Origin of the sequence: Amycolatopsis sp. 2-15 (genome assembly GCF_030285625.1) — a bacterium.
GTDB lineage: Bacteria > Actinomycetota > Actinomycetes > Mycobacteriales > Pseudonocardiaceae > Amycolatopsis > Amycolatopsis carbonis.
In genome coordinates this window covers 8,485,304-8,541,100 of the sequence record NZ_CP127294.1, presented here as the reverse complement: position 1 = coordinate 8,541,100, position 55,797 = coordinate 8,485,304, and the positions used below count along the sequence as shown (strand labels likewise).

Below are 55,797 nucleotides of genomic sequence, written 5' to 3'. Positions count from 1 at the left end.
CGGGTGGCCGTGGTCGTCGCCAGCACCCGGGAGGGCCGGGTGGGCGGCGGCGTCGGCCGGTGGTTCGTCGAGCGGGCCGGTGTGCGCACCGGCCTGGACCTCGACGTGGTCGACCTCGCCGACTTCGCGATCCCCGCGTGCTACCCGGCGCGGCCGACCCCGGCGATGACCGGGTTCGCGCGGCGGATCGCGGCGGCGGAGGCCTACGTGGTCGTCACACCGGAGTACAACCGCAGCTTCCCGGCGTCGCTCAAGCAGGCCATCGACTGCGCGTACGACGAGTGGCGGGCGAAACCGGTCGGCTTCGTCTCCTACGGCTACCGCGCCGCCGGCCGATACGCGGTGGAGCAGCTCCGTGGGGTGTTCACCGAGCTGCACACGGCGACGTTGCGCGACGCGGTGTGCCTCGACCTGCTCGAAGGCCGCGTCGCCGACGGCGGGTTCCGGCCCGATCCGGAGCGCTACGCGCACGCCGTGACGACGTTGCTCGACGAGCTCGTCTGGTGGGGGCTCGCCCTGCGCGACGGGCGGCGGGCGCGGCCGTATTGCGCGTGAACCGACTGCGCGTGAACCGACTGCGCGTGAACCGACTGCGCGTGAACCGACTGCGCGTGAACCGACTGTGACGGGAAGGGACAGACATGAGCAGTGCCACCGCCGGGCCGGCGATCGAGACCGCCGGGCTCGTGAAGGTGTTCGGGCAGACCCGGGCGGTCGACGGCATCGATCTCGTGGTGCCTGCGGGCACCGTCTTCGGCGTCCTCGGCCCCAACGGCGCGGGCAAGACGACGGCCGTGCGCATGCTGGCGACGTTGACCAGGCCCGACGGGGGTGAGGCGCGGGTATTCGGCAAGGACGTGGTGCGTGAGGCCGACGCGGTGCGCAGCCGGGTGAGCCTCACCGGGCAGTACGCGTCGGTCGACGAGGATCTCACCGGTACCGAGAACCTCGTGATGCTGGCTCGGCTGCTCGGGCATCGCAAGCCCGCGGCCCGGTCGCGTGCGGCGCAGTTGCTGGAGGCGTTCGGGTTGACCGACGCGGCCGCGCGGCAGGTGAAGAACTACTCGGGTGGGATGCGGCGGCGGTTGGACATCGCGGCCAGCATTCTGAACACACCGGATCTGCTGTTCCTCGACGAGCCGACGACGGGGCTGGATCCCCGTAGCCGCAACCAGGTGTGGGACATCGTGCGCGCGATTGTCGGGCAGGGGACGACAGTGTTGCTGACTACCCAGTATCTCGACGAGGCCGATCAGCTGGCATCGCGGATCGCGGTGATCGATCACGGGAAGGTGATCGCGGAGGGGACCAAGGGGGAGTTGAAGGCGTCCGTGGGGGTCGGGGCTGTGCATTTGCGGTTGCGGGACGCTGATCAGCGTTCCGTCGCGGCGGAGGTGCTGGGGCGGACGCTCGACGCGGCGGTGCAGCTGGAGCCGGATCCGCTGGCGTTGACGGCGCGGTTGTCGGCCGATGCGCATCTCGGTGCGGCGGACCGAGCGTCGCGGGCGTTGGCGGAGCTGGCGCGAGCCGGCATCACCGTCGACACGTTTTCTTTGGGGCAGCCGAGTCTCGACGAGGTGTTCTTGGCTCTGACTGATCGTCCGGCGAGTGAGGAGGTGGCGGTGTGACGACTGTACGTGAGGCTGATGTCGAGTTGGCGGCGCCGAAGGTCGAGGATTTGGCGGCGTTGTTGGTGGCGGTGGAGCGTCCGCCGCGGCCGAGTGCGTTGTCGACGTCCATCACGTTCGGGCGGCGGGCGGTGCTGAAGATCAAGCACGTGCCGGAGCAGCTGTTCGACGTGACGGCGTTCCCGATCATGATGACGTTGATGTTCACGTATTTGTTCGGTGGGGCCTTGGCGGGGTCGCCTTCGCAGTACCTGCAGTTCTTCCTGCCGGGGATTCTGGCGTCGAGTGTTGTGATGATCACGATGTATACGGGGTTGGCGGTCAATACGGATATCGAGAAAGGGGTGTTCGACCGGTTTCGGACGTTGCCGATTTGGCGGCCGTCGGCGATGGTGGGGTATTTGCTGGGGGACGCGTTGCGGTATGTGATCGCGTCTGTGGTGATCATGGTGGTGGGGTTGGTGCTGGGGTTCCGGCCGCCTGGTGGGTTCGGGGGTGTGGTGGCTGGAGTTGTGCTGTTGTTGGTGTTTTCGTTCGGGTTGTCGTGGGTGTGGACGATGTTCGGGTTGCTGTTGCGGTCGGAGAAGTCGGTGATGGGGGTGAGCATGATGGTGATCATGCCGCTGACTTTCCTGTCGAACGTGTATGTGGATCCGTCGACGATGCCGGGGTGGTTGCAGGTATTTGTGGAGTTCAATCCGATTACGCAGTTGGTGAGCGGGGTTCGGTCGATGATGGCTGGGGTGTGGGACTTCTCGGCGATCATGTGGACACTGGTGGCGGCGGCGGCGCTGACGGTGGTGTTTGGGACGTGGACTATGCGGTTGTACAACCGGAAGTGAGGGTTTGAAGGTGCCTCGGCGTGCTGCGCACACCATTGGCACTGGGGAATGTGGTGGGCACCCCGATTTTTGATTGTTACGACGGTAGAGATCGGCTTGTCAAGGCGGGAATGAGTACCTCGACAAGCCGATCTCTACTGTGTTGGGGAAAAGAATCGGGGGGCCGGCCGGGGGAAGGTTGCGGGGAGGGATGGGGGGAGCTTCGGTCGTGTTGCCGGGTGGGGGTTGGGTGGTGGCAAGAGAACGCCGGGGTGGGTGGGGTGGTGGGTTGTGTGTGCGGCCGGCGGTGGGGTGGGGCAAAAGCGCCCCAATGTGGCGTTGGGTGCGCTGGGTGCACCCAATGTGGCGTTCGGTGCGTTCAACGCACCGAACGCCACATTGGGGTGGGGTGGCTGGGGTGGCGGCGTCAGAGGCGCCAAGGGGTGGGGGTGGGTGGGTGGTAGGAGCAGCTCGAGCCGGTGGTGATGGTGGCGTGGAGGTGATCGGCGAGGGTGGGGTGGAGGTCGGCGAGCTTGCGGATGGCGTCGCGGATGCGGGCGGTGACGGCTTTGCGCGCGCGTTCGGATTCGTCGCCCAGGCGGCGGGTGCGGCCGGCGAGGCCGGAGGAGGTGCGGAGTTCGGTGAGGAGCGCGGCGCGTTCGGTGTCGAGGGTGGCGGCGCGGGTGTCGTTGCCGAGGGTGGTGGCGTGGTCGATGGCGGCGTCGAGTTCGGTGAGGCGGTGGCGGTAGGCGGCTTTGGCGGTGTCGTCGAGGACGGGGGTGCCGGTGAAGGTGGGGGCGAAGTCGGCTTCGGGGGAGAGGAGGCGGACGGCGGGGACGTCGGTGCCGGGGCGGCCGAGGAGGGAGTGGAGGTCGCGCAGGCCTTTGGAGTCGGGGACGCGGGTCTCGTGGCCGGAGTAGCGGAGGCACCAGACGGAGTCGGTCCGGCGGAACTCGTTGAGGGGTAACGGTTCCGTTCGGGCTGAACGAACGCGGGCGGGGATGTGGTGCATGCCAAGGGAAGTGGCTTCCGCGGTGACGGTGTCGAACAGTTCTGCCGCACGAGTGGTGTCGCCGAGGTTCTGGTAGGCGGTGGCGAGGTGGCTGCGGGCTTCGATCGACCACGGGCGCGCACGCAGGCGGTCGGCGGAGCGGGCGGCCGCGGTGAACAGATCGACGGCGAGGTCGTGGTCGCCGAGGGTTGCGGCGAGGAGGCCGGTCCAGAGGTCGACCGGGCCGCTCAGGTCGCAGCCGTACAAGGAAACCAGCCATTCGCCGGAGTACGGGGCGAGCTCGGCCAGGAGGCGTTCGGCGGCCGGGCGGTCGGCCAGGACGGCGGCGGCCTGGGCCTGGCAGCGCAGCCACAGCGGGGTGAACTCGCGGGAGTACGGGGCTTCCGCGGTGGCCTCGGCGAGCAGCTCGCGCGTGGCGGCCGCGTCGCCGGCGTGGGCGGCGGCGAGGGCGCGCAGGAGGCCGGGGTGGGAGTGGCCGGCGTCGCTCATGCGGGCGGGCAGGTCGGCCAGCTCGGCGAAACGGCCTTGCAGCAGCAGGGCGCTCCAGCGCAGCTGGTCGCCCATGAAGCCGAACTCGCGTTCACTCAGGCCGAGGTGCGCGTCCAAAGCTTGCTGCAGAGCGGCGTCCGAGTCGGCGAAGCGGCCGTGGAGGGCACAGATGATGCTGCGGTCGATTTTCGCGGCCAGTTCGGCGCCGCGCAGGCCGCTGTTTTCCGTCAGGGCCTGGAACGAGCGGAACTGCTCCAGATAACGGGGGTCGCCTTGTTCGAGGAGGGCGACCCATTTCAACGACGACGCGAAGTATTCGTTTTCGCGGTCGCCGGTGCGGCGGGCGATGGCTGCGAGTTCGTCCGTCAGCCGCTCGCGTTCGGCGCCGCTGCCGGGGCCCCAGATGGCGTCGTGGCGAGCCCACAGGGAGAAGGCCAGGGCGTGGTCGTCCTCGTCGTCGCGGGCGAGCATGGCGGCGCGGGCCGTCAGCTCGAGCGTGACGCGGTCGAGGGACAGCTGTTCGGCCGGAGTTCCCGCGCAGAGGCGGCGGTGGGCTTCCAGGAGGAGACCGGAGACGAGCTCGTGGCGTGCGCCGCCCGGGTCGACTCGGGCGAGGGTGAGGCCGGCGCGCGCGAGCAGCTCGGCGTCGTCGAGTTCGCGGACGGCCGTCACGGCCCCTTCGAAGTGTTCCCAGGCCTCGTCCTTGTCGTCGACGCGCCACAGCACCGTGCCCAGTTCCAGCTCCACGACGGCACGCGTACGGACGGTCGGCGCGCGTTCCAGTGCGCGCCGCAGGTGGCCGATCGACTCCTCGATGGCGAGGCGCGCACTCGCATCCCGGGTCGCCGCCAGGAGCAGCTCGACGGTGCGGGCCGGCTCGACGAGAGCGCCGGCCAGGTAGGCGTGCCGGGCGCGTTCGGCGGGGCCGACCAGGTCGGAGTCGGCGACGGCCGCGTGGCGGCGGGCCGCTCCCTCGATCCCGAGGCCGGCGTAGCGCGATTCACGGACCAGGTCGTGGGCGAACGCGAAGCGGCCTTCGCCCAGCGCGACCACGAGCCGCGTCGCGATGGCCTGGCCGAGCAGGTGGTCGACCTGCGGCACGGGGGCGCCGGCGACCGCCGCGAGCAAATGCAACGAGAACTCCCGGCCGAGCACGGCGGCGTCGCTCAACAGGTCCGCCACCTGCGCCGGCAGCAGCGACAGCCGCCGCTGCAGCGCGTCGGCCACGCCCGGCGCGACGGCCGAGACGGGGCTGCCGCTGCGCCAGAGCCGCGCGGTCTGCTCGACGAAAAACGGGTTGCCGCCGGTGCGGCGGTGCACGTCGGCGGCCAGTTCGGCGCCGGGGTCCGTGCCCGCGGTGCGGCCCATCAGCTCGGCGACCTGCGCGGGGTCGAGGCCGGTGAGCGTGACCGTGGTGGCCTTCGCGACGAGCGGCAGCACGAGCTGGTGCAGCGGGTGGCCGGGCGCCTCGACCTCGACATCCCGGTACGTGCCGATCAGCAACAGCCGCTCGAACCACGTGTGGCGCGCCGCGAAGTCGAGCAGGCGCAGCGAAGCGGGGTCGGCCCAGTGCAGGTCGTCGAGGACCACCACCACGGGCCGGTCGTGCGAGAGCGTGATGAGCGCGCTCGTGACGGCGTCGTGCAACCGGAACGCGTCGCCGGGCTCGGGGGATTCGCCGAGCAGCGCCGAGAGCGTCGCGGAATCGGCGGCGGCCCACTCGTGCGGCTCCGCGGCCCGGCGCAGCGCGCGCACGACCTGCACCCACGGCCAGTAACCGGGCGCGCTGCCCGACTCCCAGCACGTGCCGGCGAGCACCAGCGCGCCGCGTTCACGGGCCTCGTCGGCCAGGCCCGTGACGAGCGTGGTCTTGCCGATGCCGGCCTCGCCGGTGACCAGCACCAGGCCGCCGTGGCTCGCGGTCGCGCGCGCCAGCTCCGCGCGCAACACCGAGGCGGGGTGCTCCCGTCCGATGAGCGCCGCAGTCATGTCCGTTTCCTCCGGGTTCGTGAGCCGAGCCTCTCACGGCCCGGCGTCGTTCGTCGCGCCCATTCTGGACGGCGGCACCGACAATCCCCGGGTGAACCGCAGGTGACAGCTGTCTCCGCCCGGATCACCCGAACGGCGGGTGGGGTAGTGTCGCCGCCATGGGGAGTCTCCGCTCGCGTGTCCTCGCCTGGGCAGGCCGCCGGTACATCGCCCGGCAGCAGAAGAAGGGTTTCGACCTCGAGAAGATGGCATTTCTGCCCGACTCCGCGCTGGAACCGCTGCGGCGCGTGGGGCTCGACCCTGTGCCGTCGCTGGGGCAGCGCCGGGAAGAGGCGCCCATCAGCAAGCTCGACCTGCCGTTCGGCATGAACGCGTGGCTCGTGACCGGCTACGAGGAGTCGAAGGCCGTTCTCGGCAAGGTCTCGGAGTTCAGCAACGACTTCACGAACCTCGTCGGCAGCGCGGGCGTGACCGAGGACCAGAACCCGGGCGGCCTGGGCTTCGCCGACCCGCCGGTGCACTCGCGGCTGCGCAAGCTGCTGACGCCGGAGTTCACCATGCGCCGGCTCAACCGCCTCACGCCGCGCATCGACGAGATCGTGAACGAACAGCTCGACGCGATGGCCGCCGCCGAGGGGCCCGTGGACCTGTGGGAGGCGTTCGCGCTCCCGATCCCGTCGCTCACGATCTGCGAGCTGCTCGGGGTGTCCTATGAGGACCGCGCCGACTTCCAGCGCCTGAGCACCGCGCGCTTCGACCTGTTCGGCGGCGCGGGCGCGTCGCTCGGTGCGATCTCGGAGTCGCTGACCTACCTGCTCGACATCGTCAAGAAGCAGCGCGAAGAACCGGGCGACGGCCTGCTCGGCATGCTCATCAAGGAACACGGCGACGAGATCGACGACCTCGAGCTCGCGGGCCTCGCCGACGGAGTGCTCACCGGTGGCCTCGAAACCACCGCCAGCATGCTCGCCCTCGGCGCCCTGGTGCTGCTCCGCGACCCCGCCGCGTTCGACGCGGTCCGCGGCGACGACGACTCCGTGCACCGGTTCGTCGAGGAGCTGCTGCGCTACCTCACCGTGGTGCAGATGGCCTTCCCGCGCTTCGCCAAGGAAGATATTGACGTCGCGGGCGTCCACATCGGCGAGGGCGACATCGTGCTGGTCTCCCTGTCCGTCGCCAACCGCGATGCCACGCTGGGCACCGACATGGAACGCTTCGACCCCCGGCGCGACCCGTCCTCACACCTGGCCTTCGGCTACGGCATCCACCGCTGCATCGGCGCGGAGCTGGCCCGCATGGAGCTGCGCACGGCCTACCCGGCCCTGGTCAAGCGGTTCCCGGACCTGCGGCTGGCCGTCTCGCCGGACGAGCTGGCGTTCCGCAAGGTCTCGATCGTCTACGGGCTCGACTCACTGCCGGTGCTGGTCCGCTGACGCCAGGCGCGCGCCGGATTTCCGTGGGGGATCTTCTCCGCCTTCACGGAAGCCGAGCGGCGCCGCGTGGGCTGCGAGGCGGCGTGTTTCGACGAAAAGCGGCTCTGGACGGGACTTTCCCACGCCGTCGAGTGGTGGCTAACGCACCCCTCGTGGCCGGAACTGGATGCTGATTCGCGGCCCCACTCCCTTACCTGTCTTCGGGATCGCGTGTTCCCACGTGCGCTGGCAGGAGCCGCCCATGACGATGAGGTCGCCGTGGCCCAGGGGGTAGCGGTGGGACTCGCCGCCGCCGCGGGGCCGCAGCGCCAGGTGGCGCGCGGTGCCCACCGAGAGGATCGCGACCATGGTGTCTTCGGAGCTGCCGCGGCCGATGGTGTCGCCGTGCCAGGCGACGCTGTCGCGGCCGTCGCGGTAGTAGCACAGACCGGCGGTGCGGAAGGGCTCGCCGAGTTCGGCCGCGTAGTGCGCGGAGAGCGCGTCGCGGGCCGAGGTCAGCAAAGGGTGCGGCAGCGTTTCGCCTTCGCGGTAGAAGCAGAGCAGGCGCGGCACGGCGACGACGCGGTCGTACATCTGCCGCTGCTCGGCGTGCCACGGGACGTCTTCGACCAAGCGCGTGAAAATCTCGTCGGACCCCGACAGCCAGCCCGGCAGCACGTCGACCCACGCGCCGCGGCCGAGGTCGGTGCGCCGGATCCCGTTGAGGGAGCCCAAAGCAGCGCCTTCGAAGCCGGACCCGAAGAGCGATCCCTGAAGTGCGTGACTCATGCCCCCACCGTACACGATGATCGAACACCTGTTCGGGTGTCTGAATTTGAGACCGGCGGCGCCGCGGACCCGTCGTAGCGTCCAGGGTCGGTCCCGACCCGGAGGTGGCGATGAAGGCACTGGTGTACCACGGACCCGGAAACAAGGCGTGGGAAGACGTTCCCGACGCGACGATCCAAGAGGTGACCGACGTCGTGGTGAAGGTCGACACCACCACGATCTGCGGCACCGATCTCCACATCCTCCACGGCGACGTCGCCGCGGTCACCGACGGCCGCATCCTCGGCCACGAAGCCGTCGGCACGGTCACGGCGGTCGGCGACGCGGTGGGCAGCTTCAAAGTCGGCGACCGGGTGCTCGTGCCGGCCGTCACGCGCTGCGGCCGCTGCGACTACTGCCAGCGGGGCATGCCCTCGCACTGCCGCACGGTCGGCGGCGTCGGGTGGATCTTCGGGCACCTCATCGACGGCACCCAGGCCGAGTACGTCCGCGTACCCTTCGCCGACACGTCGCTCTACCACGTGCCCGCCGAGGTCACCGACGAACAGGCCATCTTCCTGGCCGACTCCCTGCCCACCGGCTACGAGGTCGGCGTGCTCGCGGGCGAGGTCCGCCCGGGCGACACGGTGGCCGTTGTCGGCTCCGGCGCGGTCGGGCTCGCGGCGATCCTCACCACGGGCCTGTGGGGCGCGTCGAAGGTGATCGCCATCGACGCCAACAAGTTCCGCCTCGAGAAGGCCCTCGAGTTCGGCGCGACGGACACGGTTGCCGCCGGGCCCGACACCGTCGCGGAGGTCCTCGCGCACACCGACGGGCTCGGCGTCGACGTCGCCATCGAAGCCGTCGGCTACCCCGAGACCCTGCAGACCGCCGCCGCGCTCGTGCGGCCCGGCGGGCACGTCGCGAACATCGGTGTGCACGGCGTGGGCGTGGAACTGCCCATGCAGGACCTGTGGATCCGCAACATCACGCTCACCATGGGTCTCGTCGACACCGTGTCCATCCCGACGCTGCTGAAGATGGTCGCGAGCGGCCGCATCCCCGCGGAGAAGATGGGCACGCACACGTTCACCTTCGACCAGCTCGACCAGGCCTACGACGTGTTCGGCAACGCCGCCGACCACCAGGCATTGAAGGTGATCATCCAGCCGGCGTAGGCGGATCGGCCGGCTTCGGGTGCGCGGTGACCACCAGCCGGTGCGTCCGCGCGCCCGGAGCCGATTCGTCGTGGTACCGCGAGACGAGCCCGGTCACGAGCGTCGCCAGCTCGTCGGTGAACGCCGCCCGCTCGCGCGCCGAGCGGAACGCGATTTCCGTGTCCAGGGCCAAAGTCGGCAGCGGTTTGCCGGCGCGCGCGGCCCGGCGCACGAGTCCGGCGACCTCGCGCACGGTCCGGCCGGCGACCGCCAGCAGATACGCCGAGGAGAGCCGGTCGGGCTCCATCACCGACGTGCCGGCGTCGCCGAGTGCGGCGGGGGAGACCTGGTACGACGCGGCCGTGGCGGCGAAGAGGCGTTCGGTCAGCCCGCCCCACTGGCGTTCGCCCGCGGGCTCGATGAGGCCGTGGGATTCCAGCGCGCGCAGGTGGTAGTTCACTTTCTGGCGCGTGAGCCCGACGCGGGTGGCGAGCGAGGCCGCTGACGCGGGTTCGGCCAGCGCCGCCAGCAGGCGCGCGCGGACCGGGTCCAGCGCGGCCGCCGCCGCGGCCGGGTCCTCGATCACCTCGATGTCGCGCACGGTCCGAGCCAAGCATTGACAAACAAAGCTGTCAAGAGTCGTGAATCCGGCTCTTGTCTGTTTTCGTCCGTGCTCGTACAGTGATCACCCAGGTTCGACGCAGTGGTCTGGACCTGTCCCGCTACCGCCGCCCTGAGTTGTACGGAGGTTGGCAAGTGCGAGGAAGGCTACGCGTCGGTGGGGTGCTCGCAGGGGTCGTGTGTGGGCTCGCGGTGGTGGCTCCGGTGGCCGGTGCGCAGGTCGGCACCGGTCCGTGGAAGCCGTGGTCGCCCGGGTTCTCCGAGCAGGAGCGCGGGTGCGGGCAGATCAACGGGCTCACGTTCCAGCTCACCTGCTCCACGGGCAGCGGTGACCAGCGTGCCGAGCGCCGGTACGACACCTACACCGGCGGCACGCACCAGTTCGAGGGATCCTTCAAGGTCACGAGCATGAGCGGCACGCGCATCAGCGTGAAGCAGACCTTCCGCGACGGGTCGAACGCCGGCCCGTACTTCCTGCTGGCGGTGGAAAAGGGCGGCCGGATGTACGCGGTGGAGGGCGGTCAGACGCTCGCCAGCGGCGCCACCGTGGGCACCTCCGTGCGCGTCAACACCATCAACCAGGTGGGCAGCACGCACAAGGTGTACATCAACGGTTCGCTCAAGCAGACCATCGACAGCCCGGGTGGTAGTTATTACGACAAGTTCGGTTCGTATCGCACCAGCAGTGGTGCGGGACCGATCACGGTGCAGTGGAGCGGTGTGAAGTTCTGGACGAAGTGAGTTCGGCGTCCCCGGCCTCAGCGGCCGGGGGCGCCGCCCACTCGTCCGGTGAGTCCCACGCCGTCAGGTGCAGGGAGCTCGTGAACCGGCGGTGCTCGCCGCTCACGGGATCGTCGAACTCCAGCACCTTGGCCAGCAGCTGCAACGGTTTCGTGAAGTCGTCGAGCGGCTTTTCCGTCAGCACGGGGTAGAAGTCGTCACCGAGGATCGGGATGCCGAGGCCGGACAGGTGCACGCGCAGCTGGTGCGTTCGGCCGGTGGCGGGCAGCAGGCGGTAGCGGCCGAGCCCGTCGCGGTGTTCGAGAAGTTCCACGCGGGTTTCGGCGTTCACCGGGCCCTCGATCTCCTGCGCCGCAAGCACTCCGCGTTCCTTGACGATGTGGCTGCGGACCGTGCGCGGCAGCTCGAGCGAGGGATCGTAGGGCGCGATTGCTTCGTATTCTTTCCTCACGCGTCGGTCGCGGAACATCGTTTGGTACTTTCCGCGCACTTCCGGTGTGATCACGAACATCACGAGCCCCGCGGTCACGCGGTCGAGGCGGTGCGCGGGCGACAGCGCCGGCAGGTCCAGGTCGCGCCGCAGCCGCACCAGCGCGGTTTCGAGGATGTGCTTGCCGCGCGGGATCGTGGCGAGGAAGTGGGGTTTGTCGACCACCAGCAGGTGTTCGTCGCGGTGCACGACCGCGATGTCGAACGGCACCGGCACCTCGTCGGGCAGGTCGCGGTGGAACCAGATGAACGAGCCGGGCACGAACGCCGCGTCGACCCCGAGCGGCCCTTCGAGACCGAAGATGCGCTCCTCGCGCAGCATCTGCTCGATCCGCGCCGGGTCCAGGCGCGGCAGGCGCTCCACAAGGTGTTCCAGCAACGTGTCCCACGGGCCCTCGTCGGGCATCCTCAGCCGCGCCGGGTCCAGCCCGTGGCGCGGCGGCAGCGGGCCGCGAAGCTTGCGTCTCATCGGACGCCGACTCTAGTCGTGGCCCGCGGCACCGCTGCCGGGAGCGGTCATTCGCCCGTGTTCTGGCGGTAGATCGCGATGTAGCGGGCCTTCGCCTCGGCGTCGGCGGCTTCGGCGGCCTCGCGGCGGATGCGCTTGCCCGTGCCCGGAGGGAAGCCGTTGCGCGAGAGGCGGTGCTCGATGCTTTCCTCCATGTACACCGACGAGTAGAAGTACGCGACCAGCGCAGCCATGAGCACGATCGCGAGCCGCAGCGCCAGCGGGCCCGGCAGCAGCAGCCACACGAGGCACAGCGGGATGAGGCCCACGGAACTGCGCAGCACGTGCCGTGCCTTCCAGTGCTTCGACGTCGTGTCGTGCAGGATCCAGTCCCGGTAGCTTTCGGGCAGGCGCCCGCCTACTGCGTACCAGAACCAGCGGAAGACTCCTGGACGGTTCATCACGCCTCCTTGTCGGCTACCAATAGAGTACACTAATGATTAGTGCGCTAATCGATAAGGTAGCCGAGGCCACACCCGAAGCCGTTAAGGTGGCCCGGACCAGGAGGAGGACCCCGTGGCAGAGATCGACTTGGGCGACGACCCGCTGAAGCTCGACCGCCAGGTGTGCTTCGCGCTGTCGGTCGCCTCGCGCAGCGTCATCGCGATCTACCGGCCCCTGCTGGAGCCCTACGGGTTGACGCACCCGCAGTACCTCGTGATGCTCGCGCTGTGGGAGAAAGCCCCGAGGTCGGTGAAGGACCTCGGGACCGCGCTGCGCCACGAACCCGCGACGCTGTCCCCGTTGCTGAAGCGGCTCGAAGCGATGGGCTACGTCACCCGCGGCCGCAAGGCCTCCGACGAGCGGCAGCTCACCGTCGAGCTCACCGAGAAGGGCCGCGAGCTGCGGGCCGAGGCCGAGAAGATCCCGTACCGCGTGGTCGAGACGCTCGGCATGGAGGTCTCCGAGCTGGAGGCCCTCCACGGCGCTTTGGGTCGCGTGATCGAAGCGACCGGCTGAGCGCTCAGCGCGGTGCCACCAGCACCGCGTCGATGCCGATTTCCAGGTAGCGCCCCACGATCGCGCGCGGCGCGCCCATCCCGAGCGGTGCCCGGTCGAGCGTCGCGCGGGCCTTCAGCCGCACCGCGTCGTGGCCGGTGTCGGCGGGCCGCTCGACGGTGAGCGTGAGCGGGCACGTGGTGCCGCGCAGGCTCAGGAACCCTTGCGCCGCCCAGCCTTCCGAGCACCTGCTGATGTCGCCCGACGCGAAGGTCATCGTCGGTTCCGTGCCACAGTCGAGCCACTGGGACTTCTGCAGGTCGCGGTCGCGGCGGCGGTTGCCCGTGTCGATCGCGGACAGGTCGAGCTCCGCGCGCAGGGCGGTCGGCGTGCCGGCGGTGTTCACGTGCACCGTCGCGGACCGGACGGGGATCGTGCCGTGCACGAGGTGGAAACCGAGCTTGCGCACGGTGAACGTGGCCGACGTCCGTCCGGTGTGGACGGTCCAGGTGCCGGGACGCAGACGGGCGGTGGTGGGGGTGCTCATCGGATACCTCCGGTGGTGACGGATGCGGGCAGGGTGTGGTGGAAAACGCGGTGCAGGTCGACTCGCTCGGGACCGGTCAGCAACGCCGGGTCCTCGCCCGGCAGCAGCTCGGTGCTCAGCACCGCTTTCTGGACGGCTTCGATCGCGGCGACGGACTCGGCGAACCCGAGCACGAGCCCCGCGCCGTCTTCGGCGCGCAGCACGAACACGGGACCGATGCCCGGCACCTGCCGGGCGGCGGGCCAGATGCGCTCGCGGCCCGCGAAGTCCTCGGCGCGGACCTGCGCCTCGTCGCGCGGACCGGCGAACCGGCTGGCCTGGGCGTAGCTCGGCGGGCCAGGGGCGAACTCGGCGGACACGACCTCGTAGACGTCGGTGTCGAGCCAGGTGGTGCCGGGGCCGGTGTGCGCGGCGGCTTCGTGTGCCGACGCGGCGTCGGGCCAGAACGCGACGGCCGCGCCGAGCACGCCGGCGACCTGGCCGAGCACGCACCCGCCGAGGGGCGCGGGGCCGGGGTGCAGCTCCGCGGCGAGGGCCCGGCCCCAGTCGCCGCTCTCGGTGGCGGTGTTCCGCCGGAACTGGTGGACGGTGGCGTACATGCTGCTCCTTCGGCCTGGGGTGGGAAGTTCGACGAGGCCACTTTCTCCCCGCCCGGGCGTTCCGGGCATCAGTGCCAGTACGCAGACGGACCACTGAAACCGGGCGCATACTGGCCTGCGTGACAGGCTCCGTGCCGTTCGTCGGCCGGGCCGGGGTGCTCGCCGACCTGCGCGGCCGGTTCGCGGCCGGCGCGGCGGGCACGGGTGCCCTCGTGCTGCTAGGCGGGCCCGCCGGCATCGGCAAGACCACGCTCGCCGAGGCCGCGACCGAGGGCCTCGCCACCGTGTGGGGCCGCTGCGTGGACGATCCCGGCGCGCCGCCGCTGTGGCCGTGGCGCCGCGTGCTGTCGGCCCTGCCCACGGCGGGCGCCGAGGTCGCCCGAGCGGTCGCCGACCTGGACGGACGCGCCGGTACGGACCTCGTCGCGGCGCGGTTCCGGCTCGTCGCCACGGCATCCGACGCCCTCGTCGCCGCGGCTGAGCCCGGCGGTCTCGTGGTGGTGCTGGAGGACCTGCACTGGGCCGACGAGGCGTCGTTGCGGCTGCTGCGCCACCTCGCCGGCGAGCTGCGCCGCTCGCGGCTGGTGGTGCTCGCGACCTACCGCGACACCGGCCCCACGCTCGACGAGACGCTGCCCGGGCTGCTCGGCGGCCCCGCCACGCACGCCGTGACGGTCGCGCCGCTGGCCGAGTCCGACGTGCGTAGATACCTCACCGAGGTGGCCGGCGCGGCTGTCGGCGACGTCGAGGTGCGCGACGCGCTGCGCCGCTCCGGCGGCAACCCCCTCTACCTGCGGGCGGTCGCACGGTCGGCCGGGTCCGGCGGCGGACGCGCCGAGCTGCGCCACCTCGTGCGGACGTCGGTGGCGGGGCTCGCGCCGGAGGTCCGTGAGCTGGTCGCGGTGGCGGCGGTGCTGGGGGAGGAGGTGGACTGCGGCGTGGTTGCGGACGTCGCGGGCCGGCCGGTCGCGGAGGTCGTGCCGCTGCTGGACGACGTCGTGCGCGCGGGTGTGCTCGTGCCCGTCGCGGCCGGGCGGCGGCGGTTCGCGCACGCTGTGGTGCGCGACGGCGTCTACGAGGACCTCGACCAGGGTGTGCGCGAGGCGCTGCACGCCCAGGCGGCGCTGGCGCTGGCCCCGCGAGCCGAAGCCGATCCCGCCCACGCCGGGGTCGTCGCGGCGCACTGGCTGCGGTCGGCCGCCGACCCGGTGACGCTGGGCCGCGCCGCCGACTGGGCCGTGGTCGCCGCGCGCGAGGCGACGCGGGCGCTGGCTTTCGCCGAGGCAGCAAGGTTTCTGACCTTCGCCGTGGAGGCCCGACGGCGAGCGGGCCGGACCGGCGGGCTCGCCGAGCTGCTCATCGACCTCGCCACGGCCGAGTACCGCTCGGGCCGGTTCGGCCCGGCCCTGGACCACGCGGAGCAGGCGGCCGAGCGCGCGGAAACTCCGGAGACGCTCGCGGCCGCGGCACTCGTCGTGCGGGACCTCTCCGCGCCGGAGCTGTTGCCCCGGCTGGGAAAACTCGCCGACACGGCACTCGGCGCGCAGCTGCCCGAAGCCCTGCGCGCCCGGCTGCTCGCGCAGGTCGCGTCGGTCGCCGCCGACGTCGGGCACACCGGCGAGGCCCGGCGCCTGGCCGACGAAGCGCTCGCGCTCGCCGAACACGGCACCGACGACGAGGCTCTGCTCGACGCCGTGCGCGCGCGGTTCAAGGTTCTCCCGATCGAGCTGCCGCTCGACGACCGGCTGCGGCTCGGCTCCCTGGCCGTGCGCTTCGGCGACCGGCAGCCGCTTTCCGCGCTGTGGGGCCACAAGTGGCGCATCGACGCCGCGCTCGAGACCGGGGCGATGGCCGTGGTCGACCACGAGCTCACGGCCGTCACGGCGCTCGCGGCGACGACCCGGCTGCCGTTGGTGCGCTGGCACGACCTGCGGCTGCGCACGTCGCTGCTCGCGTTCCGCGGCGCGTTCGCCGAGGCGCGTGAGCTGAACCGGCAGGCCAGGGAGCTGGCTCTGGCCGAGCTGGTGGACGACCGCTCGGCGCTCGGCATGTCTTCGGCGTTCAGCCTGCAGCTCGCGCTCGTGACCGGCGACGTCTCCGAGATCGACGAGCACTACGACGAGGTGCTCGCCACCGTGCCGAGCCTGCCCATCGCCGTGGTGTCGCGGCCGCTCGTGCACGTCGTCCGCGGGGAGCGCGAGGCGGCGCTCGCGGGGTACGAGGCCGTGCGCCACCTCGCGCGGCAGGACGGCTTCGACCTGCGGTCCAGCGGGGTGGGGCCGAACCTGGTGGTGCTGGTGGAGGCCTTCGGCGACGTCGAGACGGCCCGCTTCCTCGAGCCCGTGCTGCGGGCTGACGAGCGCGTGCTGTCAGGCGGCGCGGGCGTCTACTGCAGCGACTGCGGCACGAGCTGGCGGGCCCGCCTCGCCGTGGTACTCGGCCGGCCTGAGGAAGCCGCGCGGCTGTTCGAGACCACGATCGCCGCGAACGTCCGGGTCGGCGCCCGGCCGTTCGTCGCGCAGAACCGCCTGCGGCTGGCCACGGTGCTCGCCACCCTCGGCGAGACCGCCCGCGCCCGCTCCCTGGCGCGCCAGGCCCTCGACGAAGCCCACCGGCTCGCAATGCCCGGCACGGCGGCCGAGGCCCAGGCGCTGCTGACCCGGCTGACCACGACCGGACCCCTGACGCCACGTGAACGCGAGATCGCCGGCCTCGTCGCCGACGGGCTGGTGAACCGGGCCATCGCCGAGCGCCTCGTCGTCTCCGAACGCACGGTGGAAAGCCACGTCCGCAGCATCCTGGCCAAGCTCGCCCTGGCCAACCGCACCGAAATCGCCGCCTGGTCCCACCGCGGCGGTGGCTAACCACCCACCCGACCACCCCGCCCATCCCTCGCCGGCCCGCCCCGGCTCGCGACCTCCGCCCGCTCGCCTCCTGCTGGCGTGCGTCGTGCCGGCCGCCTGTGCCTGCTTGCTCCTGCTGCCCTGCTTCGTGCCGGCCGGCTTTGCCCGCTGGCCTCCAGCTGGCTCACTTCCTGCTGGCCACCTCCGGGCCGGCCACCTCCTGCCCACTCACGTCTGGCCGCCCACGACCCAACTGCACATTCCCACCCAACTCACCCTGCCGAGGGCGACCCCGGCGCGAGGCGATCTCGCACGCCTCGGCGGAGCCGAGGCCAAAAACACAGCAATATATACGGCTCTTGTATGCCCCTCTTCCACGATGAGCGGGCTCGGAACCCGGCCGGCGTGGACACCGGCCCCACCGGGCAGAAGGCCTTCTTCCGGCCCCCATCCGGGAGGGGGCCTTCTTCCTGCGGGCATACCGGGCGGCCCCGAGGACGTTGGCCCAAGGACGACTGCGGAAGGAGCACGGGTGGGCGAGGAACTGAAGATCCGGGTGGGGGTGGCGCCGGCGCCGGGGACCGGGCCCGCGGAGTTCGCGGGGCTGGCGGAGACGCTGGAGGCGGCCGGAGTCGACTCGCTGTGGCTTTCGGAGCTCGTGTACGCGCCGGAGGTCGATCCGTTGGTCGGCATGGCGCACGCGCTCGCGCGCACCACGAAGCTCAAGGTGGGCACGGGTGTCGCGATCTTGCCCGGCCGTCATCCCGTGCTCGTCGCGAAGCAGTTGGTGACGCTGGCCGGGCTGGCGCCGAAGCGTGTGTTGCCGGTGTTCGGGCTGCGGCCGGCGAACGCGGCCGAGCACGCGTTGTTCAACGTGCCGGGTCCGCGCGCGGCGGTCTTCGACGAGGCTCTCACCCTGCTGCGGCTGCTGCTGGAGCAGGACGACGTGCAGTTCGCCGGCGAGTTCTACCAGGCCGACGGTGTGACGATCGGGCCGCGCCCGGCCAAGCGCCTCGACGTGTGGCTCGGCGGCAGCGCGCCCGCCGCGTTGCGTCGCGCCGGGCGGCTGTCCGACGGCTGGCTCGGCAGCTTCCACTCACCCGAGCAGGCGCGGGCCGCGCGCATCGCGATCCAGGACGCCGCGGCCGAGGCCGGGCGCGAGATCGAGCCCGACCACTTCGGCCTCAGCCTGCTCGTGGCGAGCGAGGGGATGCCCGACCGGATGCTGGAGGTCGCCGCGAAGCGCCGGCCCGGCACGCCCGTGACCGAACTCGTGGCCACGAGCTGGGCCGAAGCGCGGCGCCTGCTGGAGCAGCACATCGACGCGGGGCTGTCGAAGTTCGTGATCCGGCCCGGGCATTCGGGCGACTACCAGCGGTTCCTCGACGGTCTCCACCGCGAGCTGTTGCCGCTCCAGAACTAGAACTTGAGCTGCTCCGTCTTGCGCGGCATCAGGGCCAGTCCGACGAGGCTGAGCGCGGCGACGGCGGCGATCGCCACGAACACGTTGTGCGTGGCGCCCGTCAGTGACTCGCGGACGTACTCCGCGGCCGCCGAGTGATCGTTCTGGCCGAGCACCAGGCTGGTCGCGTCGGCGCTGTCGGGCAGGCGCCCGGCGACCGCGGCGGGCGGGTGGGCGAAGCGGTCGGCGAGGGTGGCGTTGGCGATCGCGCCGAACACCGCCGCGCCGATCGCGCTGCCCAGCGAACGGCCGAACATGTTCGTGGCCGTGACCACGCCGCGGCGTTCCCAGCCGACGCTCGACTGGCTGGCCACGATCGTGGGGCTCGACGCCAGGCCGAGGCCCGCGCCGACCACGAACGCGGCGCCGGCCACGCTCCAGAGCGAGGTGTGCTCGCCGAGCAGCGTGGTGAGCACTACGCCGACGACGATGAGCCCTGCGCCGATCAACGCGGTGTCGCGGAACCCGATCCGCATGTAGAGCCGCCCAGACAGCGACGCGGCGATCGGCCAGCCGACGGTGAGCGCGGCCAGGGCGAACCCGGCCGTGAGGGCGTCGTGGCCGAGCACGCCCTGCGCGTAGGTCGGCAGGAACGAGCTGAGCCCCATCAGGGTCGCGCCGACGACGAGGGCGACCAGCGTGCCGCCCACGAGGGTGCGCCGCGTGAACACCCACAGCGGCAGCACGGGCTCGGCCGCGCGACGTTCGACCAGCACGAACCCGATCAGCGCCGCCGCGGAGGCGACGAAGATGAGCACGCCCACCACCGAGCCCCAGCCCCAGGCCACGCCGCCTTCCAGCAGCCCGAGGATCAGCAGCGTGCAGCCGCTGATGAGCAGGCCGGCGCCCGCGTAGTCGATGCGGTGGCGCGTGCGTTCGACGCGTTCGGCGAACTTGCGGTACAGCATCCAGGCGGCGATCGCGCCCAGCGGCAGGTTCACGAAGAAGATCCAGCGCCAGCTCAGGAACTCGGAGAACACGCCGCCCAGTGTCGGGCCGAGCACGGACGCGACGGCCCACACACCGGCCACGTAGCCCTGCACGCGGGCGCGTTCCTCGACGGTGTACAGGTCGCCGACCATCGTCATGCTGATCGGCTGTACGGCCCCGGCGCCGACGCCCTGCAGTGCGCGCGCGGCGATGAGCACCGGCATGCTCCAGGCCGCGCCGCACAGCACCGAGCCGAGCAGGAACACGGCGATGCCGAAGAACATCACCGGCCGGCGGCCGAGGACGTCGGCGAACTTGCCGTAGAGCGGCACGGTGACCGCCTGGGTGAGCAGGTAGACCGAGAACAGCCACGGGAACTGCGAGAACCCGCCGAGGTCGCCGACGACCGAGGGCACGGCCGTGGCGATGATCGTGCTGTCGAGCGCGACCAGCCCGGTGCTCAGCATCACCGCCGCGAGCACCGGCCCGCGTTCGGAGCGCAGGCCGACGGCCTTCTTCGTGGGCGCCGGCGTCTCGGCGGGGGTGCTCATCGGCGGGGTCTCCTCGGGGTTCCCAGGGGCCGGGACAACTGTTTCGCAACGGTAAGCATTTCACGAATGAGTGACTGTCGGACAGCCTTGGCGGGCCAGCCATGATGAGGGGATGGACACGTGGGTGCGGCCGATCCGCCGCGGGTGGGTGGTGCGCGGCGAGGTGCCGGGCCCGGACGTCGACGAGTTCGCGGAGCCCGATGCGGTGGTCACGGCCCTCGCGTCCCCCGGCGCCGCGGGCGACACGCTGCTGGCGGTGCAGCACCCGGCTCGCACGCCGGCGGCTCTCGCGCGCGGCCTCGACATGGCCGCCGCATTGCCTTCCGCGCGGGCCGCGCTGGCCCGCATCCGGGCGCGGCACTACCGGTCGGTGGCGGGGTTCGTCGCGCCGTACCGCATCTCGGGCCCGGACGGGGTCGCGGTGGGGGTGCTGTGCCTGGTCGACGTCCGCGAGCTGACGGCAGGTGGGTCCCATGTGCGGCACACGGAGGAGGTGTACCCGCACGTGGTGGCCGAGCGGGCCGCGGTGCTGGCGGGGCTGGGTACCGCCACGAGCGCGGCGCTGCTCGTGCCTTCGTCCGGCGGCGAGGCGCTGACCGCGGCGGTGGAGGCGGCGTGCGCGGGGCTGGGGCTGCCGGATGTGTCCACTGTGGACCAGTCGGGACGCCGGCACGAGCTGTGGGTGGTTCCGTCGGGGACGTTGCAGGCACGTTTGGTGGGGGCCGCGTCGGCCGCGGACCTCCTGGTGGCCGACGGGAACCACCGGGTCGCGGCGGCTGCGCGGACGGGTTCGCTGCTGGCTCTGGTGACCGGCGGGCCGCGGTTGCGGATCGGGGCGATTCACCGGGTGCTGACCGGGACGGGGCTGACGTCCGATGCGCTGGCCGCGGCTTGGCGTGGGGTCGGGCTGGAGGTGTCGGAGGTCGTCGACGGCACTCCGCCCGCGGTTTCGGGTTCGGTGGTGGTGCTGGCGCGGCCGTCTTTCCTGCGGGTGGTGCTGCCGCCGGCCGATGAGCTGACGATCGATCACGCCGTGGTGGAGCGGCTGCTGTTGGGTGAGGCCCTCGGGGTGGATCTGGACGGCCCGCATGTGCAGCCGTTGCCGGCGGGCCGCCCGGCACCGGCTGATGCCGACGCGATGGTGCAACTGGCTCCGGTGGAGTTCTCGACCGTGCTGAAGGTCCACGCGGCCGGCCAGCGCATGCCGCGGAAGGCGACGTACTTCACCCCGAAACCTCGGGGTGGGCTGATTCTGGCGGAGATCTGAGCGTTCGGGAGCGAAGCGGCTGTGCGCGAACGCCTCAGCCGGGATCCGGTGCGCCGTCGGGGTGTCCGATGCCCGGAGCTCGCACCGCGTCGGCGATGAGGTCGAGCAGGCGGTGGGAGCGTTCGGGTCCGTCGCCGTCGACCGTCGCCAGGAAGACGCCGTGCAGCAGGGTGGTGGCGTCTTCGGCGTTGACGTCCGCGCGGAGGGTGCCGGCCTTCACCCCGCTCTCGAGGATGGTCCGGAAGGCGGCGGTGACGCGTTCTCGTGTGTGGGGCGCGATGCGTCCGGCGGCGAAGCTGCCGCGAAGGGTGTCCAGCATGCCGCGCTTGGTGGCTCTGAGATCCGAGGGAGCGGGCAATGTCCGAGTGGTACGCGGTTCGGTGCGTGTTCCAGTGGGAGCGGGCAGCCGGGGCGCCGTTCGAGGAGCGGATCACGTTGTGGCGCGCGGCCGGGCCGGCGGAGGCCGTCGAGGTCGCACAGCGCGAGGCCGCGCGGTATGCCGAGGAGAACGACGTGACCCACCGCCACCTCGCCCAGGCGTATGCCCTCGGTGAGGCCGGTGAGCTCGGATCGGGTGCGGAGGTTTTCCCTGCCCGGGACAGCCCTCTGGAACCCCAGGGTTACGTGACGACCTACTTCGACACCGGAACCGAGCACCAGGCCGACCTGGAACCCTGACGAGAGTCCGAGAGTCCACAGCGGACTCACGTCAGCCTGAAGACCGACTCCGCGTTCGTCGAGTAGATCTTCGTCCGCACCTCGTCCGACAAGGCGGACTCGTCCAGGATCGACACGGCCGCGTGGGGGCTCCAGCACGGGTGGTCGGTGCCGTAGAGGATGTTGTCGGGGCCGTAGTACTCCAGGGCCGTGCGGATGGTCAGCGACTGGGGGGCGACGGTGTCGACGAAGACGCGTTTCAGGTACTCGGAAGGCAGGCGTGGCAGGCCTTCGATGCGGGCGTTCTTGTCGATGCGCCCGGCCTGGTAGGGGAGCAGGCCGCCGGCGTGGGTCTGGACGACGCGCAGCGAGGGGTGGCGTTCCATGATGCCGCTGAAGATGAGGCGCAGCACTGTCACGCTGGAGTCGAGGAGGCGGCCGATGGACCGCTGGATGCCGTCCGCGTAGCCGGTGAGGACCTCGTTGAAGGCGAGGTCCGTCGGGTGCACGATGAGGGGCACGCCGAATTCCGCGACGCGCGCGTAGAACGGCTCCAGCCGCGAAGCATCCACGGTTTCCGGGCCGATCATCGAAGGCAGGTTCACCCCGCGCAAATCGAGGGAACCCACCGCGTGGTCCAGCACCTTCAGCGCCGTGGCCGTGTCCTGCAGCGGAATCGCGGCCGTGCCGAAGAACCGGCCGCGGTGCAGGCGTTGCGCGCGAGCGATTTCCTCGTTGTACGCGTGCGCCTCGTCCAGCGCTTCGTCCGCCGGCATCTGGTCGAGCATCCCAGCCAGCACGCCGGTGGTGCAGACCACGACAGTTTCCGGGCCGGTGGCGGCAGTCGCCGCCGCGAAGCCCGCGTCGAGGTCGAACCAGACGGCCGGCAGGGGGATGAAGCCGCGGCCCTCGTTGTACAGGTACCGGTAGCCGTCGCCCACGCGTTCGGTGCGGGGAAACGAGCCGCGACCCGCCATCGTTTCGAAGTGGGACCGGGGGAACCAGTGGAAGTGGGTGTCCACCACGCGCATCGAAATTCTCCTCAGCTCATCCGGTGTTCGGCGAGGATGCCGGCGAAGAGGCGGTCGGCATCGGGACGGTAGCTCTCGTGCAGGGTGCGGAACAGTTCGTGACAGCGCGCGGCCGGCCAGTCGCCCGGCAGGTGCTCGGCGGGCAGGCGCGGGGTTTCGCGCAGCAGCTGGCGCCAGGCCGACGCCAGGATCAGGTCGCGGCCCAGGTCGTCGAGCGCCTCGGGCACGGGGTCGGGCACGTCCCACGACCGCAGGAACCGGTCGTAGCGCGCGGCCAGCTCGTCGAGGTGCCAGGTACGGGAGATCATCCCCTGCACGTCGTCGAATTTCGGGTACGCCGTGAACACCTCCACGTGCTGGTCGACACCCGCGCCGGGCAGCTGCGCGAGGATCGCCGACACGTCGCGCTCGCCCGGCGCGAGCCAGACGCCGTCGCGCAGCAGGCCGAAGCTCTCCCACGCCAGGCTCCGCCGGAGCAGGTGGCGTTCCTTGCGGTGCGTCTCCGGAAGCGAGAAGCACAGGACCGTCCACGCGCCGGGCGGCTGCGGCTCCTCGCCCGTGTCGTGGAACGTCCGCTGTTGCTGCACGCGCACCACCCGCAGTCCGACTTCCGACGCGCGAAAGTACGCCGCGCGGCCCTGCCGGGAACGCTCCAGCAGCCCGCGCTCGGTCATCCGCGACACGGTGAGCCGCGTGGCGTGCGCGGACACGCCGATCCGCGCGAGCACGTCGATGTACCCGGCGGTCGCGATCTCGGGGTTCTCCTCGAGGCAGTAGCGGCCGAGCATCGTCATCAGCACCGTCTGCGGCGTCGGCGCGCGGCTCAGGTCGGGTGCGGGTCGGTCGGTGGTCAGGACGAACCCCCTGTTCTCGCGCCCGCCGCGGCGTTCTCCGGTGACCTGACGAACGTACGCCCGAGCAACGGCAGCACGTGCTCGCGCAGCACCGACACCGTCGAGGGATCCGGGCCCAGCAACGACTCCGCGACCATCCGGGCCCGTGCCGCGCCCAGCTCGCGCCCGGCCAGCGTGCCGAACTTGCCGACGATCTCGTTGTCCGGCAACGGGTTGCCCGGGTCACCCCGTGCGTCGAGCCGATCCGCCGATGCTTTGCCCGACACGGTGGTGATCTCCACCCGCGCGCCCCACTTGGCGGGATACGCGGCCGTGAGGTCGTCCGCCGACCCGACCTCGACCACCCGGGCCAGCTCCAGCACGGCCTCGTCGTGCAGTGCGCCGTCCTCGAAGTCCCACGGCGTGCAGTGCCCCCGCAGGGCTGAGGTGGCCAGCACGAACTGGGCACTGCCCAACGCGCTCAGCGCCGAGCCGAACGGCGGCGGCCGATCGACGATCCCGGCCAGCTGCGCCGGCAACAGGCACCTCAGCCGCCGCACCGACGAGGGGGGCCAGCCGCCCGCAGGACGCAGCGACAGCACCGCGTCGATCGCGCCCTGCAGGTGTTTCGCCCCCGCGTGCGGCTTCAGGCTCGTCTCCGGCAGCAGGAACGGCTCCGGCACCGCGGCTTCCGAACGCCGCAGCGGCGAACGCGGATCGTCGAGGATGTCGAGCGGACCGGTCCAGCCCGAGTCGGCCGCGAGGAACGCGGTGACCGCGCGTTCCGCCGCGAACCCGGCCAGCAGGTACTTGCCGTCGGCCCGGTCCGTCGCACCCGCGATCGACCCGCCCGCGTGCTGTGCGGCCAGCGCGATCGCCGACGCGGTGACGGCGAGCGGCCGGTCGAGCAGCACCGAAGCCGCGGCCGCACCGCCGAGCGGGGCCAGCAGAGCCGTCGGCCACCACCCCCGCCGGATCAGCGCCTCGCCTCCGATCGCGGCCGCCGCGGCCAGCGCGACCTCGTAGCCGGCCAGGAACGCCCGTTCGTAGGCGTCCGAGGAAGCCTCCGCGGGCAGCACCGCCAGCGTCGCCGGCAACACCACACACCCCGGGCAGAGCACCGAACCGCGGTGGATGTCGCCCGCTTCCCAGCCGTGGGCGTAAACCCCGCCGAGGAAGGCGGTCCGCCGCGCGGCGCCGTATTCGGCCGACAGGGTGCGCGCGAGCCCGGCCACCGAGCCGGCCAGCGTCGTGTGGCCGGCGATCAAGGCACCGACGGCGTCGGTCAGGTGGGCCCGGGCAGCCGCCCGGACCGCGGGCGGCACCGGCCGGGAACCGACCGAGTGCGCCCGCGCGGCGAGCTCACCGACGAGCGACATCTGCCTGCGTGGCCCGGAGCCGGCCGGTCGCCGGCTCGTCCACCCGCCCGTCGGCCGTGAGCACGACGCCGTACAGCTCACGTGCGGCCTCGGCCGTCACGAAGCCGTCGCGCACGTCCTCGGCGACGTCGCCGGCCGGCCGCTCCGACGGCGAACCCCAGCCCCCGCCGCCCGCGGTGCGGAAGGTGACCTTCGACCCCGCCTGCAACGCCAGCCCGGTGTGCTTCTTCACGTGCTCCGGCTGCCCGCCCGGCTGCGTGACGATCGTGTCGTTCACCGCGCCCGAGTGGCCGCCGCGCAGGCCCCACGGCGGGCAGGTCGTGCGCTCGTTGGCGATGTTGGTGAACATCGCCTGCTGCGGTTCCACGTCGATCTCCAGGCCCAGCCCACCGCGGTGGCGGCCCGCGCCGCCGCTGTCGGCGCGCAGCTCGTGGCGCGTGAACACCAAGGGATAGCGCGCTTCCTGGATCTCGATGGGGATGTTGCGCACGTCGCCCTGGCACACCGACACGCACGCGCTCGGCCCGTCGCCGACGGGCCGCCCGCCCCAGCCGCCGCCGTTGATGTTGAGGCACACGAACCGGGAGCCGGTCTTCTCGTCGATGCCGTGGAAGGTGAAGCCCGACATGTCGCCCTTGTGCGCGGCCGGCACCTGGTCGGGCAACGCGTCGGCAAGCGCGCGGATGATCGTGTCGACCACCGTCGGTAGCGAGATGCTCCACTGGCCCAGCGCGGCCGGGGATTTGGCGTTGAGCAGTTTTCCTTCCGGCAACACCACGTGCAGGTTGCGGAAGGACCCCTCGTCGACCGGGTGCGTCGGCAGTGTCAGCATCTTGAACGCCACCCGTGCGGCCGCGACGCCGCCCGACTTGCCGGAGTTCAGGGGACCCTTGACCTGCTCGTTGATGTCGGAGAAGTCGATCGTGAGCTCTTCGCCCTTCACGATCACCTTGAGGTCGAGCGTGATGCGCTTGTCGAGGTCCTGCCCGTCGTTGTCCATCCACGCCGAGGCCGTGTACTCGCCGTCGGCCATCTGCGCGACCGCGTGGCGGGACAGGCGTTCGGACTGGTCGCGCATCTCGGTGATGCACGCCATCACCGTGTCGAGGCCGTAGCGCTCGGCGAGCTCGGCGATGCGGCGCTCGCCGAGCCGGCAGGCCGCGATGGCCGCGCGCAGGTCACCCAGCGACGACTCCGGGATGCGGATGTTGTCCTTGAGGATCTGCATCACGTCGGCGTCCCACTCGCCGGCCTTCATCACCTTGATCGAGCGCAGCTGCAGGCCCTCGGAGTAGATGTCGGTGGTGGCGGTGGAGCCGAAGCCGATGCGCGAGCCGCCGATGTCGACCCAGTGGGCGCGCACCGCGGGGAACGCCACCACTTTGCCGTCGACGAAGATCGGCGTGTAGACCACGACGTTGTTGAGGTGCTGGCCCGCGACGTACGGGTAGTTCATCACCAGCGCGTCGCCGGGCTCGAAGCCTTCGAGGCCGTGGCGCTCGATGCCGTCGGCCACGGAGACGCCGAGGTCGGCCAGGAAGATCGGCAGGCCGCCGAGGTTCTGGGCGATCAGCTCGCCCTCGGTGTCCACCAGGCCCACGCAGTAGTCCTGGACCTCGAAGATCATCGGGTTGTAGGCGGCGCGGCGCAGCGCGGTGGCCATCTCGTCGGAGTACGCCACGAGCGCGCAGCGGACCACTTCGAGCGTGACGGGGTCGATGGTCATGCGGGGCTCCCCACGGAGACGACGAGTGACAGGTCGGCGGCGACGGTCAGCACGTCGCCGGAATAGAACACGACCGAGGACGTGGCTTCCTGCACCACGGCGGGACCGGTGATCCGGTGGCCGGGCCGCAGCGCCTCGCGGTCGTAGACGGGACAGGACACGGGCTCCGGGCCGCCGCCGTGCAGCACCACGGGCCGGTGCTCGACCGGCTCCGGCTCGCCCGAGGCGGTCTCGACCTCGGCCGCGGTGCCCGCGGTCGTTTCGAGCGGCAGTGAGATCACCGTGCGGACCCCGACGGCCTCCACCGTCTCGTCCGACGCATGGTGGCCGTAGAGCCGGTTGTGCATCTCGTCATACAGCGCGCGCACGGCCGCGTGGTTCGAAATGGACAGTCCCTCTTCGGGCACCGGCACGGGGATCGTGAACTCCTGGCCCTGGTAACGCAGTTCGAGGAAGTGCTGCAGCACGGGCGCGGTGGCCGGCTCGCCGACGTCGGCCCGCAGCCGCGCCCACGCCTCGGCGCCGAGCGCTTTGAGCGTGATCGCGTACTGCTCCACTGTGGATGGTTCGAACTTCGCCAGGTGCGTGCGCGTGAGGTCGTGGCGCACCTCGGAGTAGAGCATGCCCTTGGCCGAGAACTGCCCGGGCAGCACGGGGACCACGACCGTGCCGATGGTGAGCTCACGCGCGATCGACACCGCGTGCAGCGGCCCGGCACCGCCGGTCGCCACGAGCGCGAACGTGCGCGGGTCCTCGCCCTTCTCCACCGAAACCGCGCGCACGGCCAGCGACATCTGCGCGTCGGCGATCGTCACGATCCCGCGCGCGGCGGCCAGCAGGTCGAGGCCCAGCGGCTCGGCGACGTGCGTCATGATCGCGGCTTCGGCGGCCGCGCGGTCCAGCGGCATCTCACCGCCGAGGAACCGGCTCGCGCCGAGCCGGCCGAGGACGAGGTTCGCGTCGGTCACCGTCGGGCGGTCGCCGCCGCGGCCGTAACACGCGGGGCCGGGCGCCGCACCGGCGCTGACGGGGCCGACCTTCAGCGCGCCCGCGGGGTCGACCCACGCGATGCTGCCGCCGCCTGAGCCGACTTCCACGATGTTGACCACGGGCAGCGCCATCGGGTGCCCGGTCGCGTATCCGCCGATGAAGTAGCCCGGGCTGATGTCGACCTGGCCGTCCTTGACCAGGCTGGTCTTGGCCGTGGTGCCGCCCATGTCGAACGAGATCAGCCGCGGCAGGTCGAGGCCGGCGGCCAGCGCGGACGCGCCGATGACACCCGCGACCGGACCCGACTCCATCATGCGCACCGGGCTCTGCCGCGCGGTGTCGACGGACATGATGCCGCCGTTGGACTGCATGATGAGCAGCCGGCCGCGGAAGCCCCGGGCCTCCAGGCGCGTGGTCAGCGAGTCGAGGTAACGCGACACGACCGGGCCGACGTAGGAGTTGAGCACCGCGGTCGAGGTGCGCTCGTACTCGCGGTACTCGCGCATGATCTGGTGCGACAGCGTCACATACGCCTCGGGCCACAGCTCGGTGAACAGCCGGCCCAGCTCGAGCTCGTGCTCCGGGTTGGCATACGCGTGCAGCAGGCAGACGGCCACCGACTGGACGCCGGACGACTTCAGCTCGGTGATCAGGTCTCGCGCGGCCGCGACGTCGAGCGGGGTGCGCACGCTGCCGTCCACGAGCACGCGTTCGCGCACCTCCCGGCGCAGCCGTCGCGGCACGAGCGGGTCGGGCTTGCCGAAGAACAGGTTGTACGGCTCGGAGCGGTTGCCGCGCCCGATCTCGTACACGTCGCGGAAGCCCTCGGTGGTGATCAGCGCGGTGGCGGCGCCGGCGCGCTGCAGCACGGTGTTGATCGCGATGGTGGAGCCGTGCAGGAACAGCTCGGTGTCGGGCAGGTGCGCGCCGAGCTTGTCGAGGCCGTCGAGCACGCCCTCGGCGTGGTCGTGCGGGGTGGTCAGGGTCTTGGCGGTGCTGAAGACGCCGTGCTCGTCCACGGCGGTCAGGTCGGTGAACGTCCCGCCGATGTCGGCGGCGATCTGCTTCACGGGGTACCTCTTTCCTGGAAAGCGGTCAGGGGAGTTCGGTGCGCCAGGAGTCGGCGAGGGATTCGAGCTTGCGGGCGCCCACGTTGAGCAGGACGCCGGCCACGATCACGACGAACACCGACGCGAGCACCTCCGTGGTGCCGAGGTGGCCGGCGAAGAAACTGATGTTGTAGCCGATCCCGCCGTCGCCCGCGAAGAACTCGCCCACGACCACACCGACGAGCCCGCGGCCCACGCCCAGGCGCAGCCCGGCCATCACCGTCGGCACCGACGCGGGCAGGATCACCTTGCGCAGCAACGCCGTCTCGCCCGCGCCGAACGACACGGCGGTGCGGATCAGCTTCGGGTCGACGTTGCGCACGCCCTGGGCGGAGTTGACGATCACGGGGATCACCGACATCAGGAACGTGATGGCCACGACCGTCGGGCTGCCGAGGCCGAACATGAGCACCAGCAAGGGGAACAGGGCCACGATCGGGGCGGAGTACAGGAGCCACACGTACGGCTCGACCACGTAGTCGACGTAGCGGTAACGGCCCATCAGCAGTCCCACCGCGACGCCGACGATCGCGGCCATCCCGAAGCCGATCACCAGCTCCAGCGCGCTCGTGCCGAGGCTGCGCAGCAACAGGCCCGAGCCGATCTGGTCGCCGAGCGAGCCCGCGATGAGCACAGGGGAGGACGTGAGGAACGGGTTCACGAGGCCGGCCCACGCGGCGATCTGCCACAGGATCGCGACCAGCACGAGGAAGCCGCCGCCAAGCAGGATCGGCATGGCCTTCTCCGGCACGCGCCGCTTGGTGGGACTGACGGTGGTGGTCATCGGTTCACCTCTCCCAAGCCGTCGCGGCGGTGCCGAGCACGCGCAGTAACGCGGTCACGACGTACCCGAAGATCCCGACCACGAGGGTCAGGAACAGCAGCGGGGCGACGTCGAAGTTCTGGCCGTACGTGGAGATCAGCTGGCCCACGCCGTCCGTGCCGCCATAGAGCTCGGCCACGATCACGGCGATCACGCCGCGCCCGGCGCCCAGGCGCAGCCCGGCCATGATCGTCGGCAGCGCGCTCGGGAAGAGGATCTTGCCGAACATCGCGCCGCCGCCGGCGCAGAACGCCCTCGCGGCCTGCACGAGCTTCGGGTCCGTCTCGCGGATGCCGGCCATGGCGTTCACCGCGATCGTGATCACGGCCTCGATGAAGACCATCGCGATCTTTGACGCCTCGCCGATGCCCAGCGCGAGGACCACGAGCGGCAGCAACGCGAGCGACGGCGTCACGTAGAGCGCGACGAGCGCCGGCTCCAGCGTCTGGCGGATCCGCAGCTTCCAGCCCATCAGCATGCCCACCGGCACGCCGACCACGACGGCGAGCAGGAAGCCCGTGAAGAACTCGACGAGCGTCGTCTGCGCGTTCTCCCACAGCTCACCCGAGCTCAGGAGGTCGCCGCCGGCTTGGACGATCGCGACCGGGGTGCTGGTGAATTGCACGTCGACCACGCCGATCGAGGCGGCGAGCTGCCACAGCGCGAGCACCACGACCACGCTGCCGAGCACGAATCGAGCCCGGATCGGGGGTACCCAGCGCAGCCCGACCGCGCGGCTCGGCGGCGGGGTGACGTCCACACGCGACGGTCGCATTCGCAGACCCTGCGTCATGGCGTCACCGATTCCGGTGCGGCCGTGTTCCCAGCACCGGCCCCGGCGCCGAAGAGCAGATCGGCCAGGTGCGTGCGGTACTTGCCGAACGCCTCGCTCGCGCGCACCGCGGCGTCCCGCGGGCGCGGCAGGTCGATCTCCATCACCTCGACCACGCGGCTCGGGCTGCCGCCCATCACGAGCACCCGGTCGGCGAGGAACACCGCCTCGTCGATACCGTGGGTCACGAACAGCACCGTTTTCCGATCCAGGTCCCAGATCCGCAGCAGCTCGGTGGCCATCAGCTCCCGCGTCTGCGCGTCGAGCGCGCCGAACGGCTCGTCCATCAGCAGCACCTCGGGGTCGGTGGCCAGCGCGCGGGCGATGCCGACCCGCTGGCGCATGCCGCCGGAAAGCTGATGCGGGTGGGCCTCTTCACGCCCGGCGAGGCCGACCAGCTCGATGAAGTGCCGGGCCCGGTCCAGCCGCGTCGCCTTGTCGACACCCTGCATCTCGAGTCCGAACGCGACGTTCGCGAGAATCGTGCGCCACGGCATGAGCGACGCGTCCTGGAACACGACCCCGCGATCGGGGCCGGGCTTGCTCACGATCTTCTCGCCGATGCGGATCTGCCCGCCGGAGGGCCGCAGCAGGCCGTCGGCGGCCAGCAGCACGCTGCTCTTGCCGCAGCCGCTGGCGCCCACGATCGTCACGAACTCGCCGTCTTCGATGCGCGCGTCGAACCCGTTCACCGCCACGAACGACTCGCCCTTGCCGGCGTAGGAGATCTGCACCTGATCGAAGGTGATGTCTGCCATCTCGTGCTCCGCTCAGCTGGTCTTGGGCAGGAAGCGGGTGTCGAGCCACTGCGAGTCGGGCAGCCGTTTCGCGAACACCTTGCCCTGCAGGCCCATCTGCCAGAAGTCGTCCATCGCCTTCGCCGAGGGCATGCGGCCGTCGGGGTAGAGCTGGTCGATCCACTCGGCCATGCTGGCCTTCGCGTCGTCGGTGCTGATCTTGAGGTTCTTCGCGATCGACTTCACCGCGTCGTCCGGCTGGTCCTTGGTCATCTTCATGGCCTGCGACAGGGTGTCGACGAACTTCTTGGCGCGGTCGGGGTTGTCGGTGACGAAGCCCGGCTTGCTCCACGTGACGTGCATCGGGTAGCTGTCCACGAGGTCCTTGAGGTCGAGGATCTTGTTGTAGCCCTCCTTCTGCGCGTAGACCGTCTGCGGCTCGGTGAAGATGTTGGCCTGCAGCTGGCCCGCCTTCATGGCCGCCAGGCGCGCCGCCGAAGCGCCGCCCTGCACGACCTTGATGTCCTTGTTGGGGTCCAGGCCGGCCTTCGCCGCGGCGAAGCGCGTGAGCAGGTCGGTGGACGAGCCGATGGTGGTCACGCCCCAGTTCTTTCCCTTGCCTTGGGCCACGGTGTGGATCTCGGGCACGGCGTACCAGGCGAAGGCGGTCATGTCGAAGCCGCCGTAGATGACCTTCACGTCCTGGCCGGCTTCCTCGGCCGTGAGCGGGCCGGTGAGCGAGCCGACCGCGACGTCGACGTCGCCGGACAGCACGGCCTTGGCGAGCTCGGCGTCACCCTTGAACGTGACGGGTTTGACGGTGAGGCCGTGCTGCTTCCAGAGGTTCAGGTCGTCGGCCAGGTAGACCGGCGCGAGCGTGGTGGCCTGCACCGGCAGGCCGAGGGTGATCGTGTCGCCGCCCGAGGCGCCACCACCACCCGAGCCGCACGCGGTGGCGACGAGGGCGAGAGCGAGAGCCGGGAACGCGAGCCGGGTCCGGCGGAGAGTTTTCCATGGCACGGGGGAGACCTCGATTGTGTCCAGAGGGGAGACCGGGACGCGGGGAGCTTTTCCGCCTCGGTCTGGAATCGGGCGAGGTGTCGACCATGAGAAGCATCGGGAGGTGCACCTCTTTGTGCTCCGGTCAGTGTGACTCTCGATCTCGACGCGCGTCAAGAAGGTGAGAAACATCGATCTCCGCGGGTTTCCTGCCCGGATCGCGGGCACGACAAAACCCCCGGCGGACCTGAAGTCCTTGTCCGCCAGGGGGTTTCACCGTTGCCGTCCGTCCTAGCGGAACACCTCCGGCCGGTTCTTCGCGAGGCTGATCAGCCCACCCGCCTCGAGCATGTCGACGAGGAACGGGTCGGCCGCGGCACCGCGGATCGTCGTCTGCGTGGTCAGGTTGGTGAACTCCCCGGTGGCGAGGTCCACGCGCACGCGGTCGCCGTCGGCCGCGAAGTCGGGGTTCAGCCCGACTTCGAGCGCCGGCAGGCCGACCTCGAAGCAGTTGCGGTAGAACGTCCGGGCGAACGTTTCCGCGACCACACACCCGATTCCCGTGGCTTGCAACGCCTTCGTCGCGATGGCGCGGCCCGAGGACTGCCCGAAGTGCTTGCCGGCGAACACGATGTCGCCGGGCTGCACCTGCTTCGGGAACTCCGGGTTGAGGTCTTCGAGCACGTGCTGCACGAGGATCTCCATCGGCTCGAACACGTACTGGGTCTTCACGAGCCGGTCGGTCGGGATGTTGTCCCCGAACCGCCAGCAGCGGCCCTCGAACTTCACGATTTCCCTCCCGTTTGGACGGTCGAGGCGATGACCCCCGCGACAGCCGATGCGGCAACGGTTGCCGAAGACGCCAGGTACATCGACGCGTCCGGGCTGCCGTTGCGGCCGGGGAAGTTGCGGGCGTGGGTGGAGATCATCGTCTCGTCGGACGCCATCGCGCCCATGTTGTAGGCCTGGTTCGAGCCTGTGCTGGGCGGGAACCACGTGGCGCCGGCCTCGTGCAACGCGAGCACCAGCCCCTCGCGCGCGGCCTCCGCGAACACCTCGCGGCTGGAGGGTACGAGGTGGAACCGCGTGTCCGGGTGCACCTTGTGCCCGGCCAGGACCTGGGCCGCCGCGCGGAAGTCCTCGAGCCGGCCGCCGCCGTGGCCGCCCAGCTCCGCGTACTGCACCGGCGTGCCGGCGACCTCGGCCACGGGCTTGACGTTGCCGACGGTCGGCGGGCAGGCAACCGTGGGGTCGACCTCGCCGACGTCGAAGCGCAGCACCTGCGCGGCTTCCTCACCGTCACCGTGCACCAGCAGGCCGGCGTCGCCGCCGGGCAGCGTGCGCACGAACGCCTCGGTGACCTCGTCCGGTTCGACGAAGCTGCACTTGGCGCCGAGGTCCACGCACAGCAGCGGGAAGAGCCAGCGGTCCCAGAAGGACAGTCCGCGCACGTACGGGCCGCCGAACTCCACGGCCCGGTAGTTCAGCTCGCCCTCGCCGATGCGCCCGACCAGCCACAGTGCGATGTCGCGCGGGGTGACGCCGGGCTTCGGCGCGCCTTCGAGGTGGACCCGGGTCGTCTCCGGCACCTTGAACCACGCTTTGCCGTACGGCAGCACGGTTCCGGCATGGGAGTCGTTGCCGAGCGCCACGGCGAGCGCGCCCAGCGTGCCGTGCACCGGCGTGTGGCTGTCGGACCCGACCACGATCATGCCGGGCTTGATGTGTCCGTTGCGGACCACGGCGTGGTGCAGGTTGCCGTTGCCGCAGTCATAAAGCTTCAGGCCGTGCTTGCGGGCCCACCGGCGGTTGTGCTGCAGCACGTCCGCCTGCTGCTCGGTCGGCGGCGCGAAGTGGTGGTCGAACACCATCACTGCCCGCGCGGGGTCGGGGATGGGCACGTTCACGCGCTTCTCGTACACCTGCGAGGTGAGGTAGCCGGACAGGTCGTGCATGATCAGGCGGTCCACTTTGGCCACCACGATCTCGCCCGGTTCCACGGACTCGCGGCCGCTCGCGCGAGCCAGGATCTTCTCGACGAGGTTCACGCGACCACCGCCGTCGCCACGATCTCACGCGGGTCGGTGATGACCCCGCGAATCGCCGAGGCCGCGGCCGTGGCCGGGCTCGACAGGAAGATCTTCGAGTCGTAGCTGCCCATGCGGCCCTGGAAGTTGCGGTTGGCGGTCGACAGCGTGGTCTCGCCGTCGGCCATCGCGCCGCCGTTGCCCGCGCATGCGCCGCAGCCGGGGTTGGTGATCATCGCGCCGGCCTGGATCAGCTTCGTGAGCACGCCGCTGTCCGAAGCCTGCGCCATGATCTTCGCCGATGCCGGCGTGACGATCAGCCGCAGGCCCGGGGCCACGCGGTGGCCGGCCAGCACGTCGGCCGCGATCACGAGGTCGTCGTACTTGGCGTTGGCGCACGAGCCGATGAACACCTGGTCGAGCTTCGTGCCGACGACGTCGCCGACGCCCACCACGTTGTCGACCGTGTGCGGCACCGCGATCTGCGGGGCGAGCGTGGGCCCGTCGAGCCGCACGGTGGCGCGGTAGGTCGCGCCCTCGTCCGGCAGCAGGATGTCCAGCTCGTCGCGCGGCACGCCGGCCTCGTCGAGGTAGGCGAGCGTGGTGTCGTCCGGGGCCACGAAGGCGTTCTTCGCGCCCATCTCCATGGCCAGGTTGCAGAACGTCATGCGTTCGGACACCGACATGCCCTCGACGTAGGACCCGGAGAACTCGACCGACTCATACGTCAGCCCGTCGGCACCGAGGTCGCCGATGAGCTTGAGCATGATGTCCTTGGCGTAGACGCCCGGGGCGAGGTCGCCGTCGATGACGATCCGCACCGACTCGGGCACCTTGACCCACAGCTTGCCGGTGACCCACGCGGCGGTGATCTCGCTGAACCCGACGCCGGTGCCGAACGCGCCCAGCGCGCCGTAGATCGTCGAGTGCGAGTCGGTGCCGATGATGAACTGGCCGGGCCGCACGAGGCCGTGCTCCATGAGCACGATGTGCGCGATGCCGCTGTTGACGTCGAAGAAGTTCTTCACACCCATCTTCTGCGCGAACTCCCGGCACAGCGCGTGGTCCGCGGCCGTCTTCGCGTTCATGGCGGGGGACAGGTGGTCCATCACCATGGCCACGCGGTCGACGTCGTAGAGCTCCTCGACGCCCATCTTCTCCAGCGTCCGGATGCACCGCCAGCTCGCGGTGTGGCTCATGTACAGGTCGGGGAACGCGTCGACGATCTGGCCCGGCACGAGGTCGGCGACCCCGGACGCGCGTTCGATCGCCTTCTGCGCGAAGGTCTTGGCGGTCACTGCTTTCCTCCCGCGAAGCTCGCCATCAGGTGCGGGATCAGGCCGCCGTCGGCCATGATCTCCCGCAGCACCTGCGGGTACGGGCTGAACGGGAACGTCTGCCCGCCCACCTCGACCGTGCCCGCGTCGTAGTCGACCCACATCTCGCCACCGTCGGTGGCCGCCTCGGCCGCGGCGGGCGACTCGACCGCGACGAGCCCGGTGTTGATGGCGTTGCGGAAGAAGACGCGGGAGAAGGAGGCTGCGACGACCGCCTTGATCCCGGCGCCGATCAGGCACGTGGCGGCCTGCTCCCGCGCGCTGCCGCAGCCGAAGTTGCGGCCGGCGACCACGACGTCGCTCGCCCGTAGTCGCGCCTGCGTTTCCGGCCCCAGGGGCTCGAAGGCGTGCTCGGCGAGCTCTGCCGGGTCGATGCTCACGAGGTAGCGGCCGGGGATGATGACGTCGGTGTTCACGTTCTCGCCGAAGGTGATGACCTTGCCTCCGACGCGGTGTTCACTGCCCATGAGAGATCTCCGCTCGTGGTTCCGGTGGTGTGCGGCGGGTTCCGCTCACGGACTCGTCTCTTCCAGGAACCAGTCGGTCGGCACCGTGTGCCCGAGCTCGCGCTGCTCTGCCAGCGCCAGCGCCCGCGCGCAGACGGCCGCGAACTGCACGCCCATGCCGGTGTTGTTGGCGAACACGGTGATGTCGTCGGGGCTCGTGCGCCCCGGGGCCTCGCCCAGCAGCAGGTCGCCGAGCTCGCGGATGTCGTCCCACGACTTCAGGCCGCGGTTGACCGGGCCGAGGATGTCGTACTGCTTGTCGTGGTGCACCTGCTCGCGCGAGAGCACGGTGATGCGGTCGGCGCGGTCGAACGTCGTGTCGTCGAGCTCGCGCCGGGTGGCGGTGCCGTCGGGCGAGGTGATCGCCGTGACGTGCGTGCCCGGTTCGAGCCAGGCGCCGTCGAAGCAGGCCTCCATGGCCGCCGTGGCGCAGGTGACGATCTGGCAGCCGGCCACCGCGTCGCGCCGCTCGTCCACGGCCACGATCTTGCGCCCGGTCTTCTCGCTCCACACCTTCGCGAAGTGTTCGCGGTGCTCCGGCGTGGGGCTGTAGACGCGGACCTCTTCGATGCTCGGGCGCACCATGAGCAGGCACTCCAGGTGCGCCTCGGCCTGCCAGCCGGAGCCGAACATCCCGGCGACCGTCGCGTCCGGGTTGGCCAGTTCGCGGATGCCGAGCGCGGAGGTGGCGCCGACGCGCATCTTCTGGATGAAGCTGTCGTGCATGATGGCGAGCGGTTCGAGCGTGGTCAGGCTGTAGAGCGTGACGAGCCCGACGTAGCGGCCGCCGGGCGCGGCCGGGATGAGCCGGCGCCGCTGCACACCGGAGGGCAGCGTCTCGACGCCCGCGATGTCGGACGTGATCCGCAGCGCCCACACGCCGCTGGAGACGTTGCCGCCCTCCTGCGACTTGAACCGGAACCGGAAGCCGGGGTGGCGGCTGTCCTCGACCGGGAAGTACGTGTGGTTGCGCGGCCGGTTGGCGCCCTGGCCGGCGTTCAGCTCCTTGTACGCCGTTTCCAGCGCGTCGAGCGTCTCGCCGGCGGTGAGCACCTGCTCGATGTCGCCGTTGGAAAGGATCCTCACCGCTGTGCTCCTGTCAGGTGTTCCGGTTCGCCTTCGGTGACGCGGACGGTCTCGGCCACGGCCGCGTTGCCACCGTCGGCGAAGGCGACCTCCACGGACACCGCGCCCGCCTCACCTTCGGCCAGTACGGCGGCCGGGTCCTGGGCGCGAAACTCGCCGCTGGTGGACAGGTCGGCCTGGTTGACCCAGCGGACTTCGGCCTTCGCGCCGTCCGGCAGCTTCGCCAACGCGGGCGCGGCGGCCTCGGCGAGCGAGCCGATCCTCGCGCCGGCCTTGGCCGCGGCGATGGCCGCGGCCAAGGCATCCTTGAGCGCACCCGGCCAGCCGTCGCCGGCACCGAGGACGCGGCTCGAGTACACCCAGTTCATGCGGTACTGCCCGGTGACGCCGAAGGACGTCACACCGTCCGAAGTGGACAGCGAGATCGGGTACAGGTCGAGGAAACCGCCGCCGCGCAACGCGCGTTCCACGGTTTCGACGCGGCTGCCGGCGGTGCTGCCCGCCACCGTGGCCTTGGCCGCGGCGTCGTCGAGGATCCGCCCGGCCGCGCGCAGCAGCTCGGTCTCGGCCGCCGACGGGATCAGGCGCTGCTCGCGCACCAGCCCGTCGAGGCGCTTGACCTGCCAGCCGGGCACCGCGGCCACGATCTCGTCGGCGACGTCGGCGGGCCACAGGGCGGCGTCGACCAGGCCGAGCGTGCCGTTCTTCTTGCCCAGCAAGTACTTCGCGACGAGGTCGGCGAAGTTCTTGCCGCCGCTGAACTCCGTGACCTTCGACGAGGCCTTCATCCAGTTCTGCACCCGAAGCGAGAGCTTGGTGAGGAACGTGACGGGTCCCTCGGCGGGGATCGCCAGCACTCCCTCGTTCCAGTACAGGCACAGGTTGGTCAGGTAGGCGAGGTCGTCGGAGCGGGACACGTCGGCGTAGACGAACGCGACGTCGACGCCTTGCGCCGCCATGGCCTTCTGCAGGGCGGCGACGCGGTCGCCCCACTCCTGGTCGGGGGTTTCCGCGGGGTCGAGTACGTGCAGACCTCGTTTCACGCCACGTCTCCTGTCTCGAACAGCTTCCGTTCGGTCGTGATCAGCACTTCACAGCCGTCGGCGGTCACGCGCACGGGGTCGCCGAGCACGTGGTAGCCGGCCAGCGGCGTGTAGGTGTTGGGGTGGATGATGAACACGGAGTTCTCGGGCAGCACGGTGTGGTTGCCCTCGATGATCGGCGTCTCGTCGAGGTGCAGGCCGTGGCCGTGGCCGCGCACGCGGGTGTAGTTGCTGGTGCAGTACTCGCCGTAGCCGTACTTGCGGAACACGTCGTTCTCGGCCACCGCCACCTCGTGGGCGGTGATGCCGGGGCGTACCACGGAGATGCCGGCCTCGACGGCCTCGTTGAACAGGTCGAACGACTTGCGCTGCCCGTCGTCGGCCTTGCCCACCACGGCGGAGCGGCAGATCTGCAGCCAGTAACCGTCCATCTTGGGCGTGAGCTCGGTCCGCACCATGTCGCCGGCTTCGAGCAGCCGGTCGCCCGGCGGGGTCATGCCGCGCACCTCGTCGCGGCCCGACGCGATGAGCATGAAGTTGTCCTCGGCACCGAGGTTCTTCAGCCGCGCCTCGACCTCCGCGACGATCCGGTACTCCGGCAGCCCCGGTTCGAGCACGTCCACGAACGCTTCCCAGCCCGCCGCGCACACCACGGCGCTGCGGCGCATCCGGGCGAGCTCCCACTCGCTCTTCACCAGCCGCGCGGTGTCGAGCAGCTTCGTGGCCGACCCGACTTCGGCGCCCGGCGCCGCGGCGCGGATCGTCTCCATGAGCACGAGCGGCACGAGCTCGTGGTGGGCGATGCCGATGCGCCGCGGCGCCAGCTCTTTCAGGACCACGCCCAGCTCCGCCGGGTTCGCCGGGTCCAGCCGCCGGGCCTCGCCGACCCAGCCCTGCGCGGTGAACGCCGCCAGGTCCGACGGCCGGGTCGAGAAGGCCACCGCGTCACCCTCGGCGGGGAACACCACGAGCGCGGCGCTGCCGGCCGGGGTCACGTCGGTGAAGTAGCGGATGTTCTCGCGCCGCCAGGCGGGGCCGTAGGCGAGCACGACGTCGAGGCCCTGCTCGGCCATCGCGTCGCGGATCTTGCGGTGCCGCAGCTGCAGCTCCGCCTGGTCCTCGGGGGACAGGCCCGCTCCGGCGGGTGCCGGGGCGTGGTCGATCGTCATGGGTTCCTCCACTGTGTTGGTGGTGGGATCGGTTTCCGGTGGGTTGCTTGGGCAGTCAGGAGCGCGCCGGGGTCAGGGCGGCGGGCGCCCCTTCGCCGGTGATCTCACTCGTGATCTGCTCGACGGTGCGGCCGCGGGTTTCGAAGGTCGCCACGAGCGCGGCGATCCCGGCGAGGATCGAGATGATCCCGAAGACCAGGAAGAACAGGAACTGCGAAGCGTGCGCCGCCAGGATGAACCCGACGAGCACGGGCATGATGAGGCCGCCGACCTTCTGCCACGCCGCCGCCCAGCCGAGCCCGGTCGCGCGGCTGGCTGTGGGGTAGAGCTCACTGGCGTAGGCGAACAGCGTGCTGCCGGCCAGGCCGCTGCCGAAGAACGTGGCCAGCGAGCCGAGCACGATCACCGCGCCGGTCGCCGACGTGGTGCCCCAGGCCAGGCAGAACAGTCCACTGAGGACGAACGCCCCGCCGAGCACCACGCGGCGGCCGATCCGGTTGATCAGCTGCCCGGCGAGGATCGCGCCGACCACGCCGGCGGCCGTGATGATCGCCGTGTAGCCGAAGCTCTTGAGCAGGTCCACGCCCTGGTCTTCCAGGACCGAGGGCAGCCAGCTCGAGAGCCCGTAGAGGAACGCGCCGGCGCAGACCTCCATGAACCAGATGGCGATCGTGTAGCGCAGGTAGTGCCGGGCGACGAGCGTGCGCACGGTGCCGCCGCTCTCGGGTGCCGCCTGCCGGCCGGCGGGCGCTTCGGTGGGGTTGCCGCCCCGGCACAGGCCGCTGACGATCGCCGCCGCGTCGGCGAGGCGGTCGCGGCGAAGCAGGTAGCGGACCGACTCCGGCAGCGTCGCCAGCATGAACACCCCGACGACGACGGGCACGGTGGCGATCACGAACATCGCGCGCCAGCCGAACGCCGGCACCACCGCGGTGCCGACCGCGGCCGCGGTCGGCAGCCCGATCAGCCACGCCGCCGTGGCCGCGGTGACGAGCGGGCCGCGGTGGCGCGAGGGCACGAACTCGGCGATGTAGGGCAGGACCACGGCGATCTCGGCGCCGAGCCCGATCCCTTGCAGCGCGCGGAACGCGACCAGGGCGCCGAAACTGGGCGCGAACACCGCGGCGAGCGAGAACACCGCGTAGACGATCACTGTGATCGACAGCGGCACCTTCCGGCCGAACCGGTCGGACACCGTGCCGGCGACGGCCGCGCCCACGAGCATGCCCGCGAACAGCGCCGAGGAGAACACCCCGGCCGATTCGCTGGTGAGGTGGAACGTCTTGATGACACCCGGCAGGATCACGCCGGTCAGGTTGATCACGAACCCGCACAGGAAATGTCCGATGAGGACGGTTACGTAGATCCTCAGGTGCCGTGCGGTGAACGCCGACTCGTCAAGGCGGGAGAGCAGGGAGTGGGACGAGGTCGCGGGGGACGGGGGCATGTGGGCCACCTCCTTGTGGCTGGAACAACCCAGGGCTTGTGAAACCCAGCAGCTCGTAGGTCGGCGGCTGGTGCTACCCGGTGGCTCCGGGCCGCTCGACGCGGTGGTCGCGCGGCTGGGAACCCGTTGGCGGGCAACCCATCGGCGGTTCGGCGAGCCGGTCCGGCGGGCTTGTGAGCCGTACGCCTGCATTCGGTTCGCGTCGCGCTGATCGGTTGTCACCCGGTGGCTTCGACACCTCCGCCACCGCGGCACTCCGAAGCCGCCCGGCTCGAATGCCCGGCGGTGCGGAGGCCGAGGGACGTCGGCCGGTGGCTCGAAGCCGTCCGGCTCGAAACCTGTGGCGCAGGCCTGGATGGCCTGGCGTCAGACGGTTCCGACCCGGTGTCGTGCGGTGATGCTGACCCCCCTTGGGTCTTCTTCCGTCACCGGTCGTCCAGGTTGCCCTGGACGCCGAAGTAGAGCTGCGAGAGCGCGGGCAGCAGCTGGTCGCGCACCTCGGGGGTGAGGCCCGCGGTCAGCTCGGCCGCGAACTTGTCGAGGGTGCGCCGGGCGGCGTCGCGCGCGTTGACGCCCTTGGTGGTGAGCTCGAGCTGCATCGTGCGCCGGCTCGCGGCCGAGGGGCGGCGCGAGAGCAGGCCCTGGTTCACCATCTTGTCGACGCTTTCGGACATCGTCGACGGGTTGCGGTGCGCGAGCTTGCACAGCGCCGTGAGCGACGTGTGGCCGCTCCCGACCCTCGACAGGATCCGGTACTGCCGGATGGTGAGCGGCAGCTCGAGCCCGGCGAGCAGCTCCGTCTGGAGCCGGGTCAGGCGCCCGCCCAGTGCCAGCAAGACCTCGCCGAGGCCCGCTTCCGGGCCCAGTTCGTCGAAGGTCTCGGTGTCGTTGGTGGTCATTTTGGTCCCCGTACGTTCCGGTACCCGAAATAACGATGCCGCCGACTGTACGTCCGCCCCCTGCGCCGTGGGAAGGGTTGATTTCGTGACGAGGAGAGTCTTTCAGTGGGTGAAAACCCGGATGGTCCCCGGCGCACCGCGGGTGAGAGCTTCGGACGCCGACCCCGACCGAAGGAGCTCTGAGGCGTCGATGGCAGCGTTCGCCCGAAACCAGTGGTATGTCGCCGCATACGGCCGCGAAGTGGGCCGGGAGCTGTTCTCCCGGACCGTGCTCGGCGAGCCGATCGTCTTCTACCGCACCGAATCCGGCGACGTCGTCGCGCTGGCCGACCGCTGCGTGCACCGCCGCTACCCGCTCTCGGAGAGCCGGCTCGACGGCGACAAGATCGTCTGCGGCTACCACGGCTTCACCTACGACAGCGCTGGTTCGTGCGTGTTCGTCCCGGGTCAGGCCCGGATTCCGCGCACCGCGAGGGTCCCCTCGTACCCGGTGGTGGAGCAGGACTCGTTCGTGTGGGTCTGGATCGGCGAGCGCGAGCTGGCCGACGAGTCCGCCATCCCGCGCGCGCCGTGGCTCGCGGACCCGGCCTACACCAGCGTGAGCGGTATGGAACCGCTCGCCGCGCGTTACGAGCTGCTCGTGGACAACCTGCTCGACCTTTCGCATGAGACGTACCTGCACGGCGGCTACATCGGCACTCCGGAGGTCGCGAACACGCCGATCACCACGGAGGTGGACGAGGACCGCGGCATCATCTACGTCAGCCGCCACATGGCCGACGCCGAATGCCCGTCGTTCTACGCGAAGTCCACCGGCATCGAAGGCCGGATCACGCGCTGGCAGGACATCGAGTACCACCCGCCGTGCCTGTACCTGCTGCACAGCCGGATCGCGCCCGTCGGCGTGCTGCCGAACTCCGACGGCACCGACCCCGACGGCTTCCACGTCGAGGTCGTCTACGCGATCACCCCGGAGACCGAGCACAGCACCCACGACTTCTGGGCCGTGGCAAGGGATTTCGCGCTCGACGACACCGAGGTGTCCGATTTCCTCGCGGAGAACAACCGCACGGTCGTGCTGCAGGACGTGCGGGCGCTCGACATCCTCGAACGCGTCATCGAGGCGGAACCCGAGGGATACCAGGAGCTTTCGGTCAACATCGACACGGGTGGGCTGGCCGCGCGGCGCATCCTCAAGAAGCTGGCGGCCGGCGAGAGCACGCAGGTCGTGCCGTCGTGAGCGAGCGCGTGGCGATGCTGCGGGGCGAGAACGTGGTGCGCATCCACTGGAAGCTCGGCACCGACGTGCTCGTCGGCGTGTGCCACTGCGGGGCCGAGCACGAGTCGGAGGACCCGGTCGAGCTGTGGGACTGGCTGCTGGCCCATCCCGTCGGGCACGGCGGTCCGTCGGTGCCGGTGGTCCCGCCGGAGCGCGTGGCCGTCGCGGTCTGAGAAGCCCCAGAGGTCCAAGAGGAGGAGACGATGAGCGTCGTGGCCACTGAGCTGGAGCTCGACGTGGTGCTGGCGGCCCCGGAACGGCTGGCCGACGGCGTCGTCCGGCTGACCCTGCGCGACCCGGACGGCGCGGCGATGCCGGCGTGGGAGCCGGGCGCGCACGTGGACCTGGCGCTGGGTCCGGACCTCGTGCGGCAGTACTCGCTGTGCGGCGATCCGGCCGACCGGTCGGTCCTGCAGGTGGCCGTGCTGCGCGAGCCGGCCGGCCGCGGCGGCTCAGCGCACGTTCACGGGCTGACCGGTGGCGAGCGCCTGCGCGTGCGCGGTCCGCGCAACCACTTCAAGTTGGTGCCCTCGCCGCGCTACTTGTTCGTGGCGGGCGGCATCGGCATCACCCCGATCGTGCCGATGCTCGCCGCGGCCGAGGCGGCGGGGGCCGAGTGGCGGCTGCTCTACGGCGGCCGCACCCGGGCGTCGATGGCCTTCGCGGCGGAGCTGCGCGAACGCTACGGCGACCGCGTCGAGCTGGTGCCGCAGGACGAACGCGGACTGCTCGACCTCGACGCGGCGCTGGCGGCCGAACCGGGCGCGGCCGTCTACTGCTGTGGCCCGGAACCGTTGCTGGCGGCCGTCGAGCAGCGGTGTGCGCCCGATTTGCTGCACGTCGAGCGGTTCACGGCGCTGCCCGACACGGGTCCGCGCGGCGCCTTCGAGGTCGAGCTCGCCCAGTCGGGCCGGACGCTGGAGGTACCGGCGGACCGCTCGATCCTCGAGGTGCTGGAGGAGTCGGGGGTGCCCGTGTTGTCCTCCTGCCAGGAAGGGACGTGCGGCACGTGCGAGACCGGCGTGCTCGCGGGGGTGCCGGACCACCGCGACTCCGTGCTCACCGGCCCGGAGCGCGAGGCGGGTGACGTGATGATGATCTGCGTGTCGCGCTGCGCCGGTGCGCGATTGGTCCTGGATCTGTAGCCGCGCGGGTAGCGTGAGGCGATGACCCGGCAAGCCCCGGCGACGGGCACCTCCGTGACCAGCAAGGTGCTGGCACTGCTCGAGGCTTTCACCCCGGACGCCGCGGACCTGAGCCTCAGCGAGCTGGCCCGGCGGTCCGGCGTCTCCCTCGCGACCGCGCATCGGCGCGCGGCGGAGCTCGTCGAATGGGGTGCGCTGGAGCGCGACGCCGCCGGGCGCTACCGCATCGGGCTGCGGCTGTGGGAGGTCGCGTCGCTCGCCCCGCGCGGGCTCGGCCTGCGTGACGCGGCGATGCCGTTCCTCGAGGACCTGTACGAGGTCACGCACGAAAACGTGCAGCTCGCCGTGCGCGAGGGCCTGGAGGTCGTGTTCGTCGAACGCATCGCCGGGCGCGACGCCGTACCGGTCTGGACCCGCGTCGGCGGCCGGTTCGCCTTGCACGCCACGGGCGTCGGCCTCGTGCTGCTGGCCCACGCGCCCGCGGCCGTGCAGGAGGAAGTGCTCGGCGGGCCCCTGCACAGCTACACCGCGAAGACCGTCTGCGAGCCGGCCCGGCTGCGCCGCGTGCTCGCCGACGTGCGCAAGCACGGCTACTCCGTGAGCGACGGCCAGGTCACCGTCGACGCGCTCTCCGTCGGCGCGCCGGTTTTCACCGCCGACGGCACGGTCGCGGCGGCAGTGTCCCTTGTGGTGCGTGCCGACAGCGCGCAGCCGGGAGCGTTGGCGCCCTTGGTGATGGCGGCCGCGCGCGGCATCGGCCGGGCACTGGCGGGCGGGCCGGCGCGGGTGTTCCCGGCCGGCCGCACCCGCCCGTGACCTACTGCGGCAGGGTGTCCGTCCAGCCCGCGTCGATGCGGGCGGTCGCGGGCGGCGGCAGGACATACGTGCCGCCTTCGGCGGTGACGTAGACCGAGGTGGCGTTGACCGTCCCGTGGCGGGGTCGACAACGAGACGGTGGCCGTCCGGCGGGATCGTCAGGCCCTGGCCGCCGGGCACGGCGCCGAGGGTGGTGACACCCGGGTACGCGGTGATCGCCAGGAAGGCCGCGGCCCGCACCGCCGGCGGAGCCGGGAGCGTCGACACCAGCGAGACCAGCGAGTCGAACGTGGCCCGTTCGCGGTCGGCCGCGGTGAACGGGCCGGCGCTGGTTCGCGCGGTGCTGCGCGTCTCGGCGTCGGCGATCCAGGCCTTGAGCGCGGCCGGGTCGGTGGGCAGGGCGCGCAGCTGGGCGTAGGTCAGGTCCACGGCCACGAGGGCGAACGGCCGGGAGCCGGCCATCGGCATCGCCTTCCCGCCGGTCTTCGCGCCGCGGAACCACCAGTGCCCGTCGGGCTTGACCCAGTAGTCGGTGACGTCCGCGCCCGGGCCGGCCTCGGTGATCGTCACGTGCCAGTAGGTGCCGGTCGCGTCGGGCGAGCGCTCGGCGACGGACGCGGCGGCGAGCAGCACCTGCTTTCCGGACTGGACCACCGCCGGTGTGGCGGGCGGGGCCGGGGCCGCGCTGAACACGGCGACGGCGACGGCCGCGGCCGCGATGGCGCCCCTCCCCCCGGCCAGCCACGCCACGCGCAGGCCGCGGACCGGCCGGGCGGTGAGGCTGCGCACGGGCTTGCCGGCGATCCGGGCTTGCAACCCGGCGGCGGCTCTGCGCGACGGCGGCGGGCGCCGGGTCGTCGGGGGCGAGCAGCATTTCGAGCGTCTGCAGGTCATTCATCGCGGGCCTCCTGGGCGAGGATCGGGGCGAGCTTCTGACGGGCGCGGTGCAGCCGGGAGCCGACCGTGCCGGGGGAGATGCCGAGGGCCTGGGCCACCTCGGCGTAATCGAGCTGAACGAGAGCCACGAGCAGCAGCACGTCACGCTCGCCGTGGGGGAGCTTCGCCAGCGCGGCGGCGAGCGTGCCGCGGGCCGTGATCGCCGTGACCACGCGGCTTTCGGGGCCCTCACCGGGCTCTGGCGCGACCCCCAGCCGCGTCAGAGCCCGGTAGTGGCGCGCTTCCTTGCGGCGGTGTCCCGCCCCCAGGTTCGTCGCGATCCCGAACAACCACGGCCGCAGCTCGCCGCGCGTGGCGTCGAACTTCTCCCGCCGGTCGAACGCGATCAGGAACGTCTCCGCCGTGACGTCCTCGGCGTCCCGGGAGTCGAGGCGCGCCGCGACGTAGCGGTGCACCGCGGGGTAGTAGCGGTCGTGCACCTCGGTGAACGCCTCGGGCTCCAGCAGGAACCGCGCAGCCAGCTCGGCGTCACCCACCGATGCGGTCATGTCTCTGCCTCGGTCACGCGGGGTTTCCTCCCAGTCAGGGACAGCTTTCACCACGTCTTCGCCGCAGCGGGGAAACTTCTTTCCGAACGGGCGAGGAAGGTCAAAACGGTGCTGGTCAGCGCTGGCTCGGCCTAGGATCGGCGCGTGGAGCTTCCCGTGATGCCGCCCGTGCGGCCGATGCTCGCCAAGGCCGTGCACGAGGTCCCGAGGACCGAGGGGCTGTGGTTCGAGCCCAAGTGGGACGGGTTCCGCTGCGTCGTGTTCCGCGACGGCGCCGAGGTGGAGCTGGGTTCGCGCAACGACCGCCCGCTCACGCGTTACTTCCCCGAGCTGGTCGGCCTGCTGGGCGACGCCTTGCCGGACAAGTGCGTGGTCGACGGCGAGATCGTCCTGGTCACGCCGCGGGGCCTGGATTTCGAGTCGCTGCAGCTGCGGCTGCACCCGGCCGCGAGCCGCGTGCGGAAGCTGGCCGAGGAGACGCCGGCGAGCTTCATCGCGTTCGACCTGCTGGCCCTGGGCGACCGCGATCTCACGGCCGAGCCGTTCAGCACGCGCCGGCGGATGCTGGAAGACCTGCTCGGCGACAACCCGTCCGGCGGCCTGCAGCGCGTCCACCTGACCCCGCTGACCACGGATCCTGACACGGCCGAAGACTGGTTCACCCGCTTCGAGGGCGCGGGCTTCGACGGCGTGATGGCCAAGCCGGCCGATCAGCCGTACGAGCAGGACAAACGCGTGATGTGGAAGGTCAAGCACGAGCGCACGGCCGACTGCGTCGTCGCTGGGTTCCGCTGGCACAAGGACGGCCAGGGCGTCGGCTCGCTGCTGCTCGGCCTGTTCGACGACGCCGGCGCCCTGCACCACGTCGGCGTGGCCAGCAGTTTCACGGCCAAGCGGCGCCGCGAGCTGGTCGACGAGCTGGCGCCGTTGCGGGAGAACGCCCTGGAGGGCCACCCGTGGCGCACCTGGGCCGAGTACGAACCCGAGCCCGGCCGCCGGCCCGGCGCGAACAGTCGCTGGGCGCCGCAGAAGGACCTGTCGTGGGAGGCCGTGCGGCCCGAGTGGGTCGCGGAGGTGCGTTACGAGCACCTGCAGGGCGGCCGGTTCCGCCACGGCGGGCGGCTCGTGCGGTTCCGCCCCGACCGTGACCCGGCGTCGTGCACCTATGCGCAGCTGGAGGAGGCGCCGCCGGCCGAGCTGGCGACGTTGTTCGGGGAGGCGAGATGAGCGGGGTGGTCCTGGAGCTCGACGGCGTCGAGCTGACGGTCTCCAGCCCCGACAAGGTGTACTTCCCCGAGCGCGGCGAGACGAAGCTCGACCTCGTGCGTTACTACCAGGCCGTGGCCGGCCCGCTGCTCGACCGCCTCGGCGGCCGTCCGCTGCTGCTGGAGCGCTACCCGGACGGCGCCGGCGGCAAGAGCTGGTTCCAAAAGCGTGTCCCCAAGACCGCGCCGGAGTGGCTGACCACCACCGTCGTCTCCACGCCCAACGGCACCACCAGCGATGCCCTCGTGGCCGCCGACCTCGCCCACGTGCTGTGGGCCGTGAACCAGGGCTGCCTCGGCTTCCACGTGTGGCCCAACCGTGCCGCGTCGCTCGACATCGCCGACGAGCTGCGCATCGACCTCGACCCGTCGCCCGGCATCGGCTTCCCGCAGCTGCGCGACGCGGCGGTGCTCGTGCGCGAGTTCCTGACCGAGCTGGGCATCGAGGTCCACGTGAAGACCTCCGGCTCGCGCGGCCTGCACCTCTACGCCATCCTCGAACCCCGCTGGGACGGCTACCAGGTCCGCGCCGCCGCCGTCGCCCTCGCGCGGGCCCTCGAACGCCGCCACCCGGACCTCATCACGGCCCAGTGGTGGAAGGAAGAACGCGGCACGCGCGTCTTCGTCGACTTCAACCAGAACGCCCCGCACAAAACGGTCTTCGGCGCGTGGTGCGTCCGCCCGCGGGTCGGCGGCCAGGTCTCCACACCCATTTCGTGGGCCGCGCTGCCCACTGTCACTCCGGACACGCTCACCCTCTCGACCGTGCCCGCCCTGGTGACCGAGCACGGCGACCCGTGGTCGGGCGCGAACGACCGGCCGCAGTCGATCGAACCGCTCCTGGAGCTGTCCCGTGAGGACCTCGCGTCGGGCCTCATGGACGCCCCGTGGCCGCCGGTGTACCCGAAAATGCCGGGGGAGCCGCCGCGCGTGGCGCCGAGCCGCGCGAAGAAGAGCTGAGCACGCGTCACTCGATCGGCAGGTCGAAGGCCAGCTGGTCGCCACCGCCCGATGGTGCGCCCGAGAGGGCGGCGGTGCAGGCCGGGCACGGGGTGACGTTGCCGGTGCCCGGAGCCGTGAGGTCGACGGGCGTCCACGTGCGGGATTCGCGGTCGCCGCAGGCGGAGCGGCGGTAGCGCAGGTCGCCGGCACGCGTCATCAGGTGGGCGACGGGTGCATCGTCGGGGAGGGCGCCGACGAGGTACCAGCGCGTCGCGGTGTGGACTGTGGGGATTGTCGCCATGGAACTGTCCTCCTGGGAGGCCGGTTCAGCTTCATTCCTTCGCCACAGTCATCTTCCGTCGCGGTGGGCACGAATCCGTGCGTTTGGGGGTGTTCGGCGTGGCGTGCTCAGTCCTCCACGGACTGTTCTTCCTGGTCAGGCGCCGGTTCGTCGAGGTAACGCAAGATCCTCAGGAGGCCGCGTTCGTCGATCTCGTCGTCCTCGGCCACGCACTCGGTGAGGCGCCGAGTGACGTCGCCGGTGTCGAGGCCGGCGCCGATGAGCACGAGTTCGGTGCGGCGCGGGCGTCCGGCGGGCCAGGCGGAGCGGTCGAGCTGGATGAACGCGCCCACGGTGTGCAGCCCGAACCGCGAGCGCGGCCCGAGGTCCACGTGGCCTTTCACGCGGTAGAGGCCCGGCGGGCGCTGTTCCAGGAAAGCCAGCAGCCGCCGCGGCGACAGCGGGCGGTCCGCGGTGAAGGTGACGCTCTCGTAGGCCGCGTGGAGATGCTGCGAGTGGTCGTGGTCGTCTTCGCGCAAGTCGTCGAAGGTCAGCTGGCCGTAGCGCTCGCGCGGCTTCGGGTCGAAGAACAGCTCCGGGTCCACGCGGCCGTGGTCGGTCACCAGCACCGGCACGCCCGGCGCGAACTCCTCGACGGTCGCGGTCAGCTTGGCGAGCTCTTCGGCCGGGACGCGGTCCGCCTTGTTCACCACGACCAGGTCGGCGATGCGCAGGTGGTCGGCCAGTTCGGGGTGGCGTTCGCGGGTGCTCTCGAACTCCGCGGCGTCGACGACCTCGGCGAGCCCGCCGTAGCGGATGTCGGGGTTCTCGCTGGCGATCATCAGCCGCAGCAGGTCGCGCGGCTCGGCGATACCGCTGGCCTCGACCACGATCACGTCGATGCCGGCTTCGGAGCTCGACAGCCGCCCGAGCATCGCGTCGAGCCCGCTCGCGTCGACGGCGCAGCAGAGGCAGCCGTTGCCGAGGGAGACCATGGTGTCGACCTGGCCGGACACGGCGAGCGCGTCGATGTTCACGCTGCCGAAGTCGTTGACCACCACGCCGACCCGCGCGCCCTGGCGGTTGGCGAGCAGGTGGTTGAGCATCGTGGTCTTGCCCGAGCCGAGGAACCCCGCGACGAGGACCACCGGGATCCGCTGCCTGGCCACGATCACACCCCTCCCGCCGTCGCGACGACCTTACCGCCAAGTGATCACGGAACCGCTTCCAGGTCGTGATCAATTTCCGGACACATTGTGCAAGGTCGAGGTGACGCAATTATTTCCGCGCCCGCGGCACCGGTGCCCACCTGCGCATTCCGCATTTCCGGGCCGGTGCCCGACACATTCGGCGGTTGCCTGGAACGTCACTTCGGGTACGCTCCCCGTTCTGGCGAAACCCTTGGGGCTACGGGATTTTTCGCCGCCGACTCGGATCAGCGTCGAATGACGGAGGAACAGTGGGTCTTGCCTGCGTGTCGCGGGTTGTGCATTCTGCCAGTGGAGTAGCCCGGTGACCATTGCGTCCATGCGAGTGAATTTCGATGCACCCTTACCGCCCGAAAGGGTGACAACCGTCGAATACGGCGAGGCCGAGGAATTCATCCGGCTCTGTCACGCGGAAGCCGCCGTGCCCGGCCTGCGGGTCGACGAGCGGCTCGCGCAGGTCAAGGAGGAGATCGCCGAAACCGGTTCCTACCGCCACACCTATGCCGAACTGGCCCACGGCGCGCGCGTGGCGTGGCGCAACTCCGCGCGCTGCATCGGCCGGCTCTACTGGCGCGGCCTGCGCGTGCGTGACCGCCGCGACGTGCGCGACGCCGCGGGGGTCGCCGCCGAATGCGTCACGCACCTGCACGAAGCGACCCGCGGGGGCCGGATCCGGCCCACGCTCACGGTGTTCGCGCCGGGCAGCCCCGCCACGCCCGGTCCGCGTATCCACAACGACCAGCTCATCCGCTACGCCGGCTACCGCCTCGAAGACGGCTCCGTGCTGGGCGATCCGCAGTACGTCGAGTTCACCGACACCGTGCGCGAACTGGGCTGGCGCCCGCCCGAGCGGCGCGGTTCGTTCGACGTGCTGCCGCTGCTCGTCGAGGCGGAACCGGGTTCGCGGCAGCTGTTCGGCCTGCCCGCCGACGCCGTGCTGGAGGTGCCGCTCACGCACCCGGACCACCGCTGGTTCGCCGGCCTCGGCCTGCGCTGGCACGCCGTGCCGGCCATCAGCAACATGCCGCTGGAGATCGGCGGTGTGCGCTACTCCGCCGCGCCGTTCAACGGCTGGTACATGGCCACGGAGATCGGCGCGCGCAACCTCGCCGACGTCACGCGCTACAACCTGCTGCCCGTCATTGCCGGCCTCATGGGCCTGTCCACGGATGACGACCGCACGCTGTGGCGCGACCGCGCGCTGGTGGAGCTGACTCTGGCCGTGCAGCATTCGTTCGACCACGCAGGCGTCACCATCGCCGACCACCACTCGGAGTCGCGGCGGTTCCTCACGCACCTCGACCGCGAGGAGCGAGCGGGCCGCTCGTGCCCGGCCGACTGGAGCTGGGTCGTGCCACCGCTTTCCGGCGCGCAGACCCCGGTTTTCCATCGCTACTACGACGAACCCGACCCCGCGACGCGCCCGGCGTTCCTGCCGCCTGGCTAAAGGGAACAACCGTTCGGCGGATCTCGGTGAACTGGGGGCGCCGATGGTCCGCCGATGGCGGACAATGGGGACATGACGACAGTGCTCGTCGCCTACGCAGGCAAGAACGGCGGCACCCGCGAGATCGCCGAGGTGGTCTCGGAGGAACTGCGCGCCCTCGGCCACGCCGTGGACACGCGGGACGCGGCCGACGTCGCCGACGTGGCCGCTTACCCGGCCGTGGTGGTCGGCAGCGCGCTGTACTACTCGCGCTGGCGCCGGTCGGCCGTGCGGTTGCTGGAGCACAACGTGGCGGCCCTGCGGGAGCGTCAGGTCTGGCTCTTCCACAGTGGCCCGTGCGGCCCGGGTGCTGCCCTGGTGCACGTGAGCCTGCCCGCGTCCGTGGCCCTCCTGGCGGCGAGCATCGACGCGGAACGCACCACGACCTTCGGCGGGCGGTTGGACCCCGCGCTCGTCCGGGGGGTTCTGCCGCGGCTGATGGCGCGCGGATCCCGCGCCGGCGATTTCCGTGACTGGGAGCGGATTCGCACCTGGGCCCGCGACGTCGGGCACCGCGTGAGCTCGCACGTTTCTCTCTGAACACTTGCCCGTTCTCGATCGTCGCGGGTCCTGCTCCGGCGTGCCGGAATCCGCGCAAAACCCTATGAATGACACCAAAACCGCTAAACCGCATCGGTTGCCCAGTCACTCACTCAGGTGTAAACCAACACCGGCGACACCTCGAAACTCACCAACGAGCAGGGGGACTCCGGTGCCGGATGCCACGGCGGGCAAGAAGCCCAGACTCACCTCGGACCAGCGCAACGCGTTCATCGCCGCCTGGCTCGGGTGGACCATGGACGCGTTCGACTACTTCCTCGTCGTGTTCATCCTGGCGGACATCGCCAAGGACAAGTCCTTCGGCGCGACCGCGACGCAGCTCGCGTTCATCACCACGGCGACGCTCGTGATGCGGCCCGTGGGCGCACTGGTGTTCGGGCTGTGGGCGGACCGCGTCGGCCGACGGCTCCCGTTGATGGTGGACGTGCTGCTGTACTCCGTCGCCGGCGTGCTCTGCGCGGTGGCGCCGAACTTCACCGTGTTGCTGATCCTGCGGTTCATCTATGGCATCGGCATGGGCGGCGAGTGGGGCCTGGGCGCCGCGCTGGCCATGGAGAAGATTCCGGTGCAGCGTCGTGGGTTCTTCTCGGGGGTGCTGCAGGCCGGCTACTCGAGCGGCTACCTGGTGGCCGCGCTGGCGTACCTGCTGTTCCACACCGCGCTCGACCTGGACTGGCGCTGGATTTTCGTGCTGAGCGTGTTCCCGGCGCTCATCAGCCTGCTGATCCGCTCGCGCGTCAAGGAATCCGAGGTGTGGGAGGCCGCGCAGGAGAAGATGCGGGTCACGCGCACGTCGGTCAAGGACGTCCTGCTCAACGCGAAGGTCATCCGCCGTTTTGTGTACCTGATCGTGCTGATGACGGCGTTCAACTGGCTCAGTCACGGCACGCAGGACGTCTACCCGACGTTCCTCAAATCCACCGAACACGGCGGCGCCGGCCTGAGCGCGTCGACGAGCACGTGGATCGCCGTGATCTACAACATCGGCGCGATCATCGGCGGTCTCACGTTCGGCGCGCTGTCCGAACGCTTCGGGCGGCGCGTGACCATCGTCAGCGCCGCCGTGCTGGGCCTGCCGATCATCCCGATCTTCGCGTTCGACCACGGCGCCGGCATGCTGGCGCTCGGGTCGTTCCTCATGCAGATCATGGTGCAGGGCGCGTGGGGCGTCATCCCGGCCCACCTCACCGAAATGTCCCCCGACGCGATCCGCGGCTTCTACCCCGGCGTCACCTACCAGCTGGGCAACCTGCTGGCCGCGCTGAACCTACCGATCCAGGAAGCCATCGCGCAGTCGCAGGGCTACTCGGCCGCTCTCTTGTGGACAGTCATTCCGGCGCTGGTCTGCGTCGCCGTCCTGACCGCCGTGGGCAAGGAAGCCAAGTCCATCCGCTTCGGCAGCGAGGCGGCAACCACCGCACCGGCGGCGAGCTCGGGCGCGCAGTAGTCCCCGGGTCCCGGCCCGGCCGGCGAGCCCGTCCGGCTCGTCGGCCAGGTGGCTGAGTTGACGGGCTTGCGATACGGAAATGGTGGTTGACCTGCGAGGGTTGCCGTCGGTAGATCGACGATATATCGTCGTCATGTCGGCGATAGAGCAACCCGAGGAGACACTCATGAGCGAGACGGCAGGCAACAACCACCTGTTCCGCGGCTTCGGCGGTCCCGAGCGCTTCGGCGACCAGGAGGGCGGCTTCGGTTCCCACCACCACCGCCACCACGGTGGCCCGGCCCGCGGCGAGCCCTTCGGTTTCGAACACCACGACCCGCGTCACCACCACCCGTGGTCCGGCGATCCGGGTGAGCACCTCATGCGGGATCACGGCCCTGGTCACGGTTCGTGGTCCGGCGATCCGGGTGAGCACCGGGGACCCGGCCACTGGCCCGGCGGCCCCGGTGACCACCACGGCCCGGGCCATTTCGGCGCCCCGCCAGAGCCGTTCGGTTTCGCCCCCGACGCCGCCCGCGGCCCGGGCGGGTTCCCGCCACCGCCACCGCCGCCGGTGCCGCCCGGCCCGGGTTTCCCCGGCTTCCCGGAGTTCGGTGGCTTCCCCGGTGGCCCGGGCGGTCCACGCGGCTGGCCTCGCGGCCGCGGACAGTGGGGCCGAAACGCCCGTGGCCCGGTGCGTCCCGTCCGCCCCGCGGTGCTCGCCCTGCTCGCCGAGAGCCCGATGCACGGCTACCAGATCATGCAGGAGATTCGGCGCCGCACCGACGAGGAGTGGCGCCCCAGTCCCGGCTCGATCTACCCGATCCTGCAGCAACTGGAGGACGAGGGCCTCGTGCGCACCGTCGAAAACGGTGGCCGCCGCGTCGCCCAGCTCACCGACGCGGGCCGCGAGCACATCGCCGGGCGAGAAGACGAGTTCGCGGCCCTCTGGGAGTCCCACACCTCCGACGGCGGCCCGGACTCCGACCGCTTCGCCGCCCTGCACCGGCAACTCGGCGACCTCTCGTCAGCCGCGGGTCAAGTCGCCTACGCCGGCACGGACGCCCAGGTGACCGCCATGGGCAAAATCCTGGCCGACGCCCGCCGCCGCCTCTACGCCCTCCTCGCCGAAGACCAGGACTACCCCGAAGACTGACCGGCCACAGGAAAGGGCGCCGAGTCCACAGTGGACTCGGCGCCCGTCAGGTCATCCGCCCGGGCGGTGGCTCCGGCTCCCACCCCAGATGCGCCGAAACCACATCCGCCGCCGTCACCGTCCGGGTCCCGGCCTCCGCCAGCCGCGAACCGATCCGCGCGTGCGGCGCCGAGATGTTCAACGCCGCCACCACGCGCCCCCGGAAGTCCCGCACCGGAGCCGACACGCCGGACAGCCCGGCCTCGAACTCCTCCGCCACCCGGGCAAACCCCTCGTCGCGGGCGGCCCGGATCGTGGTCCACAACGCCGGCAGTGCCGGGTGGCCCGGGAAGCGCACGTAGAGCTCGTCGGGCGTCGCGTCGAATAGCAGCACGCGCCCGGCGGAGGTGCGGTCGGCCGGGACGCCGCGGCCCTCCCATTCGTGGACGCGGAACGAGTGCCCCGACACCGAAAGCAGCGTCAGCACCTCGCGGTCGCGCAGCACGCACAGGTGGCTCGTCTCCTCGAGGTCCGCCGACAGCGAGTGCATCACCGGCTCCGCGGCCCGCACCAGCCGGTCCTCGGCACTGCGCGCGACCAGCGAAAGAGGCGCCGGCCCATGCAGTAGCGGAGGGTGTCGGGATCGCGCTCGACCACGCCCTCCAGCGCCAGCGCCTTGAGCGCCCGCGAGACCTGGCTCTTCTCGCGCCCGGTCACCTCCGCCAGCCGCACCACGCCGAGGCCGCCCGCGCGCTGGGCCTCGGTAGACGCCAGGGCCTCGAGCAGGTCGAGGTCGCGACGCAGCCCGTGCCCGGACACCGTCATGAGCGAACCTTAAGCCGAGTTGGCCTGAGCGCAACACGCGTGGCGATGCCTTGCGCGCTGGGCTTCGGCGGACGCGAGGCCTCGAGCAGGTCGCGGCGCAGGCCGTGCCCGGACAGCGTCATGACCGAACCTTGAGCCGAGTTGGTCTGAGCGCAACACACGTTGCGATGTCCCGCGGGCTCTTGTCGGCCTGCCCGGCGCGCTCGTAGCGTCGAAGCCGATGAAGATCACCGCGATCACCCTCGACCACCTGCGCCTGCCGCTCGATCCCCCGCTGCGAGCGGCGTGGGACCCCGAGCCGCGGCGGCACTTCGACGCCACGATCGTGCGCGTCCACACCGACGAAGGCGTCACCGGCATCGGCTCCGGTGACACGATGGCCGGGTTCGAGGCCGTGGCGCACCTGTTCGTCGGCACCGATCCGCTCGACATCGTCCGCCACGTCAAGGCCATCGAAACGGCCAACTTCCACGGCGGCCGCTACTGGCCGCTCGAAGCCGCCCTCTGGGACATCATCGGCCAGGTCGCGGGCCTCCCCGTCGCCACGCTCTTCGGGAACTCCGCGCGGTCGCTGCCGGTCT

55 protein-coding genes (2 of these 55 only partly in view) are annotated in these 55,797 nt (G+C 71.2%); 23 read left to right on the top strand and 32 right to left on the bottom strand.

All coding sequences use genetic code 11. From position 1 onward, the window contains the following. The 3 genes from QRX50_RS42215 to QRX50_RS42205 all read left to right on the top strand — a co-directional run. Positions 1-555 carry the 3' portion of an NADPH-dependent FMN reductase gene (locus QRX50_RS42215; RefSeq protein WP_285968681.1) on the top strand. The gene continues 15 nt to the left of window position 1, outside the view, so only the last 555 of its 570 coding nucleotides appear in the window; its start codon lies off the left edge, out of view; its stop codon occupies positions 553-555. Between the two features lie 86 nt (positions 556-641). Next, positions 642-1,628 carry an ATP-binding cassette domain-containing protein gene (locus QRX50_RS42210; protein WP_285968680.1) on the top strand — a complete coding sequence of 329 codons (987 nt, stop codon included), beginning with the start codon at positions 642-644 and terminating at the stop codon, positions 1,626-1,628. After that, the gene (locus tag QRX50_RS42205; protein ID WP_285968679.1) at positions 1,625-2,470 is read left to right on the top strand and encodes an ABC transporter permease; all 846 of its coding nucleotides are present in this window, start codon (positions 1,625-1,627) and stop codon (positions 2,468-2,470) included. Before QRX50_RS42210 ends, QRX50_RS42205 begins: the two co-directional genes overlap by 4 nt. A 406-nt stretch (positions 2,471-2,876) precedes the next feature. On the opposite strand, the gene QRX50_RS42200 is transcribed toward QRX50_RS42205, so the two are convergent. Continuing rightward, positions 2,877-5,939 carry an ATP-binding protein gene (locus QRX50_RS42200; protein ID WP_285968678.1) on the bottom strand — a complete coding sequence of 1,021 codons (3,063 nt, stop codon included), beginning with the start codon at positions 5,937-5,939 and terminating at the stop codon, positions 2,877-2,879. A gap of 158 nt (positions 5,940-6,097) precedes the next feature. Here QRX50_RS42200 and QRX50_RS42195 point away from each other — a divergent pair, with 158 nt between their 5' ends. Then, the gene (locus tag QRX50_RS42195; protein ID WP_285968677.1) at positions 6,098-7,372 is read left to right on the top strand and encodes a cytochrome P450; all 1,275 of its coding nucleotides are present in this window, start codon (positions 6,098-6,100) and stop codon (positions 7,370-7,372) included. A gap of 138 nt (positions 7,373-7,510) precedes the next feature. Here QRX50_RS42195 and QRX50_RS42190 read toward each other — a convergent pair whose 3' ends face one another. Further along, positions 7,511-8,140 carry an alpha-ketoglutarate-dependent dioxygenase AlkB gene (locus QRX50_RS42190; RefSeq protein ID WP_285968676.1) on the bottom strand — a complete coding sequence of 210 codons (630 nt, stop codon included), beginning with the start codon at positions 8,138-8,140 and terminating at the stop codon, positions 7,511-7,513. Positions 8,141-8,250: 110 nt separating this feature from the next. Between QRX50_RS42190 and QRX50_RS42185 the strand changes: the two genes are divergently transcribed. Further along, the gene (locus QRX50_RS42185) at positions 8,251-9,297 is read left to right on the top strand and encodes an alcohol dehydrogenase catalytic domain-containing protein (RefSeq protein WP_220238872.1); all 1,047 of its coding nucleotides are present in this window, start codon (positions 8,251-8,253) and stop codon (positions 9,295-9,297) included. On the opposite strand, the gene QRX50_RS42180 is transcribed toward QRX50_RS42185, so the two are convergent. Next, positions 9,281-9,877 carry an ArsR/SmtB family transcription factor gene (locus tag QRX50_RS42180; protein WP_285968675.1) on the bottom strand — a complete coding sequence of 199 codons (597 nt, stop codon included), beginning with the start codon at positions 9,875-9,877 and terminating at the stop codon, positions 9,281-9,283. The genes QRX50_RS42185 and QRX50_RS42180 overlap by 17 nt on opposite strands. A 155-nt stretch (positions 9,878-10,032) precedes the next feature. On the opposite strand from QRX50_RS42180, the gene QRX50_RS42175 reads away from it, so the two are divergent. Next, positions 10,033-10,638 carry a hypothetical protein gene (locus QRX50_RS42175; RefSeq protein ID WP_434533192.1) on the top strand — a complete coding sequence of 202 codons (606 nt, stop codon included), beginning with the start codon at positions 10,033-10,035 and terminating at the stop codon, positions 10,636-10,638. Here QRX50_RS42175 and QRX50_RS42170 read toward each other — a convergent pair. Together QRX50_RS42170 and QRX50_RS42165 are read right to left on the bottom strand one after the other, a co-directional pair. Next, positions 10,598-11,596 carry an RluA family pseudouridine synthase gene (locus QRX50_RS42170; RefSeq protein ID WP_285968674.1) on the bottom strand — a complete coding sequence of 333 codons (999 nt, stop codon included), beginning with the start codon at positions 11,594-11,596 and terminating at the stop codon, positions 10,598-10,600. The two genes, QRX50_RS42175 and QRX50_RS42170, sit on opposite strands and share 41 nt — an antisense overlap. Positions 11,597-11,643: 47 nt before the next feature. After that, positions 11,644-12,036, bottom strand: coding sequence for a DUF5313 domain-containing protein (locus QRX50_RS42165; RefSeq protein ID WP_285968673.1), 393 nt, complete (start codon positions 12,034-12,036; stop codon positions 11,644-11,646). A 115-nt stretch (positions 12,037-12,151) separates the two neighbouring features. Here QRX50_RS42165 and QRX50_RS42160 point away from each other — a divergent pair, with 115 nt between their 5' ends. After that, on the top strand, positions 12,152-12,595 hold the full coding sequence (locus tag QRX50_RS42160; protein WP_285968672.1) for a MarR family winged helix-turn-helix transcriptional regulator: 444 nt from the start codon (positions 12,152-12,154) through the stop codon (positions 12,593-12,595). A gap of 4 nt (positions 12,596-12,599) precedes the next feature. Here QRX50_RS42160 and QRX50_RS42155 read toward each other — a convergent pair whose 3' ends face one another. Next, positions 12,600-13,121 carry a YceI family protein gene (locus QRX50_RS42155; protein WP_285968671.1) on the bottom strand — a complete coding sequence of 174 codons (522 nt, stop codon included), beginning with the start codon at positions 13,119-13,121 and terminating at the stop codon, positions 12,600-12,602. Continuing rightward, positions 13,118-13,720, bottom strand: a complete 603-nt coding sequence (locus tag QRX50_RS42150) for a hypothetical protein (RefSeq protein ID WP_285968670.1) — start codon at positions 13,718-13,720, stop codon at positions 13,118-13,120. Before QRX50_RS42150 ends, QRX50_RS42155 begins: the two co-directional genes overlap by 4 nt. A gap of 119 nt (positions 13,721-13,839) precedes the next feature. On the opposite strand from QRX50_RS42150, the gene QRX50_RS42145 reads away from it, so the two are divergent. Together QRX50_RS42145 and QRX50_RS42140 are read left to right on the top strand one after the other, a co-directional pair. Beyond that, positions 13,840-16,584: an ATP-binding protein gene (locus tag QRX50_RS42145; protein ID WP_285968669.1), complete on the top strand. Its 2,745-nt coding sequence runs from the start codon at positions 13,840-13,842 to the stop codon at positions 16,582-16,584. A gap of 511 nt (positions 16,585-17,095) precedes the next feature. After that, a complete protein-coding gene (locus QRX50_RS42140) occupies positions 17,096-17,986 on the top strand; it encodes a TIGR03854 family LLM class F420-dependent oxidoreductase (protein ID WP_285968668.1) in 891 nt (296 codons plus the stop codon). On the opposite strand, the gene QRX50_RS42135 is transcribed toward QRX50_RS42140, so the two are convergent. Then, positions 17,983-19,506 carry an MDR family MFS transporter gene (locus QRX50_RS42135; RefSeq protein ID WP_285968667.1) on the bottom strand — a complete coding sequence of 508 codons (1,524 nt, stop codon included), beginning with the start codon at positions 19,504-19,506 and terminating at the stop codon, positions 17,983-17,985. The two genes, QRX50_RS42140 and QRX50_RS42135, sit on opposite strands and share 4 nt — an antisense overlap. A 112-nt stretch (positions 19,507-19,618) precedes the next feature. Here QRX50_RS42135 and QRX50_RS42130 point away from each other — a divergent pair, with 112 nt between their 5' ends. Further along, entirely contained in the window at positions 19,619-20,773 is a 1,155-nt protein-coding gene (locus QRX50_RS42130) for a DUF1015 family protein (protein WP_285968666.1), read from the top strand. A gap of 34 nt (positions 20,774-20,807) precedes the next feature. Here the strand turns inward: QRX50_RS42130 and QRX50_RS42125 are convergent, their stop codons facing one another. Beyond that, positions 20,808-21,092: an SbtR family transcriptional regulator gene (locus tag QRX50_RS42125; RefSeq protein WP_285968665.1), complete on the bottom strand. Its 285-nt coding sequence runs from the start codon at positions 21,090-21,092 to the stop codon at positions 20,808-20,810. Positions 21,093-21,130: 38 nt separating this feature from the next. Between QRX50_RS42125 and QRX50_RS42120 the strand changes: the two genes are divergently transcribed. After that, positions 21,131-21,451: a hypothetical protein gene (locus QRX50_RS42120; RefSeq protein ID WP_285968664.1), complete on the top strand. Its 321-nt coding sequence runs from the start codon at positions 21,131-21,133 to the stop codon at positions 21,449-21,451. A gap of 26 nt (positions 21,452-21,477) precedes the next feature. On the opposite strand, the gene QRX50_RS42115 is transcribed toward QRX50_RS42120, so the two are convergent. The 18 genes from QRX50_RS42115 to QRX50_RS42030 all read right to left on the bottom strand — a co-directional run bounded on the left by QRX50_RS42115 (position 21,478) and on the right by QRX50_RS42030 (position 41,403). Continuing rightward, positions 21,478-22,461 carry an amidohydrolase family protein gene (locus QRX50_RS42115; RefSeq protein WP_285968663.1) on the bottom strand — a complete coding sequence of 328 codons (984 nt, stop codon included), beginning with the start codon at positions 22,459-22,461 and terminating at the stop codon, positions 21,478-21,480. 11 nt (positions 22,462-22,472) lie between these two features. After that, positions 22,473-23,255, bottom strand: coding sequence for a PaaX family transcriptional regulator (locus QRX50_RS42110; RefSeq protein ID WP_285968662.1), 783 nt, complete (start codon positions 23,253-23,255; stop codon positions 22,473-22,475). 56 nt (positions 23,256-23,311) lie between these two features. Next, a complete protein-coding gene (locus QRX50_RS42105; RefSeq protein WP_285968661.1) occupies positions 23,312-24,673 on the bottom strand; it encodes an MmgE/PrpD family protein in 1,362 nt (453 codons plus the stop codon). Next, complete coding sequence (locus tag QRX50_RS42100; protein ID WP_285968660.1) at positions 24,657-26,399, bottom strand: hydantoinase B/oxoprolinase family protein; 1,743 nt, start codon at positions 26,397-26,399, stop codon at positions 24,657-24,659. Before QRX50_RS42100 ends, QRX50_RS42105 begins: the two co-directional genes overlap by 17 nt. Then, a complete protein-coding gene (locus QRX50_RS42095; protein ID WP_285968659.1) occupies positions 26,396-28,459 on the bottom strand; it encodes a hydantoinase/oxoprolinase family protein in 2,064 nt (687 codons plus the stop codon). The genes QRX50_RS42100 and QRX50_RS42095 overlap by 4 nt, the downstream gene beginning before the upstream one ends. A gap of 25 nt (positions 28,460-28,484) precedes the next feature. Next, positions 28,485-29,282 carry an ABC transporter permease gene (locus tag QRX50_RS42090; protein WP_285968658.1) on the bottom strand — a complete coding sequence of 266 codons (798 nt, stop codon included), beginning with the start codon at positions 29,280-29,282 and terminating at the stop codon, positions 28,485-28,487. Between the two features lie 4 nt (positions 29,283-29,286). Further along, positions 29,287-30,096 carry an ABC transporter permease gene (locus tag QRX50_RS42085; protein ID WP_285968657.1) on the bottom strand — a complete coding sequence of 270 codons (810 nt, stop codon included), beginning with the start codon at positions 30,094-30,096 and terminating at the stop codon, positions 29,287-29,289. Between the two features lie 14 nt (positions 30,097-30,110). Continuing rightward, a complete protein-coding gene (locus tag QRX50_RS42080) occupies positions 30,111-30,911 on the bottom strand; it encodes an ABC transporter ATP-binding protein (protein ID WP_285968656.1) in 801 nt (266 codons plus the stop codon). Between the two features lie 12 nt (positions 30,912-30,923). Beyond that, on the bottom strand, positions 30,924-31,910 hold the full coding sequence (locus QRX50_RS42075) for an ABC transporter substrate-binding protein (protein ID WP_285968655.1): 987 nt from the start codon (positions 31,908-31,910) through the stop codon (positions 30,924-30,926). A 270-nt stretch (positions 31,911-32,180) separates the two neighbouring features. Further along, positions 32,181-32,678: a LeuD/DmdB family oxidoreductase small subunit gene (locus QRX50_RS42070; protein WP_285968654.1), complete on the bottom strand. Its 498-nt coding sequence runs from the start codon at positions 32,676-32,678 to the stop codon at positions 32,181-32,183. Further along, positions 32,675-33,937 (bottom strand): 3-isopropylmalate dehydratase large subunit, encoded by a 1,263-nt coding sequence (locus QRX50_RS42065; protein ID WP_285968653.1) that lies wholly within the window; start codon positions 33,935-33,937, stop codon positions 32,675-32,677. Before QRX50_RS42065 ends, QRX50_RS42070 begins: the two co-directional genes overlap by 4 nt. Further along, complete coding sequence (locus QRX50_RS42060) at positions 33,934-35,214, bottom strand: aconitase/3-isopropylmalate dehydratase large subunit family protein (protein ID WP_285968652.1); 1,281 nt, start codon at positions 35,212-35,214, stop codon at positions 33,934-33,936. Before QRX50_RS42060 ends, QRX50_RS42065 begins: the two co-directional genes overlap by 4 nt. Further along, positions 35,211-35,720 (bottom strand): LeuD/DmdB family oxidoreductase small subunit, encoded by a 510-nt coding sequence (locus tag QRX50_RS42055; protein WP_285968651.1) that lies wholly within the window; start codon positions 35,718-35,720, stop codon positions 35,211-35,213. The genes QRX50_RS42060 and QRX50_RS42055 overlap by 4 nt, the downstream gene beginning before the upstream one ends. A 45-nt stretch (positions 35,721-35,765) precedes the next feature. Beyond that, positions 35,766-36,845, bottom strand: coding sequence for an ornithine cyclodeaminase family protein (locus QRX50_RS42050; RefSeq protein WP_285968650.1), 1,080 nt, complete (start codon positions 36,843-36,845; stop codon positions 35,766-35,768). Then, complete coding sequence (locus QRX50_RS42045) at positions 36,842-37,888, bottom strand: aminopeptidase P family N-terminal domain-containing protein (RefSeq protein WP_285968649.1); 1,047 nt, start codon at positions 37,886-37,888, stop codon at positions 36,842-36,844. Before QRX50_RS42045 ends, QRX50_RS42050 begins: the two co-directional genes overlap by 4 nt. Then, a complete protein-coding gene (locus QRX50_RS42040) occupies positions 37,885-39,057 on the bottom strand; it encodes a M24 family metallopeptidase (protein ID WP_285968648.1) in 1,173 nt (390 codons plus the stop codon). Before QRX50_RS42040 ends, QRX50_RS42045 begins: the two co-directional genes overlap by 4 nt. A gap of 55 nt (positions 39,058-39,112) precedes the next feature. Further along, the gene (locus QRX50_RS42035) at positions 39,113-40,504 is read right to left on the bottom strand and encodes an MFS transporter (protein WP_285968647.1); all 1,392 of its coding nucleotides are present in this window, start codon (positions 40,502-40,504) and stop codon (positions 39,113-39,115) included. Between the two features lie 425 nt (positions 40,505-40,929). Continuing rightward, the gene (locus tag QRX50_RS42030; RefSeq protein WP_285968646.1) at positions 40,930-41,403 is read right to left on the bottom strand and encodes a MarR family winged helix-turn-helix transcriptional regulator; all 474 of its coding nucleotides are present in this window, start codon (positions 41,401-41,403) and stop codon (positions 40,930-40,932) included. 190 nt (positions 41,404-41,593) lie between these two features. Here QRX50_RS42030 and QRX50_RS42025 point away from each other — a divergent pair, with 190 nt between their 5' ends. The 5 genes from QRX50_RS42025 (at position 41,594) to QRX50_RS42005 (ending at position 45,061) form a co-directional block, all read left to right on the top strand. Then, positions 41,594-42,643: an aromatic ring-hydroxylating dioxygenase subunit alpha gene (locus tag QRX50_RS42025; RefSeq protein ID WP_285968645.1), complete on the top strand. Its 1,050-nt coding sequence runs from the start codon at positions 41,594-41,596 to the stop codon at positions 42,641-42,643. After that, entirely contained in the window at positions 42,640-42,855 is a 216-nt protein-coding gene (locus tag QRX50_RS42020) for a hypothetical protein (RefSeq protein WP_255637755.1), read from the top strand. Before QRX50_RS42025 ends, QRX50_RS42020 begins: the two co-directional genes overlap by 4 nt. Positions 42,856-42,885: 30 nt before the next feature. Beyond that, positions 42,886-43,827, top strand: a complete 942-nt coding sequence (locus tag QRX50_RS42015) for a PDR/VanB family oxidoreductase (protein WP_285968644.1) — start codon at positions 42,886-42,888, stop codon at positions 43,825-43,827. A gap of 21 nt (positions 43,828-43,848) precedes the next feature. Beyond that, complete coding sequence (locus QRX50_RS42010; protein ID WP_285968643.1) at positions 43,849-44,643, top strand: IclR family transcriptional regulator; 795 nt, start codon at positions 43,849-43,851, stop codon at positions 44,641-44,643. Positions 44,644-44,833: 190 nt separating this feature from the next. Next, the gene (locus QRX50_RS42005; protein ID WP_285968642.1) at positions 44,834-45,061 is read left to right on the top strand and encodes a hypothetical protein; all 228 of its coding nucleotides are present in this window, start codon (positions 44,834-44,836) and stop codon (positions 45,059-45,061) included. Between the two features lie 472 nt (positions 45,062-45,533). On the opposite strand, the gene QRX50_RS42000 is transcribed toward QRX50_RS42005, so the two are convergent. Next, positions 45,534-46,088, bottom strand: coding sequence for an RNA polymerase sigma factor (locus tag QRX50_RS42000; protein WP_285968641.1), 555 nt, complete (start codon positions 46,086-46,088; stop codon positions 45,534-45,536). Positions 46,089-46,232: 144 nt separating this feature from the next. Here QRX50_RS42000 and QRX50_RS41995 point away from each other — a divergent pair, with 144 nt between their 5' ends. Then, entirely contained in the window at positions 46,233-47,315 is a 1,083-nt protein-coding gene (locus tag QRX50_RS41995) for an ATP-dependent DNA ligase (RefSeq protein WP_285968640.1), read from the top strand. Next, complete coding sequence (gene ligD, locus QRX50_RS41990) at positions 47,312-48,313, top strand: non-homologous end-joining DNA ligase (RefSeq protein ID WP_285968639.1); 1,002 nt, start codon at positions 47,312-47,314, stop codon at positions 48,311-48,313. Before QRX50_RS41995 ends, ligD begins: the two co-directional genes overlap by 4 nt. Before the next feature lie 7 nt (positions 48,314-48,320). On the opposite strand, the gene QRX50_RS41985 is transcribed toward ligD, so the two are convergent. After that, complete coding sequence (locus tag QRX50_RS41985) at positions 48,321-48,596, bottom strand: hypothetical protein (protein WP_285968638.1); 276 nt, start codon at positions 48,594-48,596, stop codon at positions 48,321-48,323. A gap of 107 nt (positions 48,597-48,703) precedes the next feature. Continuing rightward, on the bottom strand, positions 48,704-49,744 hold the full coding sequence (locus tag QRX50_RS41980) for a CobW family GTP-binding protein (RefSeq protein ID WP_285968637.1): 1,041 nt from the start codon (positions 49,742-49,744) through the stop codon (positions 48,704-48,706). 358 nt (positions 49,745-50,102) lie between these two features. On the opposite strand from QRX50_RS41980, the gene QRX50_RS41975 reads away from it, so the two are divergent. From QRX50_RS41975 to QRX50_RS41960, 4 genes are all read left to right on the top strand, one after another. Beyond that, on the top strand, positions 50,103-51,230 hold the full coding sequence (locus tag QRX50_RS41975) for a nitric oxide synthase oxygenase (RefSeq protein ID WP_285968636.1): 1,128 nt from the start codon (positions 50,103-50,105) through the stop codon (positions 51,228-51,230). A gap of 72 nt (positions 51,231-51,302) precedes the next feature. Further along, positions 51,303-51,809, top strand: a complete 507-nt coding sequence (locus QRX50_RS41970; RefSeq protein WP_285968635.1) for a flavodoxin domain-containing protein — start codon at positions 51,303-51,305, stop codon at positions 51,807-51,809. Positions 51,810-52,065: 256 nt separating this feature from the next. Next, entirely contained in the window at positions 52,066-53,277 is a 1,212-nt protein-coding gene (locus QRX50_RS41965; RefSeq protein ID WP_434533382.1) for an MFS transporter, read from the top strand. A 166-nt stretch (positions 53,278-53,443) separates the two neighbouring features. Continuing rightward, the gene (locus QRX50_RS41960) at positions 53,444-54,412 is read left to right on the top strand and encodes a PadR family transcriptional regulator (RefSeq protein ID WP_285968633.1); all 969 of its coding nucleotides are present in this window, start codon (positions 53,444-53,446) and stop codon (positions 54,410-54,412) included. 46 nt (positions 54,413-54,458) lie between these two features. On the opposite strand, the gene QRX50_RS41955 is transcribed toward QRX50_RS41960, so the two are convergent. Both QRX50_RS41955 and QRX50_RS41950 read right to left on the bottom strand, forming a co-directional pair. Continuing rightward, positions 54,459-54,962, bottom strand: a complete 504-nt coding sequence (locus QRX50_RS41955) for an IclR family transcriptional regulator (protein WP_285968632.1) — start codon at positions 54,960-54,962, stop codon at positions 54,459-54,461. Beyond that, on the bottom strand, positions 54,941-55,216 hold the full coding sequence (locus QRX50_RS41950; protein ID WP_285968631.1) for a helix-turn-helix domain-containing protein: 276 nt from the start codon (positions 55,214-55,216) through the stop codon (positions 54,941-54,943). Before QRX50_RS41950 ends, QRX50_RS41955 begins: the two co-directional genes overlap by 22 nt. A 220-nt stretch (positions 55,217-55,436) precedes the next feature. Here QRX50_RS41950 and QRX50_RS41945 point away from each other — a divergent pair, with 220 nt between their 5' ends. Continuing rightward, on the top strand, positions 55,437-55,797 hold the start of the coding sequence (locus QRX50_RS41945) for a mandelate racemase/muconate lactonizing enzyme family protein (protein WP_285968630.1). Its footprint extends 749 nt past the window's final position; the window shows 361 of its 1,110 coding nt (coding positions 1-361); it begins with the start codon at positions 55,437-55,439; its stop codon lies beyond the right edge, outside the window.

Bases quoted from the DNA above. Each gene is read 5' to 3' on its own strand.
- QRX50_RS42210 (WP_285968680.1), top strand. From the start codon at position 642: ATGAGCAGTGCCACCGCCGGGCCGGCGATCGAGACCGCCGGGCTCGTG.
- QRX50_RS42200 (WP_285968678.1), bottom strand. From the start codon at position 5,939: ATGACTGCGGCGCTCATCGGACGGGAGCACCCCGCCTCGGTGTTGCGC.
- QRX50_RS42195 (WP_285968677.1), top strand. From the start codon at position 6,098: ATGGGGAGTCTCCGCTCGCGTGTCCTCGCCTGGGCAGGCCGCCGGTAC.
- QRX50_RS42190 (WP_285968676.1), bottom strand. From the start codon at position 8,140: ATGAGTCACGCACTTCAGGGATCGCTCTTCGGGTCCGGCTTCGAAGGC.
- QRX50_RS42185 (WP_220238872.1), top strand. From the start codon at position 8,251: ATGAAGGCACTGGTGTACCACGGACCCGGAAACAAGGCGTGGGAAGAC.
- QRX50_RS42170 (WP_285968674.1), bottom strand. From the start codon at position 11,596: ATGAGACGCAAGCTTCGCGGCCCGCTGCCGCCGCGCCACGGGCTGGAC.
- QRX50_RS42165 (WP_285968673.1), bottom strand. From the start codon at position 12,036: ATGAACCGTCCAGGAGTCTTCCGCTGGTTCTGGTACGCAGTAGGCGGG.
- QRX50_RS42155 (WP_285968671.1), bottom strand. From the start codon at position 13,121: ATGAGCACCCCCACCACCGCCCGTCTGCGTCCCGGCACCTGGACCGTC.
- QRX50_RS42150 (WP_285968670.1), bottom strand. From the start codon at position 13,720: ATGTACGCCACCGTCCACCAGTTCCGGCGGAACACCGCCACCGAGAGC.
- QRX50_RS42135 (WP_285968667.1), bottom strand. From the start codon at position 19,506: ATGAGCACCCCCGCCGAGACGCCGGCGCCCACGAAGAAGGCCGTCGGC.
- QRX50_RS42130 (WP_285968666.1), top strand. From the start codon at position 19,619: ATGGACACGTGGGTGCGGCCGATCCGCCGCGGGTGGGTGGTGCGCGGC.
- QRX50_RS42125 (WP_285968665.1), bottom strand. From the start codon at position 21,092: ATGCTGGACACCCTTCGCGGCAGCTTCGCCGCCGGACGCATCGCGCCC.
- QRX50_RS42120 (WP_285968664.1), top strand. From the start codon at position 21,131: ATGTCCGAGTGGTACGCGGTTCGGTGCGTGTTCCAGTGGGAGCGGGCA.
- QRX50_RS42115 (WP_285968663.1), bottom strand. From the start codon at position 22,461: ATGCGCGTGGTGGACACCCACTTCCACTGGTTCCCCCGGTCCCACTTC.
- QRX50_RS42110 (WP_285968662.1), bottom strand. From the start codon at position 23,255: ATGACGATGCTCGGCCGCTACTGCCTCGAGGAGAACCCCGAGATCGCG.
- QRX50_RS42105 (WP_285968661.1), bottom strand. From the start codon at position 24,673: ATGTCGCTCGTCGGTGAGCTCGCCGCGCGGGCGCACTCGGTCGGTTCC.
- QRX50_RS42100 (WP_285968660.1), bottom strand. From the start codon at position 26,399: ATGACCATCGACCCCGTCACGCTCGAAGTGGTCCGCTGCGCGCTCGTG.
- QRX50_RS42090 (WP_285968658.1), bottom strand. From the start codon at position 29,282: ATGACCACCACCGTCAGTCCCACCAAGCGGCGCGTGCCGGAGAAGGCC.
- QRX50_RS42085 (WP_285968657.1), bottom strand. From the start codon at position 30,096: ATGCGACCGTCGCGTGTGGACGTCACCCCGCCGCCGAGCCGCGCGGTC.
- QRX50_RS42080 (WP_285968656.1), bottom strand. From the start codon at position 30,911: ATGGCAGACATCACCTTCGATCAGGTGCAGATCTCCTACGCCGGCAAG.
- QRX50_RS42055 (WP_285968651.1), bottom strand. From the start codon at position 35,720: ATGGGCAGTGAACACCGCGTCGGAGGCAAGGTCATCACCTTCGGCGAG.
- QRX50_RS42040 (WP_285968648.1), bottom strand. From the start codon at position 39,057: ATGACGATCGACCACGCCCCGGCACCCGCCGGAGCGGGCCTGTCCCCC.
- QRX50_RS42035 (WP_285968647.1), bottom strand. From the start codon at position 40,504: ATGCCCCCGTCCCCCGCGACCTCGTCCCACTCCCTGCTCTCCCGCCTT.
- QRX50_RS42030 (WP_285968646.1), bottom strand. From the start codon at position 41,403: ATGACCACCAACGACACCGAGACCTTCGACGAACTGGGCCCGGAAGCG.
- QRX50_RS42025 (WP_285968645.1), top strand. From the start codon at position 41,594: ATGGCAGCGTTCGCCCGAAACCAGTGGTATGTCGCCGCATACGGCCGC.
- QRX50_RS42015 (WP_285968644.1), top strand. From the start codon at position 42,886: ATGAGCGTCGTGGCCACTGAGCTGGAGCTCGACGTGGTGCTGGCGGCC.
- QRX50_RS42010 (WP_285968643.1), top strand. From the start codon at position 43,849: ATGACCCGGCAAGCCCCGGCGACGGGCACCTCCGTGACCAGCAAGGTG.
- QRX50_RS42000 (WP_285968641.1), bottom strand. From the start codon at position 46,088: ATGACCGCATCGGTGGGTGACGCCGAGCTGGCTGCGCGGTTCCTGCTG.
- ligD (WP_285968639.1), top strand. From the start codon at position 47,312: ATGAGCGGGGTGGTCCTGGAGCTCGACGGCGTCGAGCTGACGGTCTCC.
- QRX50_RS41985 (WP_285968638.1), bottom strand. From the start codon at position 48,596: ATGGCGACAATCCCCACAGTCCACACCGCGACGCGCTGGTACCTCGTC.
- QRX50_RS41975 (WP_285968636.1), top strand. From the start codon at position 50,103: ATGCGAGTGAATTTCGATGCACCCTTACCGCCCGAAAGGGTGACAACC.
- QRX50_RS41970 (WP_285968635.1), top strand. From the start codon at position 51,303: ATGACGACAGTGCTCGTCGCCTACGCAGGCAAGAACGGCGGCACCCGC.
- QRX50_RS41965 (WP_434533382.1), top strand. From the start codon at position 52,066: ATGGACGCGTTCGACTACTTCCTCGTCGTGTTCATCCTGGCGGACATC.
- QRX50_RS41960 (WP_285968633.1), top strand. From the start codon at position 53,444: ATGAGCGAGACGGCAGGCAACAACCACCTGTTCCGCGGCTTCGGCGGT.
- QRX50_RS41950 (WP_285968631.1), bottom strand. From the start codon at position 55,216: ATGACGGTGTCCGGGCACGGGCTGCGTCGCGACCTCGACCTGCTCGAG.